Source organism: Streptosporangium sp. G11 (assembly GCF_051192615.1).
In the GTDB taxonomy this organism is placed as follows: domain Bacteria; phylum Actinomycetota; class Actinomycetes; order Streptosporangiales; family Streptosporangiaceae; genus Streptosporangium.
The window spans coordinates 56,670-114,340 of the sequence record NZ_JBPJUQ010000022.1 but is presented as its reverse complement, the minus strand read 5'-3'; the positions used below and the strand labels follow the sequence as shown (position 1 = coordinate 114,340).

44 protein-coding genes (2 of these 44 cut by a window edge) are annotated in these 57,671 nt (G+C 71.8%); 16 read left to right on the top strand and 28 right to left on the bottom strand.

All coding sequences use genetic code 11. From position 1 onward, the window contains the following. Positions 1-747, bottom strand: the 5' portion of a protein-coding gene (locus ACSDR0_RS21830; protein ID WP_435290708.1) for a biotin--[acetyl-CoA-carboxylase] ligase. Its footprint begins 78 nt before the window's first position; the window shows 747 of its 825 coding nt (coding positions 1-747); it begins with the start codon at positions 745-747; the stop codon falls past the left edge of the window. A gap of 153 nt (positions 748-900) precedes the next feature. On the opposite strand from ACSDR0_RS21830, the gene fdhD reads away from it, so the two are divergent. Then, positions 901-2,058, top strand: a complete 1,158-nt coding sequence (fdhD, locus tag ACSDR0_RS21825) for a formate dehydrogenase accessory sulfurtransferase FdhD (protein WP_435290707.1) — start codon at positions 901-903, stop codon at positions 2,056-2,058. A 258-nt stretch (positions 2,059-2,316) separates the two neighbouring features. Here the strand turns inward: fdhD and ACSDR0_RS21820 are convergent, their stop codons facing one another. The 3 genes from ACSDR0_RS21820 to ACSDR0_RS21810 all read right to left on the bottom strand — a co-directional run bounded on the left by ACSDR0_RS21820 (position 2,317) and on the right by ACSDR0_RS21810 (position 7,777). Next, positions 2,317-4,953: a phosphoenolpyruvate carboxylase gene (locus tag ACSDR0_RS21820; RefSeq protein WP_435290706.1), complete on the bottom strand. Its 2,637-nt coding sequence runs from the start codon at positions 4,951-4,953 to the stop codon at positions 2,317-2,319. A 143-nt stretch (positions 4,954-5,096) separates the two neighbouring features. Next, on the bottom strand, positions 5,097-6,965 hold the full coding sequence (locus tag ACSDR0_RS21815; RefSeq protein WP_435290705.1) for a hypothetical protein: 1,869 nt from the start codon (positions 6,963-6,965) through the stop codon (positions 5,097-5,099). Between the two features lie 29 nt (positions 6,966-6,994). Beyond that, the gene (locus tag ACSDR0_RS21810) at positions 6,995-7,777 is read right to left on the bottom strand and encodes an ABC transporter ATP-binding protein (protein WP_435290704.1); all 783 of its coding nucleotides are present in this window, start codon (positions 7,775-7,777) and stop codon (positions 6,995-6,997) included. A gap of 102 nt (positions 7,778-7,879) precedes the next feature. On the opposite strand from ACSDR0_RS21810, the gene ACSDR0_RS21805 reads away from it, so the two are divergent. The 5 genes from ACSDR0_RS21805 to ACSDR0_RS21785 all read left to right on the top strand — a co-directional run bounded on the left by ACSDR0_RS21805 (position 7,880) and on the right by ACSDR0_RS21785 (position 12,765). Beyond that, entirely contained in the window at positions 7,880-9,484 is a 1,605-nt protein-coding gene (locus ACSDR0_RS21805; protein ID WP_435290703.1) for an acyl-CoA carboxylase subunit beta, read from the top strand. Beyond that, entirely contained in the window at positions 9,481-9,687 is a 207-nt protein-coding gene (locus ACSDR0_RS21800; RefSeq protein ID WP_435290702.1) for an acyl-CoA carboxylase subunit epsilon, read from the top strand. The genes ACSDR0_RS21805 and ACSDR0_RS21800 overlap by 4 nt, the downstream gene beginning before the upstream one ends. A gap of 101 nt (positions 9,688-9,788) precedes the next feature. Then, positions 9,789-10,730 carry an NYN domain-containing protein gene (locus tag ACSDR0_RS21795; RefSeq protein ID WP_435290701.1) on the top strand — a complete coding sequence of 314 codons (942 nt, stop codon included), beginning with the start codon at positions 9,789-9,791 and terminating at the stop codon, positions 10,728-10,730. A gap of 95 nt (positions 10,731-10,825) precedes the next feature. Next, positions 10,826-12,235, top strand: coding sequence for an AlkA N-terminal domain-containing protein (locus ACSDR0_RS21790; RefSeq protein WP_435290700.1), 1,410 nt, complete (start codon positions 10,826-10,828; stop codon positions 12,233-12,235). After that, positions 12,232-12,765, top strand: coding sequence for a methylated-DNA--[protein]-cysteine S-methyltransferase (locus ACSDR0_RS21785; RefSeq protein ID WP_435290699.1), 534 nt, complete (start codon positions 12,232-12,234; stop codon positions 12,763-12,765). Before ACSDR0_RS21790 ends, ACSDR0_RS21785 begins: the two co-directional genes overlap by 4 nt. A 78-nt stretch (positions 12,766-12,843) precedes the next feature. Here the strand turns inward: ACSDR0_RS21785 and ACSDR0_RS21780 are convergent, their stop codons facing one another. From ACSDR0_RS21780 to ACSDR0_RS21725, 12 genes are all read right to left on the bottom strand, one after another. After that, on the bottom strand, positions 12,844-13,761 hold the full coding sequence (locus ACSDR0_RS21780) for a hypothetical protein (protein WP_435290698.1): 918 nt from the start codon (positions 13,759-13,761) through the stop codon (positions 12,844-12,846). A 44-nt stretch (positions 13,762-13,805) separates the two neighbouring features. Further along, the gene (locus ACSDR0_RS21775) at positions 13,806-14,456 is read right to left on the bottom strand and encodes a hypothetical protein (RefSeq protein WP_435290697.1); all 651 of its coding nucleotides are present in this window, start codon (positions 14,454-14,456) and stop codon (positions 13,806-13,808) included. A 173-nt stretch (positions 14,457-14,629) separates the two neighbouring features. After that, positions 14,630-17,617 (bottom strand): hypothetical protein, encoded by a 2,988-nt coding sequence (locus tag ACSDR0_RS21770; protein WP_435290696.1) that lies wholly within the window; start codon positions 17,615-17,617, stop codon positions 14,630-14,632. Positions 17,618-17,669: 52 nt separating this feature from the next. Continuing rightward, entirely contained in the window at positions 17,670-18,077 is a 408-nt protein-coding gene (locus ACSDR0_RS21765) for a pilus assembly protein TadG-related protein (RefSeq protein ID WP_435290695.1), read from the bottom strand. 236 nt (positions 18,078-18,313) lie between these two features. After that, complete coding sequence (locus ACSDR0_RS21760; RefSeq protein WP_435290694.1) at positions 18,314-18,742, bottom strand: TadE/TadG family type IV pilus assembly protein; 429 nt, start codon at positions 18,740-18,742, stop codon at positions 18,314-18,316. Continuing rightward, the gene (locus tag ACSDR0_RS21755; RefSeq protein ID WP_435290693.1) at positions 18,733-19,248 is read right to left on the bottom strand and encodes a TadE/TadG family type IV pilus assembly protein; all 516 of its coding nucleotides are present in this window, start codon (positions 19,246-19,248) and stop codon (positions 18,733-18,735) included. Before ACSDR0_RS21755 ends, ACSDR0_RS21760 begins: the two co-directional genes overlap by 10 nt. Then, on the bottom strand, positions 19,235-19,486 hold the full coding sequence (locus ACSDR0_RS21750; RefSeq protein ID WP_344750273.1) for a hypothetical protein: 252 nt from the start codon (positions 19,484-19,486) through the stop codon (positions 19,235-19,237). Before ACSDR0_RS21750 ends, ACSDR0_RS21755 begins: the two co-directional genes overlap by 14 nt. 2 nt (positions 19,487-19,488) lie before the next feature. Further along, positions 19,489-20,424, bottom strand: a complete 936-nt coding sequence (locus tag ACSDR0_RS21745; RefSeq protein ID WP_435290692.1) for a type II secretion system F family protein — start codon at positions 20,422-20,424, stop codon at positions 19,489-19,491. Beyond that, positions 20,417-21,304 (bottom strand): type II secretion system F family protein, encoded by an 888-nt coding sequence (locus ACSDR0_RS21740; protein WP_435290691.1) that lies wholly within the window; start codon positions 21,302-21,304, stop codon positions 20,417-20,419. The genes ACSDR0_RS21745 and ACSDR0_RS21740 overlap by 8 nt, the downstream gene beginning before the upstream one ends. Continuing rightward, positions 21,301-22,602, bottom strand: coding sequence for a CpaF family protein (locus ACSDR0_RS21735; protein WP_435290690.1), 1,302 nt, complete (start codon positions 22,600-22,602; stop codon positions 21,301-21,303). Before ACSDR0_RS21735 ends, ACSDR0_RS21740 begins: the two co-directional genes overlap by 4 nt. After that, positions 22,599-23,420, bottom strand: a complete 822-nt coding sequence (locus ACSDR0_RS21730) for a hypothetical protein (RefSeq protein ID WP_435290689.1) — start codon at positions 23,418-23,420, stop codon at positions 22,599-22,601. Before ACSDR0_RS21730 ends, ACSDR0_RS21735 begins: the two co-directional genes overlap by 4 nt. A gap of 1 nt (position 23,421) precedes the next feature. Continuing rightward, positions 23,422-24,123: a hypothetical protein gene (locus ACSDR0_RS21725; RefSeq protein WP_435290688.1), complete on the bottom strand. Its 702-nt coding sequence runs from the start codon at positions 24,121-24,123 to the stop codon at positions 23,422-23,424. A gap of 562 nt (positions 24,124-24,685) precedes the next feature. On the opposite strand from ACSDR0_RS21725, the gene ACSDR0_RS21720 reads away from it, so the two are divergent. Beyond that, positions 24,686-29,290, top strand: a complete 4,605-nt coding sequence (locus ACSDR0_RS21720) for an FtsK/SpoIIIE domain-containing protein (RefSeq protein WP_435290687.1) — start codon at positions 24,686-24,688, stop codon at positions 29,288-29,290. A gap of 104 nt (positions 29,291-29,394) precedes the next feature. Here the strand turns inward: ACSDR0_RS21720 and ACSDR0_RS21715 are convergent, their stop codons facing one another. Beyond that, complete coding sequence (locus ACSDR0_RS21715; protein WP_329090315.1) at positions 29,395-29,667, bottom strand: WXG100 family type VII secretion target; 273 nt, start codon at positions 29,665-29,667, stop codon at positions 29,395-29,397. Positions 29,668-30,015: 348 nt separating this feature from the next. On the opposite strand from ACSDR0_RS21715, the gene ACSDR0_RS21710 reads away from it, so the two are divergent. Beyond that, on the top strand, positions 30,016-31,773 hold the full coding sequence (locus ACSDR0_RS21710) for an acetyl/propionyl/methylcrotonyl-CoA carboxylase subunit alpha (RefSeq protein WP_435290686.1): 1,758 nt from the start codon (positions 30,016-30,018) through the stop codon (positions 31,771-31,773). 144 nt (positions 31,774-31,917) lie between these two features. After that, entirely contained in the window at positions 31,918-33,255 is a 1,338-nt protein-coding gene (locus ACSDR0_RS21705) for a hypothetical protein (RefSeq protein WP_435290685.1), read from the top strand. A gap of 186 nt (positions 33,256-33,441) precedes the next feature. Here the strand turns inward: ACSDR0_RS21705 and ACSDR0_RS21700 are convergent, their stop codons facing one another. From ACSDR0_RS21700 to ACSDR0_RS21690, 3 genes are all read right to left on the bottom strand, one after another. Beyond that, positions 33,442-34,446: a LacI family DNA-binding transcriptional regulator gene (locus tag ACSDR0_RS21700; protein WP_435290684.1), complete on the bottom strand. Its 1,005-nt coding sequence runs from the start codon at positions 34,444-34,446 to the stop codon at positions 33,442-33,444. Then, positions 34,443-37,241 carry a glycoside hydrolase family 3 C-terminal domain-containing protein gene (locus ACSDR0_RS21695; protein ID WP_435290683.1) on the bottom strand — a complete coding sequence of 933 codons (2,799 nt, stop codon included), beginning with the start codon at positions 37,239-37,241 and terminating at the stop codon, positions 34,443-34,445. Before ACSDR0_RS21695 ends, ACSDR0_RS21700 begins: the two co-directional genes overlap by 4 nt. Before the next feature lie 320 nt (positions 37,242-37,561). Further along, positions 37,562-38,767, bottom strand: a complete 1,206-nt coding sequence (locus tag ACSDR0_RS21690) for an ROK family protein (RefSeq protein WP_435290682.1) — start codon at positions 38,765-38,767, stop codon at positions 37,562-37,564. Positions 38,768-38,980: 213 nt separating this feature from the next. Between ACSDR0_RS21690 and ACSDR0_RS21685 the strand changes: the two genes are divergently transcribed. The 3 genes from ACSDR0_RS21685 to ACSDR0_RS21675 all read left to right on the top strand — a co-directional run bounded on the left by ACSDR0_RS21685 (position 38,981) and on the right by ACSDR0_RS21675 (position 42,730). Then, positions 38,981-40,675, top strand: a complete 1,695-nt coding sequence (locus ACSDR0_RS21685) for an extracellular solute-binding protein (RefSeq protein ID WP_435290681.1) — start codon at positions 38,981-38,983, stop codon at positions 40,673-40,675. A gap of 175 nt (positions 40,676-40,850) precedes the next feature. After that, entirely contained in the window at positions 40,851-41,834 is a 984-nt protein-coding gene (locus ACSDR0_RS21680) for an ABC transporter permease (RefSeq protein ID WP_435290726.1), read from the top strand. Beyond that, on the top strand, positions 41,831-42,730 hold the full coding sequence (locus tag ACSDR0_RS21675; RefSeq protein WP_435290680.1) for a carbohydrate ABC transporter permease: 900 nt from the start codon (positions 41,831-41,833) through the stop codon (positions 42,728-42,730). The genes ACSDR0_RS21680 and ACSDR0_RS21675 overlap by 4 nt, the downstream gene beginning before the upstream one ends. Here the strand turns inward: ACSDR0_RS21675 and ACSDR0_RS21670 are convergent. The 3 genes from ACSDR0_RS21670 to ACSDR0_RS21660 form a co-directional block, all read right to left on the bottom strand. After that, complete coding sequence (locus ACSDR0_RS21670; RefSeq protein WP_435290679.1) at positions 42,720-43,061, bottom strand: helix-turn-helix domain-containing protein; 342 nt, start codon at positions 43,059-43,061, stop codon at positions 42,720-42,722. The two genes, ACSDR0_RS21675 and ACSDR0_RS21670, sit on opposite strands and share 11 nt — an antisense overlap. 163 nt (positions 43,062-43,224) lie before the next feature. Beyond that, a complete protein-coding gene (locus ACSDR0_RS21665; protein WP_435290678.1) occupies positions 43,225-43,680 on the bottom strand; it encodes an Hsp20/alpha crystallin family protein in 456 nt (151 codons plus the stop codon). Between the two features lie 125 nt (positions 43,681-43,805). After that, positions 43,806-44,672 carry an aldo/keto reductase gene (locus ACSDR0_RS21660; protein ID WP_435290677.1) on the bottom strand — a complete coding sequence of 289 codons (867 nt, stop codon included), beginning with the start codon at positions 44,670-44,672 and terminating at the stop codon, positions 43,806-43,808. A 413-nt stretch (positions 44,673-45,085) separates the two neighbouring features. Here ACSDR0_RS21660 and ACSDR0_RS21655 point away from each other — a divergent pair, with 413 nt between their 5' ends. Continuing rightward, complete coding sequence (locus tag ACSDR0_RS21655) at positions 45,086-46,201, top strand: WD40/YVTN/BNR-like repeat-containing protein (protein WP_435290676.1); 1,116 nt, start codon at positions 45,086-45,088, stop codon at positions 46,199-46,201. Between the two features lie 53 nt (positions 46,202-46,254). Then, on the top strand, positions 46,255-46,494 hold the full coding sequence (locus tag ACSDR0_RS21650) for a MoaD/ThiS family protein (RefSeq protein WP_435290675.1): 240 nt from the start codon (positions 46,255-46,257) through the stop codon (positions 46,492-46,494). Positions 46,495-46,579: 85 nt separating this feature from the next. On the opposite strand, the gene ACSDR0_RS21645 is transcribed toward ACSDR0_RS21650, so the two are convergent. From ACSDR0_RS21645 to ACSDR0_RS21625, 5 genes are all read right to left on the bottom strand, one after another. After that, entirely contained in the window at positions 46,580-49,567 is a 2,988-nt protein-coding gene (locus tag ACSDR0_RS21645; protein ID WP_435290674.1) for a glycoside hydrolase family 3 C-terminal domain-containing protein, read from the bottom strand. 84 nt (positions 49,568-49,651) lie between these two features. Continuing rightward, complete coding sequence (locus ACSDR0_RS21640) at positions 49,652-50,467, bottom strand: carbohydrate ABC transporter permease (protein ID WP_435290673.1); 816 nt, start codon at positions 50,465-50,467, stop codon at positions 49,652-49,654. Further along, complete coding sequence (locus tag ACSDR0_RS21635) at positions 50,464-51,342, bottom strand: carbohydrate ABC transporter permease (RefSeq protein WP_435290672.1); 879 nt, start codon at positions 51,340-51,342, stop codon at positions 50,464-50,466. Before ACSDR0_RS21635 ends, ACSDR0_RS21640 begins: the two co-directional genes overlap by 4 nt. A gap of 102 nt (positions 51,343-51,444) precedes the next feature. Then, positions 51,445-52,749, bottom strand: coding sequence for an ABC transporter substrate-binding protein (locus ACSDR0_RS21630; RefSeq protein ID WP_435290671.1), 1,305 nt, complete (start codon positions 52,747-52,749; stop codon positions 51,445-51,447). A 10-nt stretch (positions 52,750-52,759) separates the two neighbouring features. Next, a complete protein-coding gene (locus ACSDR0_RS21625) occupies positions 52,760-55,123 on the bottom strand; it encodes a TIM-barrel domain-containing protein (RefSeq protein WP_435290670.1) in 2,364 nt (787 codons plus the stop codon). A 198-nt stretch (positions 55,124-55,321) separates the two neighbouring features. Between ACSDR0_RS21625 and ACSDR0_RS21620 the strand changes: the two genes are divergently transcribed. Together ACSDR0_RS21620 and ACSDR0_RS21615 are read left to right on the top strand one after the other, a co-directional pair. After that, entirely contained in the window at positions 55,322-57,355 is a 2,034-nt protein-coding gene (locus tag ACSDR0_RS21620; protein ID WP_435290669.1) for a beta-galactosidase, read from the top strand. 214 nt (positions 57,356-57,569) lie between these two features. Next, positions 57,570-57,671, top strand: the start of a protein-coding gene (locus ACSDR0_RS21615; protein WP_435290668.1) for a VOC family protein. The gene runs 291 nt beyond the window's last position; only the first 102 of its 393 coding nucleotides appear in the window; it begins with the start codon at positions 57,570-57,572; its stop codon lies off the right edge, out of view.

Here is a 57,671-nt window from a genome sequence, read left to right as displayed (position 1 = left end):
GTGACCGGCGCGGTCGACACCGGTGGCGGTGCCGGTGAGCACCCGCTCACCCGGCAGCTCCACCCTGACCTCCCGGCCGGCCGTGGCGCTGATCGCGAGATAGGCGGCCCGCAGGCCGCACGCCTCGGCGTCGCCGTCCGCCTCCGACCACTCGCGGTAGTGGGTCTCGATCTCCCGCAGCATCGCGCGCAGGATCGGATCGCGGTCGACGCAGGTGGCCTTCTCGATGGCCAGGGAGGTGGCGGTCTCCACCGGCAGCTCCTCGGGGCGCACGCTCACGTTGAGGCCGACCCCCACGATCACCGCGCTGTCGATCCGCTCGGCGAGCACCCCGGCGAGCTTGCGCTCGCCGATCAGCAGGTCGTTCGGCCACTTGAGACGTACGTCGACCTCGGCGACCTTCCGCACGGCCGACGCGACCGCCAGGCCGACGAGCAGGGGCAGCCACCCCTGTCTGGCCAGGGGCGGGTCGGGACGCAGGAGCACCGAGAACGTCAGGCCGGAACGCGGCGGAGCGCTCCAGACACGGCCGAGCCTGCCGCGCCCGGCGAACTGGGACTCGGCGACGACGACGGCTCCCTGCCGCGCGCCGTCGCGAATGGCCTGCGCGAGATCGGCGTTGGTCGATCCGGTCCTTTCGACCACGGAAATGCCGGACCAGAGGCCGCCGGGGCGGACCAGCGCGCGAGTGAGCGCCGCCTGGGAAAGCGGCGGGCGGTCGAGATCAGTGAAGGGCGAGTCGAGCACTTAGCCATCTTGCCTCCCCTAACGACCCCCTGTTACCGAATTAATCCAATGACCAGGGAATACTGTTACCGAAGTCTGGGTCCGCGGGCAAGGTCCGGCTTTCGGGCGGGGCGGGAAATCGTTCAGACGGTGGTGAAAAGAGATGATGAACGCATGAGCAGACATCTCAACGCACGGAACGGCACCGACGTGAAGGACGATCCGGGCTTCGAGATGGGTACGGGCTCGGGAGTTCCGGGTTCGGAACCGAACACGGGCTCCGAGGGTGGCGCGGGCTCGGAGGCGAGCCCGGCCCCTGGGACGAATTCAGCCTCCGAGATCGTCCAAGGCCCCGAAGCGGACTCCGGCTTCGAGGCGGGCCCCGGCTCCGAAACGGACTCCAGCCCCGAGACGGACCTCGGCTCCGAGACGGACCTCGGCTCCGAGACGGACCTCGGCTCCGAAGCGGACCTCGGCTTCGAGGTGGTGGAGGTCGTGCGGCGGCCGGGGCCCACCACCCGGGCGCGGGTCGGGCAGATGCGGGCGGGCACGATCCACGAGCGCCGGGACGACCTGGCCACCGAGGAGCCGCTGGAGATCCGCGTCCAGGCGGGCGAGGAGCGCCGCACTGTCGCGATCACCATGCGCACCCCCGGGCACGACTTCGAGCTGGCCGCGGGGTTCCTGTACGGCGAGGGCGTCGCGGCACCGGCGGACGTCGCGTCCATCGCCTACTGCACCGACGAGGACGTGCCGCCGGAGGCGCGCTACAACACGGTGACCGTGCGGCTGCGCGGCGAGCTGCCCGACCTGCCCTCGCTCGACCGGCACTTCATGACGTCGAGCGCGTGCGGCGTCTGCGGTACCGCCAGCCTCGACGCGCTGCGCGGACGCTGCTCGCCGCTGCCCGACCAGGAGGACACGCTGGTCTCCCCCGAGGTCCTGTACGGCCTTCCCGGCAGGCTGAGAAGCGCCCAGGGGGTCTTCGGCAAGACCGGGGGGCTGCACGCGGCCGGCCTGTTCACCGCCGAGGGTGAGCCGCTCGCGGTCCGCGAGGACGTGGGGCGGCACAACGCGCTGGACAAGCTGGTCGGCTGGGCCATGATGACCGGGCGGCTGCCGCTGGGCGGGCACGTGCTCATGGTCAGCGGGCGGACCAGTTACGAGATCATGCAGAAGGCCCTGACGGCGGGCCTGCCGGTCGTCTGCGCGGTCTCCGCGCCGTCCTCCCTGGCCGTCGACCTGGCCAGGGAGTTCGGGATGACACTGGTCGGCTTCCTGCGCGAGGAGCGCTTCAACCTCTACGCGGGGGCACACCGCGTCGGCCCCTGAGCCTCCGCGGCCTCTTCCGGTCCCGGGCCTCCGCTCCCCGAACGCCCGCTCAGGTCCCCGGACACCTCTGCCGGTCCGCGAGCATCCGCACCGGCCCCCGAAGCCCCGTACCGGCCCCTGAGCCGCCCGCTCCGGCCCTGAAACGTCCACCCCGGTCCCCGAAGTCCACTCCCGTCCCGAATCGCCGGTATCGGCTTCTGAGCCGCCCGGCGGGACTCTCCGCGGCCGAAGGGTCCCGGCCGCGGAGAGCCTCGCGGATCATCCGGTGTTCTGCAGGCCCGCCGCGACGCCGTTGACCGACAGGAGCAGCAGCGTGGACAGGCGCTCGCGCTCGTCCTCCGACAGTCCCTCGTCCGCGCGGAGCGTGGACAGGGCGCGCAACTGCAGGTGGGAGAGCGCGTCCACGTACGGGTCGCGGAGCTGCACCGCGCGGGAGAGGACCTTGCGGTCCTCCAGCAGGCGGGTGTGGCCGGTGATCTCCAGGACCAGGCGGCGCGTCAGGTCGTACTCGGACAGGACCTGCTCGACGAAGTCGTCCCTGGCGCCGAGCGCGAGGTAGCGGGCGGCGATGTCGCGGTCGGTCTTGGCCAGTGACATCTCCACGTTGTCCAGCAGCGAGGCGAACAACGGCCACTCGCGGTAGGCGGCGCGCAGCTCGTCGAGGCCCGCCTCGGAGATCACCGCCTCCAGGCCGCTGCCCAGGCCGTACCAGCCCGGCAGGTTGACCCGGGTCTGGGCCCAGGCGAACACCCACGGGATGGCCCGCAGGTCGTCCAGGGAGCGGGGCGCGCCGAGGCCGCGCCGGGCGGGGCGGGAGCCGAGGCGCAGCGAGCCGATCTCCTCCAGCGGGCTGACCAGGGAGAACCACTCGGGGAAGCCGGGCGCCTCGGTCAGCAGGCGGTAGGCCTTCTCCGAGGCGGAGGCGACCCGCCCGGCCACGCCGCGGAAGCGCCCCGCCGCGTCGGCCGTACGGGCCTCGATGGAGGGGGTGGAGGCGAGCAGCACCGCCGAGGTGACCTGCTCCATGTGGCGGCGGGCGATGGCGTCGTGACCGTAGCGGGCGAAGATGACCTCGCCCTGCTCGGTGACCTTGAACCTGCCGCCGACCGAGCCGGGTGCCTGCGCGAGCACGGCCCGGTTGGCCGGGCCGCCGCCCCGGCCCAGGGCGCCGCCCCGGCCGTGGAACAGCGTCAGCGGCACGTCGTGCTCGGCCGACCAGGCGGCCAGCGCCTCCTGGGCCTCGTAGAGCTTCAGCGTCGCGGCGGCCGGGCCGAGTTCCTTGGCGGAGTCGGAGTAGCCGAGCATGACCTCCAGGCGCCGCTCGTCGGCCAGCCTCGCCTGTACGGCCGGGATCTCCAGCATCCCCGACAGGACGGCGGGGGCGGCGGCCAGGTCGGCGCCCGACTCGAACAGCGGGACCACGTCGAGCCGGGGCGCCCGATCGCCCAGCGCGTGCGTGGCCAGCGCGTGGACCGCGGCGATGTCGTCGGCGGAGCGGGTGAAGGAGACGACGTAGCGGGAGCAGGCGGTCACCCCGAACCGCTCCTGGATCCAGGCGATCGTGCGGATCGTGGCCAGGACCTCCTCGGTCCGCTCGGAGGTGCGCCCGGCGGCGATCTCCTCCAGCGCGGTGGCGTGGACCTGCGAGTGCTGGCGGACCTCCAGCTCCGCCAGGTGGAAGCCGAACGTCTCCACCTGCCAGATGAGGTGCTGCAGCTCCCCGTACGCCTGCCGGTTCGCCCCGGCCTCGACCAGCGAGTCCTGGGCCGTCCGCAGGTCGGTCAGGAGCTGCTCGGGCGAGCGGTAGGCCAGGTCGAGGCCGCGCTGGCGGGTGGCCGCGATGCGGGCGGCGACGAACATCAGCCACTGCCGGTGCGGCTCCCTCGGGGAGCGGGTGGCCATCTCCGAGACCACGTCGGGGTGGTCGTTCACGGCGCTCGACAGCGCGGCCCTCAGCCCGGCCGAGGCCGGGGTGTAGTCGGCGGTGAGGGTCAGGGAGCGGCCGATCCTGAGCGTGGCGTTCTCCAGGGCGATCAGCACGTGCTCGGCCTGGATGAGCACGGCGTCCCTGGTCACCTTGGAGGTGACGTTCGGGTTGCCGTCGCGGTCGCCGCCGATCCAGCTGCCGTACCTGATGAAGGCGCGGGCCCGCGGCTTGCCGGTGCCGCCCCCACCGCCGAGGGCGGCGTCCAGGGCGCGGTAGACCTGCGGGACCACCCGGAAGAGGGTCTCGTCGAAGGCCGCCATGGCGGTGCGCACCTCGTCCAGCGGGTCGAGCTTGGTGGACCGCAGCTGGGCGGTCCGCCACAGCAGGTCGATCTCCTCCAGCAGCCGCCGCCGGGTCTCCGCCCGCTCGGCCGCGCCCCTGTCGGAGCTGTTGTACGCGGCGAGCTGGCCGCTGATGCGCTGGATCGCGGTGACCACGGCGCGCCTGCGGGCCTCGGTGGGGTGCGCGGTCAGCACCGGGTGCAGGCGCAACCCCTCGACCAGGTCGGCGACCTTCCCGTCACCGAGTTCCTGGACGGCCTGCGCCAGCGACTCGGGCAGCGGCTCCTCGCCGGTGTCGCGGACCCTGAGCGTGCGGATCCTGAAGTGCTCCTCGGCCAGGTTCGCCAGGTGGAAGTAGCACGTGAAGGCGCGGGCGATCTGCACCGCGCGGTCGATCGGCCACTCGGCCACCATCGCGGTGATCTCGTCGACCGACACCTGCTTTCTGCGGGCCCCGATGACGGCCTTGCGCAGCCGTTCGACATCGGCGAGCAGGTCATCGCCGCCATGCTCGGCGAGGACCTGCCCCAGGAGCTCACCGAGCAGTCGCACGTCCGCGCGCAGCTCGTCGGGCATCTCGGTGACAGCGGAGGAACGCTCTGCCTGATGGGACACGGTGGCGGGCATGCCCGCCAGCGTACCTAGTCCGTTTTCCCGAGCGGAGACCGGTCTCACCCATTGGACTAGACCATTCGGGAGGCCGGTCGAGGGCCGCTCACCTGGCCACCCGATGGTCGCCGGACGGCCGCCGACCAGCCACGGGACGGCCATCAGCCGGCCACGGAGCTCGCCTCCAGAAGCGCCGGATACCTGGCGAAGGCGATCTTTCCCGCGACCCTCCGGCCGCCCCAGGAGAGCAGCAGCCCGTACGGCACCGCCAGCACGCTGACCCACGTGAGCCCCAGCAGGACCGGCAGGGCGATCGGCAGCGCGAGCAGGCCGGTGCCGATCAGCGCGCCGAACGACGCCGCGAAGGCGACACCGCCCTGCCCGGGGGCCGCGCCGGTGAAGGCGTTCAGGCGATCGGGCACGGTGTACGGCATCAGCACACTGGTCAGCGCGCCCACGCCGAGTCCCGCCCCGAGGACGCCCCAGGCGGTGAGAGCGGCCGGGACCGCCCACAGGACGTCCCCGGCCAGCAGTGCCGCGACCACGGCCAGCACGAGCAGCAGCGGGACCGCGATCGTCGCCACGACCAGGTGCCGCCCGGCGATGTCGGTGCGCCAGTCGCGGTCACTGCCGTAGGCGACGGCGTTCATCCACAGGGAGCGGCCGTCGATGCCGAAGGCGTTGCACCACTGGATGCTGATCATCACCGCGCCGATGCAGGCGGGCGTGACCGCCAGGACGCTTCCGGCCGCGCCGTCGCCGTCCCCGTCCCCGTACAGCGAGAAGGCCATGATGCCGGTGACCGCGATGGCGGCGAACCAGCCGACCCTGCCCCGCGGGTCGCGCCGGGCGTACTTGAGCTCCTTGCTCGCGACCGCGGCGAGCGGGCCGTCGGGCAGGATCCTGGCGAGCAGGCCCCGGGAGTTGCGCACCGACGCGCCCTGGGTGGAGGCGTCGGGAGAGACCAGGGCGCGTCGCAGCGCCGTGATCCACAGCCACCCGGTCCCGGCGAGCAGGACGGCGAGCAGGACCGTCCCCGCGGCCGCCATGAGGCCGCCGTCGGCGATGGCCCCGGCCGCGATGCCCGAGGGGGTCCAGCGCAGCACCGAGGCGAGACCGTGCAGCACGGCCCCGGGGTCGGCCGACAGGCCGCCGTTGAGCAGCAGGTTGGGCAGCTGGGCCACCAGGATGACGAAGACCACCGAGACGGCCAGCACGTCACGGCCCCTGCGGGTGCGCAGTATCCCCGACAGGGACGTGGTGACCAGCCGGGAGATCATGACGCAGAGCGCGAAGTGGAGCAGCACCGCGACCGTGCCCAGGATCACCCCGCCGACCCCGGTGGCCAGGCCGGCCACGGCTCCGGCCATGACGGTCAGCGAGGCGAGCGGCCACACGCCGGTGACCGAGGCGGCGAACATGCCGGTGACGAGCTGGCCGGTCCGCAGCGGGAACAGGGCCAGCCGCGACGGGTCGAGCGTGTCGTCCAGCCCGAACGCCAGCAGTGGCACGACCGCCCAGCCCACCAGGAAGACGGCGAACAGCACGGTCACCACCTCCAGGGCGGTGTCGGCGGGCGCGAGGCGCAGCACGGCCGTCGACAGGAAACCGAGGGCGCCGAAGAGGAACGCGGCGATCGCCGTGAAGACGAACCCCAGCAGGCGCTGGGTGCTGCCGCTCAGGTTTCCCGCGACGAGCCGCAGCTTGAGCCGCACGAACACCATGGGCCCCACCCGCACGGCCCCCGCGCCTCCCCCCGCTCCCCCGGCCCCCGCCGCCTCCCCCACTCCCATCGCCGCGTCCGCTCCCGCCGCTTCCCCCGCTCCCATCGCCGCGTCCGCGCCTCCTCCCGCGCCGACGTCCCCCGGCGCGCCCGCGCGCATCCCGTCATCGGCGCGCACCCCGTCACTCGCGCTCACCCCGTCACCGGCGCGCACCCCGTCACCGTCACTCGCGATTCCCTCGTCGCCGTCACTCGCGATCACCCCGTCGCCCGCGCGCACCCCGTCACCGTCGTCGCCCGTGCTCATCCCGTCACCTCTCCGGTCGTCCGGCGCGCTCACGCCGGGGTCGCGCCCAGCCACGACAGGCCCTCCTGCCCGCTCGCGCCGTCGCCCCGGGCGCCGACCAGGCCGAGGAAGGCCTCGTTGAGGCTGCGGCCCGCCCTGACCTCGTCCAGTGGCCCCTGGGCGACGATCCGCCCGCGGTCCATCACCGAGACCCAGTCGCACAGGCGCTCGACGAGCTCCATGACGTGGCTGGAGAAGATCACTGTCGAGCCGGAGGCGGTGTAGCGCCTGAGCACCTCGACGAGCGTGTTGGCGCTGACCGGGTCGACGCCCTCGAACGGCTCGTCGAGGAAGAGCACGCCGGGGTTGTGCAGCAGCGCGGCGGCCAAGCCGATCTTCTTGCGCATGCCGGTGGAGTAGTCGACGACGAGCTTGTCGGCCGCCCCGGTCAGGTCCATGACCTTCAGCAGGCCCTCGGCCCGCCGCTCCACCTCGGCCCTGGGGATGCCGCGGAGCTGGCCGTTGTAGGAGAGCAGCTCCCTGCCCGACAGCCGCTCGAACAGGCGCAGCCCCTCGGGGAGCACGCCGATGCGGCTCTTGACCGCGATCTGGTCGTGCCAGGCGTCGAGGCCGCCGATGTGGACCGAGCCGCCGTCGGGGCGGAGGAGACCCGTGACCATGCTGAGCGTGGTGGTCTTCCCCGCGCCGTTGGGGCCGACCAGCCCGGCGAAGCCGCCCTGCGGCACCACCAGGTCGACACCCCCCACGGCCACCTGCTGCCCGAACCTCTTGAACAGCCCCCGCGTCCTTACCGCCTCCGTGACGTCCGGCATGGCGCCTCCCCTTCCGGGGCCCGCCGATCGGCCGGCCCGCACGGGAAAACGAACGATCGCCCCCGATAGTTCGCGACGCAAGGGGACGGTTACCCTGCTGGGATGAGCGAGTCCCTGAGCGCCGAACCATTGGATTCCGGACCCGACATCCACACCACGGCCGGGAAGCTGGCCGACCTGGAGCGCCGCCTGGGCGAGGCGGTCCACGCGGGTTCGGCCCGCGCCATCGAGAAGCAGCACGCCGCCGGGAAGATGACCGCCAGGGAGCGGGTGCTCGCCCTCCTCGACGAGGGCAGCTTCGTGGAGTTCGACGGCCTCGCCAGGCACCGGTCCACGAGCTTCGGCCTGGAGCGCCAGCGGCCGTACGGCGACGGGGTCGTGACCGGGTACGGCACGGTGGACGACCGCCCGGTGGCGGTGTTCGCCCAGGACTTCACGGTCTTCGGCGGGTCCCTGGGCGAGGTCTTCGGAGAGAAGATCGTCAAGGTCATGGACCACGCGCTGAAGACCGGCTGCCCGGTGATCGGCATCAACGACTCCGGAGGGGCGCGCATCCAGGAGGGCGTCGTCTCGCTGGGCCTGTACGCCGAGATCTTCAAGCGGAACGTCCACGCCTCCGGGGTGATCCCGCAGATCTCACTGATCATGGGCCCCTGCGCGGGCGGCGCCGTCTACTCGCCCGCGCTCACCGACTTCGTGCTGATGGTGTCGGAGAAGTCGCACATGTTCATCACCGGCCCCGACGTGATCAGGACGGTCACCGGCGAGGAGGTGACGTTCGAGGAGCTCGGCGGGGCGCACACGCACAACTCCCGCTCGGGTGTGGCCCACTACGAGGCGTCCGACGAGGCCGACTGCCTGGAGTTCGCCAGGGCGCTGCTGTCCTATCTGCCGTCCAACAACATGGACGAGGCCCCGGCGTTCGACGCCGATCCGCCGCTGGAGACCACCGACGAGGATCGCGAGCTCGACACGCTGATTCCCGACTCGGCGAACCAGCCCTACGACATGCACACGGTCCTCGAACACGTCCTGGACGACGGCGAATTCCTGGAGGTGCACGCGCAATTCGCGCCCAACATCCTCGTGGGTTTCGGCCGGGTCGAGGGGCGCTCCGTGGGGATCGTCGCCAACCAGCCGATGAGTTTCGCCGGCACGCTGGACATCTCGGCCTCCGAGAAAGCCGCGAGATTCGTCCGTACATGCGATGCCTTTAACATTCCGGTCCTGACATTCGTCGACGTCCCGGGATTCCTGCCGGGCACCGACCAGGAATGGAACGGGATCATCCGGCGCGGCGCCAAGCTTCTCTACGCCTACGCCGAGGCGACCGTGCCCCTCGTCACGGTCATCACCCGCAAGGCATACGGTGGGGCGTACGACGTCATGGGGTCCAAGCACCTGGGCGCCGACATCAACCTGGCCTGGCCGACCGCGCAGATCGCGGTGATGGGCGCGCAGGGCGCGGTCAACATCCTCTACCGGCGCGAGCTCGCCGCGTCCGAGGATCCGGACGCCCAGCGGGCCAGGTTCGTCACCGAATACGAGGACACGCTCGCCAACCCGTATCTCGCGGCCGAACGTGGGTATGTGGACGCGGTGATCCGCCCTTCCGAAACCCGGGTCCAGATCGTCAAGGCGCTGCGGACCCTGCGCAACAAGCGCGCGACCCTGCCCCCGAAGAAGCACGGGAACATTCCGCTATGAGACATCTGAAGATCATTAAAGGAGACGCGACACCCGAGGAGATCGCCGCGGTGGTGATCGCCCTCTCGACGCGTGCCGCACCGGCGAGTTCGGCGTCGAAAGCCTCGCAGACGTCGAAATCCTGGAGCAATCACTCACATCGCATGCGAAAAGCACTTCCTACCGGACAAGGCGCGTGGCGATCCAGCGCGCTGCCGAGATAGATCCCGGGAACGGGGTGTCAACTTGCGCAAGAGTTGGGACCATCTAAGAAATGGGCGCATATAGTCAGCCGATCAGCTAGTTCCGAGGCCTGGAGGACGACATGACCATCCTGGACCTCACGTCACATCCCATCGCCGCGAAGTACGCCGTCCTGGTAGACGTCGGCTATCTGTACGCGGCAGCCGGGGAAGTGCTTCTGAGCGCCAAGGAGCGCAAGGAGTACCGGGTGGCGGCGGACGAGCTGATCCAGGCGTTGCAGAAGCACGCGGAGCAGCGCATCCACGGCGAGCTGCTCCGGATCTACTGGTACGACGCCGCCCGCGACCGGGTGCCGACCGTCGACCAGCGGGTCATCGCCCAGTTGCCCTGGGTCAAGGTGCGCCTGGGCAACCTGAACGCGCGGGGCCAGCAGAAGGGCGTGGACGCGCAGATCAGGAGCGACCTGGAGGCGCTGGCCAGGCACCACGCGGTGAGCGACACGATATTGCTGGCCGGGGACGAGGACATGGTCCCCGCCGTCGAGGCCGCCCAGGCCTACGGGGTGCGGATCCACCTGTGGGGCGTGGAGCCCCCCTACGGCACCAACCAGGCCGAGCGCCTGGTCTGGGAGTCCGACACCGTCGAGATCATCAGCGCCGACTTCCTGCGGTCCTTCTTCAGCCGCGCCCCCGCTCCGGTGCCGGTGCCGGTGCCACCGATCGCGCCCTCCCCCGCCCAGGTCTTCGCCGGGCGCACGGCCGCCAAGCCCAAGGTCCCCGCGGGCCAGGTCACCAAGCTGGGCCCGAGTCGTCCGCGCGTCGAGGAGGTCGGCGAGCACGTGGCCCAGAAGTGGATCCTCACCCGCGGCCGCGACAACATCCGCGACCTGCTGCCCGGCCCGATCCTTCCCACCGTGATCGACACCGAGCTGCTCATCGAGGCGGAGAAGGAGCTGGGCCACTCCCTGCGCCCGTACCCCGAGGCGCGCGTCTGGCTCCGCGACGGGTTCTGGGCCCGCGTCTACCGGGAGTTCGAGATCGGGGTCGGCGTCTCCTCCAAGTGAGCGAGTGAGGCCCGCGGCGAGCTCGCGCACGGCCGCCACGACCATGTCCGATTCCCGCCAGCCGCACCCCGTGCGCCGCGGGTAACGTCGTCAGCGTGTCCGTGAGAGAGCTCGACTTCGACTCCTGTTATCGCGCGGTGGCCGCGAGGGACGCCCGGTTCGACGGGCGGTTCTACACGGCGGTCACCTCCACCAACATCTACTGCCGGCCGATCTGCCCGGCACGCACCCCGTCCACCCGCAACGTGCGGTTCTACCGCCACGCGGCCTCCGCCGAGGCGGCCGGGTTCCGGCCGTGCAAGCGCTGCCGTCCCGAGCTGAGCCCCGGCGATCCCGGCTGGGACCACCGGGGCGACCTGATCGGCCGGGCTCTCCGGCTGATCGACGAGGGCGTGGCGGACGACGGCGGGATGACCCGGCTGGCCGGGCGGCTGCACATCACCGGGCGGCACCTGCACCGGCTGTTCGCCGCGGAGATCGGCGTGGGGCCGCTGGCCGTGGCCAGGACCAAGCGCCTGCTGCTGGCCAAGCAGCTGCTCACCGAGACCGGGCTGCCGATCGTGGACGTGGCGTTCGCGTCGGGCTTCGGCAGCGTCCGGCAGTTCAACGCGACCATGAAGGACACTTACGGCTTCACCCCCGGCGAGCTGCGGGCGACCACGGGGAGCAAACCGGGCGTGTGCGGCGACGCCCTCACCCTGCGGCTGCACCGCAGGGAGCCGTACGACGCCGCGACGCTGATGCGGTTCCTGGGCGCGAGGGCGATCCCCGGGCTGGAGCACGCGGACGGCACGTCCTACAGCCGCGCCGTCCCCGGCGGCACGATCACCCTCACCCCCGGGCCCGGCCACGTACGGCTGGACGTGAGCGTCGACGACACCCGCCACCTGGCCAGGATCGTCGCCCGCTGCCGCCGTCTCCTCGACCTCGACGCGGACCCCGAGGCCATCTCCTCGGCCCTCGGCGAGACCTCGCTGGGGCCGCTCGTCTCCGCCCGGCCGGGGCTGCGCGTGCCCGGCGCCTGGGACGGTTTCGAGGTGGCCGTCCGCGCCGTGATCGGCCAGCAGATCTCCGTGGCGGGCGCCCGCACCATTCTCGGCCGCGTCACGGCCCGTGCCGGGCGTCCCACCGGCGGAGAGGGGCTGACGCACCTGTTCCCGACCGCGGAGGAGCTCGCCGAGGCCGACCTGGACGGGCTGGGCCTGACCGGGCGGCGGGTGGCGACGCTGAGGGCACTCGCCACGAGGGTGGCGGGCGGCGAGATCGACCTGGACGGCGCGCAGGATCCCGCGCAGGCGGTGGCCGGGCTGCTGGAGGTTCCCGGGATCGGGCCGTGGACCTCCGGCTACATCGCGCTGCGGGCACTGCGCGACCCGGACGCCTGGCCGGGAGGAGACCTCGGCCTGCGGCGGGCCATGGCCTGCCTGGGCATCCCTGAAGATCACATCGAGCGGTGGCGCCCCTGGCGGGCGTACGCCGCGCTGCACCTTTGGAGCTCGGAATGATAGAGGCACAGGTCATCACCACCCCGATCGGCCCGCTGGCCCTGCTCGCCCGCGAGGGCGTGCTGCTGGCCGCGGGCTTCACCACCGGCCCGGACGAGATGTTCGCGCGGCTCTCGCCGGAGCTGCGCGCCGAGGGGCTGACCCTCACCGACGACCTGGGCCGTCCGGCGCGGGCGGTGCGCGACTATCTGAACGGCGACCTGACCGCCCTCGACGCGGTGCCGGTGGAACAGCCGGGCACACCCACCCGGCAGCGGTTGCTCACCGCCCTGCGCCAGGTGCCCGCGGGCGTCACGATCAGCTACGCCGAGCTCGCCGAGCGGGCGGGGCTGCCCAGGACCGCGGCCAGGGCGGCCGGTTCCGCGTGCGCGCAGAACCTGATCGCCCCCTTCGTCCCCTGCCACCGCATCCTGCCGTCCACCGGCGGGTTCGGCGGCTACTACTACGGCACCCCGGTCAAGCAGTGGCTGCTCACCCACGAGGGGGCACCGGCCATCGAGCGGCTGCGGGTCCGGGAGGAGAGCCGCTGACCGGTCCTCCTCTCCGGGAGGCCGCCCGGTCGCGGGTGCGGACCGGGCGGATCCGGAGATCCGGAAGGAGGGCCGCCGCTAACCGGCCTTCCTGACCGTGCTCTGCACCTCGCCCACGGGGACGTCGCGGGTGACCCCCACCTCGACCGGGTCGTAGGCGAAGGGCACCACGTCGTCCTCGACCTCGATGGGCCAGACCGAGGTGACCTCCAGCTCGTAGACATCACGCGGCTGGTCGACCGAGGACCTCAGATAGCGCACGCCGCAGGTGAACTCGGCACCCTCCTGGTACGGCTTGCCGCCGGGGCCGCACTCCTCCCTGACCTCCGCCCGGTCCTCGGTGGTGCCCGCGTCGATCTGGATGTCCTCCAGGGTGGCGGTCACGGTGGCGCTCATGACCCCGGGCAGCGTCGCGGTGACGGACCTGGTGGTCTCGCCGATGCCGCTCAGCCAGACCCAGGTGGGCAGGTTGACGTAGCTCTTGGCGTCCGGGTTGAGCTCGATCTTCGGCTCGGGCACGGTCAGCGCGGCCCGGGCGATCTCGACGAGCTCGGCGATGGTGATCCCGTTGGGCGGGGTGGTGTTCGGGGGCGCGAACACGTACGGCTCGCCCAGCGCGGCCACGCACGCCAGCGCGGCCGGGTCGGACTCGTCGTAGGCGCGCTGCCACCAGGTGCCCTCCTGGCCGATCCGCGCCTCGAACGGCTCCAGAGCCTCCTTCCGCCTCTGCCACTCCTGCTCGGGAAGGGCGTCGGGCAGCGCGTCCCTCTGCTGGTCCAGCGTGTCGGCGGCGTTGCCCCGGGGCTCGTACCAGCAGGGACGCTTGATCCGGTAGCCGTCGCTCCGGCCGCTGAGGCCGGTCCCGGTGACGACGATCTGGGAGTCCTTCAGCGTGACCCCGGCCCTGCGGCCGTCCTGGAAGCCCTCACCGGTCGTGCCTCCGGTGTCAGGGGGGGCGAACATCAGCAACCCCGCGACGATCACCTTTCCGATCATCAAACACCTCCGGTGTGGGAGCCGGGCCTCGGCCGCGGGGAGAGTCATCTGAGACAGCCCTTCGCTCGCTCGTCGGGGAGCTTCGCGTGGCGAAAAAGCCTGATGCGCCAGCTCCCGTCGGCGGCCCGCCCCATGGCCGCGGCCTGGAGGAAGGGCTTCCTGGTCCAGTCGGGCTGCCTGGCGACCGGCTTGCCGGTGGAGGAGTCGAGGAGACGCATCTTCGACTCGTCGACGCATACGTCCAGCTGCGCCCCCCGGTCGTCGCCCGAGCCGCTGACCGAGCTGACGTTCAGCGCGTACAGCCGGGCGGTCCCCCGCACCGACCTGCGCCGGTCGAGGAACCCCCGCACCCAGGCGGACGCGTCGTCGACCGCGTCGTGCTCGACCACGTCGAGGTAGCCGGTGTCACGGCCCTCGCTGGTGACCGCCCTGAAGGCTCCGGCGAAGTAGTCGCGAAGAACCTCGATCATCGCGGTCGTGTCCGCGTCGGGAGCGGCGGGCCACTCGACCACCACCCGCACCCCCGGCGCGACCCTGACCGTCTCCACCCCGGGTGTCGCCGCCCGCGCGGAGGTGCCGGGGTCCTGCGGGGAGGTGTCCGCGGGCAGGTCCGCGGGAGTGAACGGCTGCGCCTCCGACGGGGCACAGCCCGCCGACGCGACGAGGGCCAGGACCAGCGCGATCACAACACGCACACCGATCACGCTAGGAGCGCCCACCCGCCGCGACCACCGATATGCACGATTCGGCATGGCTCGCCCCTCGCCCCCCTTCCCCCTCTCCTCCTGCTCGATCTCGTCGTCCCACGACGTCACGCGGCTCCTCCCACCCCGGCCCTCCGGCGTACGGCGCGGGCCCACCCGGCCCGTCATGCCGTCGGGGCCGAGCGCATCCGCCACGAGGGCAGCAGCTCGTCGATGAGGGCCTCGGTCTCGGGTGCCATCCCGCCGCCGTAGGGGTGGGAGGCGGCCCGCCGGTGCAGCGCGTCGACCACGGCGCGCAGGCGGACGGGGTCGGCGGTGAGGTGCGTGGCCCGGAGCAGGTCGCGCCAGAGGCCCTCGTCGTCCGCGGCCAGCAGCAGCCCGGCGCGCACCGCCGCCACGGCCTGGTCGGTCTCGCCGCGGGCCAGCCGCACCTCGCAGAGCCGGTGCGCGGCGTCCGCGACGCCCGCGGTCACGTTGTACTCCAGGTCGTCGGCGGCCAGCCAGGCGTAGCGGCCACGCGGGCGGCCGTTCAGCAGCGGGCCCCGTACCAGGCCCAGTGCCCGCTCGAGGAGCGCGGGACGTCCGGCGGGGTTGGCATGCGACTGGCGGACGAGGTCGCGGAAGAGCATCCAGTCGGTGCGTACCTCCGGGCCGAGCCGGAGCCGCCCGGACTCGTCGGCGTAGAGGTTGGGCCGCCCCTGGCTGTCGGTGCCCAGCCAGGCGACGACCCTGGCGATCGTGGCGTCCCTGACCACCGACTGCACGCCCCTCGGCCAGAGGATGCCGCCGAGCACCACGGGGTGGACGCCGCCGGGGTGCGTCGCCAGGTAGACGGCCATCTCGACGGCGATCACGGCCCGTCCCTCCTCCATGGGCGGGGGGCCGACGACCTCGGCGGGGCCGAGGACGCGTACCTCGACCGAGGGCGTGTGCGTGACGGGCTCCGGCTCGTCGGGAAGCGGCTCGCCCTCCAACCGCTCGGTCGCCAGGAACAGGTCGATCAGCGCCCTGTACTGGCGGCGGGGCAACAGCTGCGCGGCCACGTCGAAGCCGAGCGCGTCCACCTCGGCACGGCCCTCCTCGGTGATCGTCCAGTTCCAGGTGGCGTGCGGCACCTCGCCCGCGATGACGTACCCGGCGGCCGTCCTGACGCCCTTCCTGGCGAGCAGCGCCAGGCGGCGGCCCTCCTCGGGGGTGGGGGCGATCGCCGACAGCAGGTAGTGCGGGGTGCAGACCGGGTCGGCGGCGCGCCCGTGGATCCGGCCGGTGAGCACCTCACCACCGTGATCGCGCCCTCCGGCCCCGGCCTCCAGCTCGGGCAGGACCTCCGCCAGGCTGCCCACGTACCTGATCCGATCGGAGGCGATCACGGTCAGCTCCTCGCCGAAGCCGACCAGCGTGACGCGCATCCGGTCCGACCAGCGGTTGGTGGCCAGCTCCACGGCGAGCGCGGCCAGCGCCGCGGTGGTCTGCGGGCCGCTGATGCTGATCGGCCCGTGAGCGGCCTCCAGGTCGACGAGCACCCGGCCCTCGCCGTTGGAACCGAGCGAGACCAGTCCCGGGTACGGGGCGGGCGCGTCGGCGAGTGCCCGCTCGTCGAGCATCCGGCCCTCGTGCGCGGGAAGCCGCCAGACCTGACCGCCGTCGTGGGCGGTCCAGGGCGCGGGCGCCTCGGGGTCGGGCGGGTGGATCCACAGGTCGAGGGTCTGCGGCGACAGGTGAGCGGCGTAGATCGTGGGCGGGACGCGGTCCTGGGCGGCCAGGGATTTGCCGAGGAGCCGGAGGCCGACGTCGAGCATCCGGCTGCCGGGGGCGTCGGCGCCGAGCCTGAGCGCGAGCTCGGCCTGGGCGGCGTCGTCCCTGGGCCGGGTGATCCGGTACCCGAACGCCCGGTGCCAGAGCTGCTGCCTGCGCCTGCGCCCGAGCGCCGCCAGCAGTCCCGCCGCCGCCAGCGAGCCCCCCGCCAGGTAGTCGAGCAGCCCCAGCCCGGTGTCCTGCCCCGCGCTCCGCCCGCTGTCGGGGGGTTCCGCCACCGCCGCGGGGTCTCGCCGCTCCGCCTGCCCGGGGTCCTGCCGCCCGCTGTCGGGCACGGTGTCGGGCGCCTTTTCCGGCACGGTGTCGAGCACGGTGTCGGGCATGCTGTCGGGCGCGGTGTGCGGGGCGCGCTCAGCGGGCGCCGGGTCGCGGGAGGTGTCCCTGCGCTCCTGTGCCGGGCCGGTCTCCCGCGTCCCGTCGGCGCCGGCCCTGTCACCGGATCTGTCACCGGCCCTTTCGTCGGACCTGCCTCGGGGGTCGGAGACCTCGGGCGCGGGCTCCGCCGGAAGGTCCGCGCGGCCGGGGGTGAGGTTCTGGGTACGGCCGTCCAGCTCGACGGGCTTGTCCCGGTGGTCCTTGAGGGTGTCGTCGCGCGGCTGGGAGGCCGGGACGATGTGGATGTTGCGCGCGTCGTCCGGCATGTCCAGGACCCAGCCGGGCCTGATCAGGTCGGCCATGTGGAGGCGGCTGCCGTCGGGCTGCTCCTTGTGCTGGTTGAGCCGGTAGATCTCCGGATACCTGCGCCCGTCGCCGAGGCACTTCTCCGCGATCTCCCACAGGCTCTCGTGGTGGCGCCCGTGCGGCGGTTGCACCACGTAGACCTTCTTGGCCTTCTGCACCGGCTCCAGCTCGGCCCGCTCGTCGACGGCCGGGCCGGACGTCGACGACAGCCCGGTGAAGACGACGCTGGGACCGGCGGGCGGCAGGCTGGTCAGCTTCGCGATCGGCAGGGCCACCGCCGAGACGGTGAACAGCAACATGGCCGCCGAGACCAGCCGGTTGGCGAACATCTGCGTGCCGCCGGAGAGCGGCACCCGGGCCGGCATGCCCACCCGGCGCAGTCCGGCGTAGATCTCGACCAGCACGCAGACCACCAGCTGCAGCCACGCGAGCCAGACCAGCAGCACGAGGATCGCGATGATCGTGCTCGTACCCACCTGGCTGGTCAGCAGGTCGAGGTTGAGCAGCTCGGGCGGGAGCGGCGGCCCGGCCAGCCGGAACAGGGCGTAGGGGACTCCCGCGATGAGCGCGACCAGGACGACCAGCGCACCGAGGCCCGCCAGCAGGTCTCCCGGTGTGCGCCTGGCCTTGATGCGCGCGGGCTGTCGCGTGGGCATTCGTCTCCCTCCCCGTCCAGATTCGTCGTCGGTCAACCGGTGGGCCAGCGGTTCACGGCAATTGGTCTTCCCCGATGTCCGGCCCGGCCGTGGCCTCGGCCTCCATGTCCGATCCCGGGAAGCCGAAGGCGGCCAGGAAGAACGCCTTCCAGGTGACGGAGACGTTCACGGTGACCTCGGCCTGGGCGCCGCCGACCGCACACGCCGCGAGCTGTACGTCGCCGCCGCCGTGGGCGGAGACGATCTCCTCGGCCTTCGCGCACGTCTCCCCCTCCCCCAGCAGCCGGGCCTGGCCGGTGGCACGCAGGTGCTCGACGTCGATCTGGTCGGCGGCGGCCCTGGCCGCCTGCTCGGCGACGTCGGCCGCGCGCAGCCGGGCGTTGATGGCGGCCCCGCCGTCGACGAGCAGCCCGGCCAGCAGGAACACCACCACCGAGAAAATCACCGTGAAGATCGACATCGACCCCCGCTCGCCGAGCCCGCCCGGCTCCCCGCGAGATCTTCTCCCCGCGGCCGGGCGCACCGGACGCCCGGACACCCGCCACGCCGCGGGCGGCCGCAGGGACCTTCGCCACGCCGTTCGCGAGCGCGCGGATCTCCCGCCCGCCGGGGAGCGCACGGGTCCTCTCCGCGCCACGGGCGGGCGCGCGAGGCTCCGGTGCGCACGGGGGGCGGGCGGGGACGGATCCACGGGGTTCACTCCTCGACCCTCCGGAACTGCTCCAGCGGGACCACCGAGTCGCCCTTCATGTCCTTGGCCGCGCCGAAGCCCAGGAACTCCAGGTCCAGGGAGCAGGTCACCTCGGCGTGCACCTGGCCGCCCTCCTTCCAGGTCGTACCGGACAGGCTGACCTCCGGCTCGCACTCGCCCGACAGGGCTCCGCGGGCAGCCTCGTCCGCGGCGGCCTCGGCGTCGGCCAGGGTGCGCTCGACGGAGGCGGCCCTGGCGGCGTCCCTGGCGGCGCCGTTGACCTCGCCCTGGGCCTCCACCACCCTTCCCGCCCCCACCAGGAACAGCAGGAAGAGCAGGAAGACCGGGGCCAGCAGCACCGTCTCGGCGCTGAGCGACCCGCGGTCGTCCCGGGCCCCGCGCGCCGACCTGGACGTCAAGGAGATCACTCGCACCCTTCGCTCCCGTCGTCGGGACGGAAGCACTCGATGGGACCGCCGAAGCGCGCGGTGACGGTGAACGTGGTGGACGGCAGCAGCGGGACGACCTGGACCGCCGAGGCGGTCACCTCGACACCCCGCTGGTCGCCCTCCTCCCAGGCCGTGACCGTGGCGCCTTCGAGGAGTTTCGGCCCGACGGTCCGGATCAGCTCCTGGGCGCGGGTCTCCGCGTCCTGCTGCCAGGACTCGGTGTCGACCCGGGCGAGCCGCGCCCCCTCCCTGGCCGCGGCGTCGGCGATCTGGCGTCCGTGGAACCAGAGGGCGGACTGCACGATGAGCAGGATGACGACCAGCACCACCGGCATGATGATCGCCAGCTCGACGACCGTGGCTCCGCGCTCGCCACCGTGCTCACCGCCGCGTGAACCGCCTCGGTCTCCGTCGCCGGAGCGCCCGCCGCGCCGCGGTCCGCCCTCCCGGTTCCTCCGGTCGCGGTGTCGCGCACGGTCACGGGTCTCCAAGTTCGCCGCCCCCGCCCCCGCCGCCCCCGCCTCCGCCGAACTGGTTGGAGATCTCGGCCTGCTTCCCCTCGACGAGGGTCTTGATGAGGGTGGCGAGTCCGAGCGCCACCCCGGCGATGATGGCCGTGATGATGACCCATTCGACGGCGGAGGCGCCCCGGGTGGGGGCACTGCGCGCCTTCTCGATCCGGACGCTCAGAACGGCGGCCGCGTAGACGATCCACGGATGGCTCAGCATGGTCAGGACCCCAACATCTTCATAGCGGCCGGGAAACTCAGAAAGATCACAAAGCCCGCGCAGAGCAGGAGCTGGGCGACGAGCATCGACTGGGAGCGCTCGCCGGCCTGCCCCTCGACCTCGGCGAGCTCGCGACGCCGCATGGTCGCGGCGCGGGCGGTGAGGGAGGAGCGGACCTTGGCGCCGTCGTCGGCGACCAGGCCGAGCGCGGCGGACAGGTCGCGCAGCTCGTCGACGTTGATCTCGTCACCGAGCTGGCCGAGGGCCTGCCAGGGGGTGATGCCGACGATCCTGGCGTTGCCGAGCGCCTCGCGGATGCGGGACATCGCCCAGTTGGCCCCCTCCTCGTCGGGGCCGGGGCTTCCCACGGAGACCGCCATCATCAACGCCTCCGGCACCCCTCGCCCGCCCGCGAGGTTCATCGCGACGAGGTCGAGGAAGGAGCCGACGACGTGCCGGAAGTCGCGGCGCATCCGCGAGGCGTCCCGCTTGACCTGCAGGTCGGGCAGGACGAAGAAGACCCCGGCGACCGCGAGCGCCGCCCACAGCGGGACGGTCAGGGAGATGCCCCACTCCATCAGCACCAGCCAGCCGACCAGCAGCGGGAACGCCAGCAGCCCGGAGACCGCCAGCAGCACCTTGGTGGCCAGGAAACCCTCGAACGACCTGCCGAGCAGCGCGAGGTCGGCCCTGGCCGAGCGGGCCTCCCAGCCCCTGGCGGCGTAGAAGCGGGCCATCCGCTCGCCCAGGCCGCGCCGGAACGCGCTGACCTCCTCGTCGGGCAGGATGAGCCGCGCCCGGGGCGCGTCGGTACCCTCCCTGGCGGCGTCGAGTGCCAGCAGGCGCGTCACCAGGCCGGGGCGGGCCGGGAACAGGGCTCTGAAGAGCAGGAACAGGCCTATCCCGAGCACCGAGCCCGCGAGCAGCGCCTCAGTCATCGCGTACCTCACCTCCGGAGGGCAGGCCGAGCAGGCGGGCGGGCTTGTCGAAGCGGGCCAGGCGGCGCATCCAGGCGAACCCGGCGCCGAAGAGCCCGGCGACCACCACGAGCACGGCCTGGCCGAGCGTGTTGTCGTACTCCTCGACGTAGGAGGGGTTGAACACGACGAGCATGACGGCGAAGGCGACGGCCGTACCGACCACGATCTGCACGCTGCGGCGGGTGGAGCGGCGCTCGGCCTCGACCCGGCGGCGCATGTCGAGCTCCTCGCGGGCCGACACCGCCAGCGCGCCGAGGACGTCGCGCAGGCCGGGGCCGCGCAGCTTGGAGTTGAGGATGAGGGCGGCCACCACCAGATCGGCGGAGGGGTCGTCGAGCTCGTCGGCGAAGAGCCTGAGCGCGTCGGGCAGCGCCATCCTGGTGTGCAGGCGGTCGACCATGGACCGCAGGTGCGGGCGGAGCGTGGGGGCGGCCGCCCGGATCGAGGACGGGATCGCCTGTTCGAGGCCGGCCGCCCCGGCGATGGTGTCGCGGAGCGACTCGGTCCAGGCGGCCAGAGCCTCCAGCCGCCGCATCGCGGTCCGCTCCTCCGCGGCGCCACCCGACAGGCCCCGCCAGGCCACGGCGAGGAGTACGGCTCCCACCGCCATGACCGGCCAGCCGGTCACCACGAGCACGACCACCCCGGCGACGACCCCCACCGCAGACCGGGTGGACAGGGCGCGCAGGAACGCGCGCCTGCCCGCCGTCCTGCCGGGGGTGGAGGGCCTGGGACTCACCCCGTACAGGGAGAGGAAGAGCAGGAACAGCCCGGCGCCGAACGCGAGGCCGGAGAGCAGCACCAGCGGATCGAACAGACCCGGCGGGAGGGAGGTCATGCCCAGCCCCCCGGGTCGTAGCCGAAGTGGGCCAGCTCCTCCAGGCACGACAGCGGCGCGTGCGGCATCACCCGGCCGTCGGGCGCCATGGCGAACACCTCGGAGGAGAGCACCCGCCCGTCCACCCCGGCCACCTCGCGCACGCTCGACACGAAGCGGCGCAGCCTGCCGCCCACCGCGTAGTCGTTGCGTTTCTCGATGAACACCACGAAGTCGATCGCGCCCGCGATGAGCATGTGGGTGGCCTCGATCGGCAGGCGCTCCGAGGCCTGGAGCGCGTAGGTGGCGATGCGGTTGAAGACCTCCATCGAGGAGTTGGCGTGGATGGTCGACAGCGAGCCGTCGTTGCCCTGGGTCATCGCGTTGAGCATGGTGACGATCTCGTCGCCGAGGACCTCTCCGACGATCACCCGGGACGGGTTCATGCGCAGGGAGCGGCGGACCAGCTCCGCCATGGTGATCTCGCCCTGGCCCTCGGAGTTGGGGAGCCGCTGCTCGAAGGCGACCACGTTGGGATGGAGCTCGGGAAATTGGTCGAGGCCGAGTTCGAGGGCGCGTTCGACGGTGATGAGCCGCTCGGACGGCGGAATCTCATTGGCGAGGGCGCGCAACAAGGTCGTTTTCCCGGCGTTGGTCGAACCGGAAATCATGATGTTCTTCCTGGCCGCCACCGCGGCCGAGAGAAAACGCCCCAATTCCGGGGTCAGGCTGCCGTTTCCCACGAGATCGCTGAGAAAAACCTTGCCCAGCCGGGAACGGCGGATGGAGATGGACGGGCGCACCGTCACGTCCATCACGGCCGACAGGCGGGAGCCGTCGGGAAGGCGCAGATCGAGCTGGGGGTTGGCGGTGTCGAACGGCCTGCTGGACAGGCCGCTGTAGGCGGCGAGGATCTGGATCAGCTCGACCAGCTCCTCGTCGGACTCGGCCACCGGTTCGCGCATGAGCTCCTGGCCGTCGGCGTAGCCGACGAACACCCGGTCGCAGCCGTTGATGTCGATGTTCTCGACCTCGGGGTCGTCGAGCAGCGGCTGGAGGCGGCCGACGCCGAACAGGGCCGCGTGGATCCCCGCGGCCAGCGCCTCCTCCTCCTCGGCGGTGGGCGGTGTCCTGCCGACGCCGATCTCGCCGCGGGCGAACTCCTCCAGGATCTGGGCGATCAGGGCGCGGGCGAACTGCCGCTCGTCCTCGCCGGTCATCGGCAGCAGGCCGCTGGCCTGGTCGAGGCGGCGCTGGTGGGCCAGCCTGTCACCGACGTCCTGCCGGAAGCGCTTCACCAGCGTGTGGTCGATGGTCACGGCTTCGCTCCGCTCGACGGCTCGACGGGCGAGCGGGCGGCCTGCTCCCGGGCGCGGTAGGCCGACTCCGCGGACTCCTGGGCGCGGAGCTGGGCGTCGAGGCGGCCGCCCAGCTCCCTGGCGGTGCGGATCAGCAGGGAGCGGTCCAGGCGCCCGCCCCACTGGCCGCGCAGCAGCTCCGCGCCCTTGGGGTCGTGCGCGAGCCCGCTCACGAACGCGACGTGCCTGCCGGTGCCCATGACGATCCGGCGCACCTCTTCGATGGTCGTGCGGTACTGGCGGGGGTCGGCGATCACGACCACGCCCACCTGGGGCTCGCGCGGCATGATCTGCAGGCGTTCGCGCAGGTGGGCGACGTGGTCGAGGCTGGCCCTGGTGAACAGCACCACCAGCGAGGCCTCGGCGGTCAGCTCGGCGAGCTGCGGGTGCCCGCCGAGGCGCCCGCAGTCGGCCAGCACGTCGGCGTCGGGCAGCGTGGCCAGCGCCCGGCCGAGCGGGCCCCAGAGCCAGGTCAGCCCGGACGCCTGCTCTCCGTGGGTCAGCCCGGCCAGCACGTCCAGGCCGCCGATGATCTTCTGGGTGTGCTCGTGGATCTGGTCGGGGTGCAGGCCCCTGCGGGCCGTGGCCCCCAGGGTGAGCAGGCCCCTGGCGGGGTTGAGCACGCCGCCGTCGGCGGCGGGCAGGCGGTAGGCGATGTCGCCGCCCGCCGGGTCGCACTCGGCGAGCAGCACCGGGCGCGGCCAGATCGCGCCGAGCGCGGTGGCCGCCGTGGTCACGCCGGGCGCGCCCTTGTCGGCGGCCAGCACGATGAGCGCCACGTCAGCGCGCTCCCGGCAGCTCGGCGAGGGCGATCTCGCCGGTGGAGGCGTACGCGACGATCTCCGGTGAGATGGAACTGTCCACGATGATGGTGACCAGGCCGTTCGCCCCGGTCCTGCCCGGCGTGCCGATCTGGTGGACAAGGGCGCTCTGCGCCAGCACCCGGCTCTCCCGGTCGGTGCCCGCGCCTCTGGCCGGCACGTGGACGACCTGGACCCGGTCTCCGCGCTCCAGGGTGCCCGGCGTCTGGCCGGGTTTGAGTGAGAGGCCGACCTGCGCCTTGCCGGGGCCGAGCTCCCTGCTGGCGGAGACCACCATGTCGCGGGTCAGGAGCGTGCCGGGGATGAGGGTGACGCGGGCGAAGTTCTCCGTGACGCGGGCGCGCTGGGACCAGGCGACGTAGCCGATGCCGGTGTCGGCGATCTGGACCTCCCGCAGCATCGCCTCGGTGAAGGGCTGTCCGGCGCCGACCTGCTGGGAGATGGCGATCGCCGAGACGCGGTCGCCGCTGCGCAGGACGAGCAGCGTGGTGGCCAGGGCGCCGCCCAGGATGAGGAGGACGGCGAGGGCGGCGAGGGCGGGTTTGCGCTCGCGTGGGGGCACGGGGAGCTTGCGCGACGCCGGGCCTGACAGGGTGCCCGCCGAGGTCTGACGCTCGGCGTTCACCGGGACGCGGCCCGTTGGCTTCTCACTGGTCCTCATGGGTAGGGGGACTCCCAGAGTGATCATAAATATGGGGAACTACTGGTCGAATTTACGCCATTATGCGCACCATGCCGACGGGCTGTCGGACAAAAGCCAGGACCCATGCTCGTTTGATAGGAACACGTCTGTCAACGCCACTTCAGAAGAAAATGGCCGTTTGGCTAGATGACAGGAGACTTATCCGGGTGATAAGGACGGTAATTAACTCTCGTACCAATCACCCCAGCTTTTTCACCCCTCATTCCCGTGTCCGGCGTCCCCCAGTCCGGAGCGGAAGGCGGGCGGGATCCGGCCCCGGACCGCGCCCCCCGGCTCCCCTCGGTTCTCCGAACAGGTTTTCCACAGCCTCACCTCACGGGCAGGTCACCCCCCCGAAGCCCTCTCGTCACCAAATCCCCACCTGGGGCGGCATAACCGGTCAACACCCCCGGACAGTTATCCACAGGTTTTGCCGTTTTCCACATACCGGTCGCGAGCCACGACATTGCCGCGAACACTCCCTCCGGGACGGTTTTCACTCTGTACGGTGGATCAGGGGCCTGACCCGAGGAGAGCGGCGATGCGGATCATGCTCACCGTGCTCAGCGAGCACGCCGACCGCGATGTCGTGGTCGAGGGCGACGAAACGACCACGGTGGCACGGCTCGCGGAGTCCCTGGCGGGCCAGGGAGGTGAGCGGCCGAGCAACGTGGTGCGGCTGACGCGCAGCAAGGCCCCGTACGGGCTGGACCGCGACTCCGCCGGGGCCGAGCCCCCGACGCTGTGGATGGACGGCCGCCCCCTCGACCCCGCCGCCCCCGTGCTCGGCCTGCTCCGCGACGGCGACCTCGTCACCCTCGACCGCTCCCTCGCGGTGGCCACGCTCGCCGAGGAGCCCGGCGGGATCGTGGAGATCCGGGTGATCGGCGGGCCCGCCGCCGGGTCGGTGCACCGTCTCAGCCTGGGCGTGCACACCATCGGCTCCGACCCCGCCTGCTCGGTGGCCGTGACCGACCCCCGGCTGCCCGCGCGGGCCGCGGTGGTGCGGCTCACCCCTGACGCCATCACCGTGGAACCCGGAGACGGCACGGCCCCCCTGCTGGACCGCGACCCCCTGGAGGGGCCGCTGCCCTGGCCCGAGCACGCCCTGCTGAGCTGCGGCGGCACCGTGCTGACCCTCAAGGCGGTGGAGCCGCCCGACGCCCACCTGGACGCGCAGCCCGACGGCGGGCTGGCCTACAACCGGCCGCCCAGGTTCCGGCCGCCGGGCGGCGCGCGGCGCTTCGAGGTGCCGGCCGAGCCCAAGCGGGCCGAGACCATGCGGCTGCAGCTGCTCACCGCGTTCCTGCCCGCCGCGCTGGGCGTGGTCATGTGCCTCGCCCTCGGTTCGTGGTACTTCCTGCTGTTCGCGTTCATGACACCACTGATCATGATCGGCCAGTGGTGGAGCGACAGGCGGCACGGCCGCAAGCAGCACCGCCAGCGGGTCAAGGAGTACAAGCAGCGCCTGAAGGTCTTCGAGGCGGCCGTGGAGTGCGCCCGCGCCGACGACGAGACCGCCCGCCGCGCCGCCGCGCCCGACCCCGCCGAGGTGCTGCTCACCGTGACCGGCCCCCGGCGTCGGCTCTGGGAGCGGCGCGACCACGACCCCGACGCGCTACGGCTGCGGGTCGGCCTCGCCGACCTCCCCGCCGACCTGGAGTTCGCCACCGAGCGCTCCGCGCCGATCGACGCCCGGCTGCCCGTACCGCCCACCTGCCAGGCGGTGCCGGTGGCGCTGGCCATGCGCCGCCTGGGCGTCGCCGGCCTGACCGGGCCCAGGCAGACGGCGGCCGGGGTGGCGCGCTGGCTGGTCGGCCAGGCCGCCGCCCTGCACAGCCCGCGCGACCTGGCGATCGTGGTCCTGTCCGCGCACGGCGACGGCGAGGAGCGCTGGAACTGGGTCCGCTGGCTGCCGCACTGCGCCCCGCGCGGCGGCGAGGACTGCGTGGCCCTGGTCGGCGCCGACCCCGAGGCCGCCGCCCGCCGGGTGAGCGAGCTGGCCGCGCTGATCGACGAGCGCCTCGGCGACGACGCCGCCGCGGGCCCCGCGGCCAAGCTGGGCCGCGTCCCGGCCGGCTGGGGCGACCTGGGCGGAGCCGCCGGTACGGGTGCCGAGCAGCCGTACGCCGCCCCCGTCTACGACGAGCGCCCCTATGACGTGCTGGTCGTGCTCGACGGCGCGCAGGTGCTGCGCGCCCTGCCGGGCATGCCCCAGGTGCTGCGCCAGGGCCCCAGGGCGGGCGTCTACACCCTGGCGATCGACGGCGACCAGCGGCTGCTGCCCGAGGAGTGCGCCACCGTCGCCGCCGTGGAGGCCGACGGCACGGTGCGGCTGCGCGGCGGCGGCTTGGACGACCTCGGGGAGATCCTGGCCGACCAGGTGACGTCCGCCTGGTGCGACAGGCTGGCCCGCTCGCTGGCGCCGATCCGCGACGTCAGCCGCGACGACGCCGGGCTCGCCCTGCCGGAGTCCGCGCGGCTGCTGGACCTGCTGGAGCTGCCCTCGGTCTCCGGCGCGGCCCTGACCGAGCGCTGGGGCCGGGCCACCGAGGCCGTGGTGGGAGCGGGCCCCGAGGGGCCGTTCTCCGTCGACCTGCGCAGGGACGGGCCGCACGCGCTCATCGCGGGCACCACCGGCGCGGGCAAGTCCGAGCTGCTGCAGACCCTGATCTCCTCGCTGGCGGTGGCCAACAGGCCGGACGAGATGACGTTCGTGCTCATCGACTACAAGGGCGGCGCCGCGTTCAAGGAGTGCGTGCGGCTGCCGCACACGGTGGGCATGGTCAGCGACCTCGACGGCCACCTGACCCAGCGGGCCCTGGCCTCGCTGGCCGCGGAGATCCGCCGCCGCGAGCGCCTGCTGCTGGCCGTGGGGGCCAAGGACATCGAGGACTACCACGAGCTGCGCGACGCCCGCACGGCCCGAGCCTCCCGCGACCTGCTCGTCGCCGGGGGAGGCACGCAGCTCAGGCCGCCACGCGGGCGCGCGGCGGCCTCGGCGACCTCCGCGTCCCTGGAGCCCCCGGCCCCGCTGCCCCGGCTGGTGCTGGTCATCGACGAGTTCGCGGCCATGGTCAGCGAGCTGCCCGACTTCATGACCGGGCTGGTCGACATCGCCAGGCGGGGACGCTCGCTCGGCATCCACCTCATCCTCGCCACCCAGCGGCCCGGCGGCGTGGTGACCGCCGACATCCAGGCCAACACCTCCCTGCGGATCGCCCTGCGGGTCACCGAGGCGTCGGAGTCGGCGGACGTCATCGGCCGCCCCGACGCCTCGTACATCCCCAAGTCCGCCCCCGGCCGGTGCTACGTGAAGTCGGGCGCGGGGGCGGCGACGGCCGTGCAGACCGCGCGGATCGGCGGCCGGAGCCCCGGCGCCTCGGGCGGCGAGGTCAGGGTACGGGTGACGGAGGTCGGGTGGCAGGCCCTGGGACACCCCAGGGCGGTCCACGCCGGGGCCGAGAGCGGCCACGTCACCGACCTGTCCCTGCTCGTCGACGCCCTGGTCGAGGCGGCCCGCCTCGCCGGGGTCGCCGAGCAGCCGAGTCCCTGGCTCGAACCGCTTCCCGACCTCGTGACCCTCCCCGTCCTCCCGGCGACGCCCGTGCTGCCCGGTGACGCGCCCGGCGGGCTGCCGTACCGGGCGGGGGCGGAGGAGGTGCCGCCGCTGGCCTTCGGGATCACCGACCTGCCCTGGGCGCAGGACCGGCGGGCGCTGGCGCTCGACCTCGCCCACGGGGGGCACCTGCTCGTCGCGGGCGCCTCGCGCAGCGGGCGGTCCACCGCGCTGCGCACGCTGGCGGGGGCGATCGCCGCCGGGGCCTCCCCCGACGACGTCCACCTGCACGCGATCGACTGCGGCTCGGGGTCGCTGCTGCCCCTGATGGCCATGCCGCACTGCGGGGCGGTGGTGACCCGCGACCAGCTCGACCGGGTGGAGCGGCTGCTGACCCGGCTCCGCGCCGAGGTGGGACGGCGCCAGCAGCTCCTCGCCGAGGCCGGGTACGCCTCGCTGGCCGAGCTGCGCGCCGCCGCGGACGGGCCGCGGCTGCCGTGGCTGGTCCTGATGCTCGACCGGTGGGAGGGGTTCGTCGCCGCGTTCGAGGCGTACGACTACGGGCGGCTGATCGAGTCGCTGATGCAGCTGCTGCGCGAGGGCCCGGCGGTGGGGCTGCGGGCCGTGGTGACCGGCGACAGGTCCGCGCTGATCGGGCAGATCTCCACGGTCTTCGACGACCGGCTGATCCTGCGGCTGGCCGACCCCTCCGACTATGGCCTGGCCGGGCTGCCCGTCAAGGACCTGCCCGCGACCCTCGCGCCGGGCCGCGCGCTGTCGACCGGCGAGCACGGCACGACCGAGAGCCAGGTCGCGTTGCTCTGCGACGACCCCTCGGGACCGGCGCAGGTCGCCGCGCTCCAGGCACTGGCCCGCTCGGCGCCGGAGATCACCGCCGACCCGCCGATGCGGGTGGACGCGCTGCCGATGCGCGTCACCGCGGCGCAGGTCCTGGATCTGGCGCCCTCCTTCCGGCCCCCGTCCCCGCTGTGGGCGCTGCTCGGCGCCGGAGGCGACTCGCTGGCACCGCTCGGCGTCGACCTGCTCGCCCACGGCCCCGCGGCGGTCGTCGCGGGACCGCCCAGGTCGGGCAGGTCCACGGCGCTGCTTACCGCCACCCACTCGCTGCTCTCCCAGGGCACCCCCACGGTCCTCGTGACGCCCCGGCGCAGCCCGCTGTGCACGCTGGTGGACACGCCGGGCGTGCTGGCCGTACTGGACGCGGGCGGCGACCTGCACGAGGCCGTCGCGGGACAGGACCGCTACGTCGTGATCGTCGACGACGCCGAGCTGATCTCCCCCGACTCCCCCCTGGGCACCGCGCTGGAGCAGGTGCTGCGGAGCGGCAGGGACGGCGAGCACGGCATGATCATCGGCGGCACCACCGGCGACCTGACCACCGCCTACCGAGGTTTCGCGGCCGAGGCCCGCAAGGGCCGCACGGGCCTGCTGCTGTCGGTCCAGAGTCCGGCCGACGGCGACCTGTTCACCGTCCGCCTGCCGCGCGGCGCGGTCGGCGGGCCCCCCGGCCGCGGCCTGCTGGTGACCCTGGGCTCGGTGACCCCCGTCCAGGCCGCCGTCGCGTGAGAGGCGGCCACATGCCGCCTCCTCCGTTTTCCCGCGCCGTCCCGGGTGGCCGATGAGAAAATGCCCCGGCCCTCAGGGACCGGGGCATTTCGGCGGACCGTTTCCTATCGCGTGGCGGACTCGATATTGCCGCGGTAGGTGTTGATGACCCGGGAAGCCTCGGCGAGCTCCTCGGACATGCGCTGGAAAGCGGCGCGGTAGTTCTGCCAGGCCTCGCTGAAACGCTGGGCACCGGGCCCCGTCCAGGCGGTGCCGACCTTCGCGGCCTCCCGGTCGAGGGCGGCCACGGTGGCCCTGACCTGGTCGGCCTGCTGGGTGAACTGGGTGGCCATCTGCTGCATTTCCGCGGGATTGCCGCCGAGCAAGTTCTGGCTCATGCCAGTCTCCTTCGGATCGGTGTCGGGGGGAGTCGCCAAACGAAATCACGATAGGCGTAAGGATCACAGGGGTATCCGGGTTATGCCGAGCGGCTATGGACGTTCCCTCGGCCGCCGAGAGGCTAAACGTTCTCCATTGTCTTGATTTTTCGTAATTCAGGAAGTTGTAGGCGACACGTGAGAGGGCGGCGAAGGACAGGACCGCAGAAAGCGGCCGGGGGCTTTCCCCCGACGTCGCCGGGACCGGGACCCACCCCTTCTTCGCGATCAGGAGACGCTTACACTCCGTTGGAGGCCCTGCCAGTCCTCGTCCGCGCGTGCTGGCACGTACTGAAGGGAACGACGTCGGTGCACAAGGTCCTGATCGCCAACCGTGGTGAGATCGCGGTGCGGATCGCCCGTGCCTGCAAGGACGCCGGGCTGGCCAGCGTCGCCGTCTACGCCGACCAGGACCTGGACGCGCTCCACGTCCGGGTGGCGGACGAGGCCCGCGCGCTCGGCGGCCGGACTCCCGCGGAGACCTACCTCGACGTCGACAAGCTGCTGGGCGTCGCCGCCGAGGCCGGAGCCGACGCGGTGCACCCCGGCTACGGCTTCCTGGCCGAGAACGCCGGCTTCGCCCAGGCCGTGATCGACGCGGGACTGACCTGGATCGGCCCGCCGCCGGCCGCGATCATCGCGCTCGGCGACAAGGTGCAGGCCCGCCACATCGCCCAGAAGGTCGGCGCGCCGCTCGTGGCCGGCACCAAGGACCCGGTCTCGGGGAGCGAGGAGGTCGTCGCCTTCGCCGCCGAGCACGGCCTGCCGATCGCGATCAAGGCCGCGTACGGCGGCGGCGGGCGCGGGCTGAAGGTAGCGCGCACCCTGGAGGAGATCCCCGAACTGTACGACAGCGCGGTCCGCGAGGCCGTCACCGCGTTCGGCAGGGGCGAGTGCTTCGTCGAGCGCTACCTGGACCGGCCCCGGCACGTGGAGACCCAGTGCCTGGCCGACGCCCACGGCACCGTGGTCGTGGTGTCCACCCGCGACTGCTCGCTGCAGCGCCGCCACCAGAAGCTGGTCGAGGAGGCCCCGGCCCCGTTCCTGTCGCCCGAGCAGCTCGACCTGCTCTACACCAGCTCCAAGGCGATCCTGCGCGAGGCGGGCTATGTCGGCGCCGGCACGTGCGAGTTCCTGGTGGGCCAGGACGGCACGATCTCCTTCCTGGAGGTCAACACCCGCCTGCAGGTCGAGCACCCGGTGACCGAGGAGGTCGCGGGCGTCGATCTCGTACGGGAGATGTTCCGCGTCGCCGACGGCGAGAAGCTCGGCTACGGCGATCCCGTGCTGCGCGGCCACTCGATCGAGTTCCGGATCAACGCCGAGGACGCCGGGCGCGGCTTCCTGCCCGCCCCCGGCACGATCACGCGCATGAGCGCCCCCTCGGGGCCGGGGGTGCGCCTGGACGCCGGTTACGAGGCGGGCATGACCGTCCCGCAGTCCTTCGACTCGCTGATCGCCAAGCTGGTCGTGACCGGTGCCACCCGGACCCAGGCCCTGGAGCGCTCACGCAGGGCCCTGGCCGAGTTCGAGATCGGCGGCATGCCGACCGTGCTGCCCTTCCACCGGGCCGTGGTGGCCGACCCCGCGTTCACCGGCGAGCCGTTCTCGGTGCACACCCGGTGGATCGAGACCGAGTTCGACAACACCATCCCGCCGTACGAGGGAGAGCTGGGCACGGCCGAAGAGCCCGGCGAGCGGGAGCGGATCACCGTCGAGGTGGGCGGCAAGCGGCTGGAGGTGGTGCTCCCCTCGGGACTGGCCGCCGGCAACGCCGGAAGCGCGGCCCGCTCGGCCTCGAAGGCTCCGCGCCGGGGCGGCGGCCGGGTGGCCAAGAAGGCCGTGGACGGCGACTCGCTGGTCAGCCCGATGCAGGGCACGATCGTCAAGATCGTCGCCGCCGACGGCGACACCGTCGCGGCCGGTGACACGATCGTCGTGCTGGAGGCGATGAAGATGGAGCAGCCACTCGCCGCCCACAAGGCGGGCACCGTCACGGGGCTGGCGGCGTCGGTCGGCCAGACCATCACCTCGGGCGCCACGATCTGCGAGATCAAGGACACCTGAGCGCGCCCCCCGGGTGTGCGGGGACGACGATCACACACCGGGTGCCCGAGAGGTGCCTGACGCGGGCCGCGAAGGGTTACGGTCGAGGGGTAGGGAACTCTGCCGTCCACTCATTCGTCTTCAGGACGAAGGAGGCTTTCTGCCGTGACCACCACAAAAGCCGCGCCAGGTCGTATCGGTGCCACGATCATGGCACTGTTCGCCGGGCTACTGGCCATGTTCATGATCGCCCCGGCGGCCAACGCCGCGGCGCCAGACCCCAGTGCGATCGTCTCGGAGCTGAAGGACGGGGACCACTTCTACGCCGATCCCGCGGCGGGCCTGCCCGCCGACGCCGTCGACGCCATGCGCGGCGCGGCCGACCAGACCTCCTCCGTCTACGTGGCCCTGCTGCCCAATGGGGCGATCAGCAGCCAGTCCCAGGCGAGGACCCTGCTGAGCTCGATCCTCAAGAGCGTCGGCTCCAAGTCCACCGTCCTGGTGATGAGCGGCACCACGCCGTTCGGCGTCACCAACATCAAGGGCGTCGACGTCGACGAGCTGCTCGGGCGTGCCAAGACCGCCACCAGCCCGACCGACAACGTGATCAACTTCGTCAAGCTGGCCGACGACGCGGCCACCGGCGCCGGTGTCTCCTCCGGCTCCTCAAGTTCCTCCAGCGGCTCCAGCGGGGGCGTGCTGGTCGGCATCCTGGTGCTGGCCCTGGCCGGCGGCGCGGGCATCTTCCTCTACTCGCGCAACAAGAAGAAGCAGCGCCTGGAGCGCGAGGCCGCCGAGCTGGCCGCGGTCAAGCAGACCGTCGACGAGGACGTCACCAAGTTCGGCGAGGAGATCACCGACCTCGACACCGACGTCAAGCTGCTCAACGACGGCGCCGACCACCAGCAGGACTGGCAGCGCGCCCTCGACTCCTACGAGCGGGCCAAGGTGGAACTCGCGGCGGTCAAGCGCCCCGACGAGTTCCGCGGCGTGACCACCGCGCTGGAGGAGGGCCGCTACGCCCTCGCCTGCGTGAAGGCGCGCGTCAACCACCAGCCGCTGCCCGAGCGGCGCTCCCCGTGCTTCTTCAACCCGCAGCACGGCCCCTCCGCCCGCGACGTGCGCTGGGCCCCGCCCGGTGGCGCGCTGCGCGACGTGCCCGCCTGCGCGGCCGACGCCGACGCCGTCGAGCGCGGCTTCGAGCCGCAGACGCGCGAGGTCATGGTCAACGGCCAGCGCCGCCCGTACTACGACGCGGGACCGGCCTACCAGCCCTACGCCTACGGCTACTACGGCGGCTTCGGCGACGTCATGACCGGCATGCTGGTCGGCACGATGATGGGCAGCATGATGAGCGGCGGCTTCGGATACGGCGGCTACGGCGGCGGCGCGGAGAGCGGCACCGACTTCGGCGGCGGAGGCGACTTCGGCGGCGGAGGCTGGGGTGACTTCGGTGGCGGAGGCGACTTCGGCGGCGGTGACTTCGGTGGCGGCGACTGGTAGTCGTCCACGACGAGACGACCGGCTGGGCGGCTGACGGCTGGAACGAGCAGAACGGCGACGGGCGCGTCCCCCCTCCGGGGGGCGCGCCCGTCGCCGTCGCGGAAGCCGGGCGGGGAAACCCCCGGAGTCGCGGAGGCCCGCCGCGGAGGCCCGCGGGAGTTCGCCCGGTCAGGCGCTCCAGGTGCCTCAGGTGCTGTCGCGGACGGTGAGCCTCGGCTGGAGCAGGGTGCTGTCGGGGACGGCGCGGCCTTCGAGTTTCTCCATGAGCAGCCGGACCGCCTGGCGGCCCACCTCCTCGGCCGGGATCAGCACCGAGGTGAGCGGCGGGCTGGAGCGTTCCGCGATGTCATCGGGGCAGATCGCCACCACGGCGACGTCCCCGGGCACCCGCCTGCCGTACTGGCGCAGCGCCCCCAGCACGTGGCCGACCGCGGCCTCGTTGTGCACGACCAGCCCGGACAGGCCCGGCCTGGCGTCGAGGAGCCCGGCGATCGCGCTGGACACCTGGTCGAAGTTCTCCTCGCACGGCAGGGCGACCCCGGTCAGGCCGGTCTCGACCACGGCCTCGGCGAAGCCCTCCCGGGTGCGGCGGGCGAAGCCGGTGCCCCGGTCGTAGACGACCGAGGGGGCGCCGAGCAGGGCGACCTCCCGGTGGCCTCGCTCGGCCAGGTGCTCCACGCAGAGCGCGCCCGCCCGCGCGAAGTCGAGGTCGACGCAGGTCAGCCCGGCCGAGTCGGCGGGAAAGCCGATCAGCACGCTGGGCTCGGCGAGATCCCTGAGCAGCGGCACCCGGCTGTCGTGAAGCTCCACGTCCATCACGACCAGCCCGTCGACCAGCGCGCTCGCCGCCGCCCTGCGGAGCCCGTCGGAGCCCTCGTCGGCGGTCAGCAGCAGCACGTCGTGGTCGTACCGCCGCGCGGCGGTGACCACCGAGGTGGCGAACTGCATGAGCACCGGGACGTGCATCCCCGCCCGCAGGGGCAGCACCAGCGCGATGACGTTGGCGCGCTTGCTGGCCAGGGCCCTGGCCCCGGCGTTGGGGTGGTATCCCAGGACCCGCACGCTGTCGAGCACCCGGCGCCGGGTGTCGGCCGAGATCGCGCGCTTCCCGCTGAGCACGTACGACACCGTGCTCACGGCCACCCCGGCGTGCCTGGCGACCTCGCTGATGGTCACCGCCCGCCCGCTCACGCGGTCTCGCCGAAGTTCAGGGAGGCCACGGTGATACCCGCATTCTCGAACACCACATAAAGATCGTGGACTCCCCTCGTCTCCGCAAGCCCGGTGCGCACCTCGGTGAGGTCGTGGCGGCCCGCCCGGGGGACGGGGAGGTCGCCGACGACGGGCCCGTAGAGGGGGTCGTCCAGGCGCAGGGTGATCGCGCCGCCCTCGGTGCTGGTGACGACGGCGGCGCAGGAGGCGACCCCGTCCCCCAGGTCGACCGAGCGGAACACGATCCACGCCCCCTCCGCGGTGGACCGCACGGCGTCGCCCGAGACCCTGTCGGCGTCCACGAACGCCACCGAGTCGTACTCGTCGTGGTCCACGGCGGCGACCGTGCCCGCGAGGACGTCGCGCGGCGGGATCCGCTCGCCGCCGGCGTGGAAGGGGGCGCACAGCCGGATGTCCCGCGAGGAGCCGCCGATCATGATCTTGTGGGGGGCGTCCTCGACGACGAACCGGCTCCTGGTGACGTCCCAGAAGGCCAGTTCCGCGATGTCGAGGCTCCAGTCGACCCGGGTGCTCTCACCGGGGGCGAGGCGCACCTTGACGAAGCCGCGCAGGCGGCGCAGCGCCTGCTTGACCCGGGAGCGCCGCTGGCGGGTGTAGATCTGGACGACCTCCACCCCCTCGCGGGAACCGGTGTTGGTGACGGTGGCCGAGGCGCTGACCCTGCCGCCCTCGACCGAGACGACCAGGTCGGTGTAGTCGAAGGTGGTGTAGCCGAGGCCGTGGCCGAAGGGGTAGAGCGGGGTTCCCCTGAAGTACTGGTAGGTCGCGTCCGTGGCGATGATGTCGTAGTCGAACAGGTCGGGCAGCTCGCACGCCGAGCGGTACCAGGTCTGGGTGAGCCGCCCCTCGGGGTCGGCGTCGCCGAACAGCACCTCGGCCAGCGCGTGGCCGTACTCCTGGCCCCCGTGCGAGGACCACAGCACCGCGGGCGGGTCGTCGCCCTCCCAGGTCACCGGGTAGCCGCTGCTGATCACCATGACGGTTCTCGGGTTGGCCTCGCGCACCGCCCTGACCACGGCCTGCTGCGCGGCGGGCAGCGCGAGGTCGAGGCGGTCCTCGGTCTCCCTGCCGTTGACCAGCGGGTGGTCGCCGACGACCACCACGGCCACGTCCGCGGTCGCGGCGAGCGCGGCGGCGGCCTCGGCACCGCTCACGACCCGCTCCACGGTGAGCCAGGCGGCGGCGTCGGCGTCGTCGGCCAGGCGGAAGACCTCGCCGTCCAGGGCGAGGTAGCGGCCGGTGGAGATGTGCCGGAGCGCGAGCGTGCCGCGGGGGCGGTCCTCGGTACGGAAGGTCTGGCGCACCTCCCAGCCGTTGGGACCCGGCTGGTCGTTGACCAGCACCCCCTCGTCGTCGACGGACAGGTGACGCCCGGTCGCCACGGCCCGCAGGGCGTAGCAGCCGCCGCCCCAGTCGAACAGGTCGAACAGGCCGGGCTCGCCGCCGATCCCGAGCGGACCGCCGTCGGGGTCGGCGACGACGTGGCGGCCGTTCGCGCCTTCCGCGCCGCCGCCGTCCACCGACAGGGTGATCCGGTCCACGGCCTCGCAGAAGACGGTCTCGCACCGCTCGGCGAGCCCGGCGCGGGCGGTGACGGCGTACGGGAGGGTCCCGGAGTACCAGTCCTCCATGAGCGTGTCGCCGAGCTGGCCGATGACCGCGATCCTGCGCACCGAGGCGTCCAGCGGCAGGACGCCGTCGTTGCGCAGCAGCACGATCGAGCGCCGGGCGGCCTCGCGGGCCAGGCTCTGGTGCTCCGGGCAGTTGACGACCGCCTCGGTGATGTCGTCGTACGGGGTGGAGGGGTCGAACTCGCCCAGCCGGAAGCGGACGGACAGCGTGTGCCGTACGGCGGTGTCGACGTCCGCCTCGGTGAGCAGGCCGCGCTCCAGCGCGGCGCGGATGTGGCCGAGGGTGGCCTCGGGACGGTCGTCGTCCTGGGTGAAGCTGTCGAGTCCCGCCCTGATCGCGTGGGCGTACGCCTCGGGGAGGTCGTCGTGGTAGCCCTGCAGGCCGGTGAGGTTGGCGGGCGCGTACGCGTCGCTGACCACGAGGAGGTCGTCGGGCGCCCAGGCCCGCAGCACCTCGCCGATCAGCGGGCTGAGGTGGGCCGGGCGGCCGTTGACCAGGTTGTAGGAGGGCATCACGGCGACCGCGGCGCCGCTCTCCAGGGCGGGCCTGTAGGCCGGGAGCTCGTACTCGCGCAACACCCGGGGCGGCAGGTCGCTGGAGGTGACGCAGCGGTTGGTCTCGTTGTTGTAGCCGAGGAAGTGCTTGAGGGTGGGCGCGGTCTTCAGCACCGTGGGATCGCTCCCACGAAGGCCGGAGGCGTACGCCGTCGCCATGACACCGGTCAGCCACGGGTCCTCGGAGTAGCCCTCCTCGTTGCGGCCCCAGCGGGGGTCGCGCAGGGGGTTGACCACCGGTGCCCAGACGTTGAGCCCCGCCCCCGCGGGGTCCTTGTGGTGGAAGGCCAGGACCTCGTCGCTCGTGGCCTCGCCGACCCGCCGGACAAGGTCGGGATCCCAGGTGCTGGCCAGCCCGATCGCCTGCGGGAACACCGTCGCCGGACCGAGCCAGGCGAGGCCGTGCAGCGCCTCGGTGCCGGTGCGGAACGGGCTGAGCCCGAGGCGCTCCACCGGCGGCTGGTACTGGTGCAACAGCCCGATCTTCTCCTCCAGGGTCAGCCTGCCCCGCAGGTCCGCGATCCGCTGCGCCAGGGGGAGTTCCGGGTCACGGAACGGTTCGTTCATCGGGGACCATCCCTTTGAGAGCGTCGAAGCGCTTCGATTCTCCGACGTGGAAAGGCGCCTCAATCGAAGCGCTTCGATAATCGGTCCGGGAAAACTCCGGTCGCCACCCGCGCGCCCCGTCGTTCGTTACGCGCGTGTTTCGAGCGGAGCTTCCCTGAAGGGTGCACTCCTGTGCGGCCAAGGTCAAGAGGTGCGCGGCAAACGACCCGAATCCACCCGGGGCCCGGATCGGAAGACCGCCTGCGAGCGACCGGAGTCCTTCGGGATCCGGGTCGGGAGATTCGCTGAAACCAGCGTGAATCCAACGAGGCGGGCGCGCGTCACGAGACCTTCGGCAGGCGGCCGGAGTCCACGGAGTCGAGCACCCGGGCGGCGCCCCCCAGCGCGGCCGCCCCGTACCCGAGCGTGGAGGCCACGACCCGGCAGCCCCCGGCGTCCGGCGCGATCGTGCGCCCCCGGGTCTCGGCCTCCACCGAGGGCAGCAGCCACGGCGCGAGGGGCACGTAGTAACCGCCCAGGACGACCACCTCGGGGTTGAGCAGGTTGGTCATCAGGGCCACCCCCTTGCCGAGGTTGTGGCCCACCGCGCTCAGGACGGCGAGCGTGCGCGCGTCGCCCGCGCGGGCCAGCCGCACCACCTCGTCGAGTTCCACCTCGACCTCGGCGGGCGAGATCGCGGCGTGTTCCAGCACGGCGCCGATCCCGGCGACGGCCTCCAGGCAGCCCAGGCGCCCGCAGCGGCACTCGGCGCCGAAGGGGTCGAGCTGGATGTGGCCGATCTCGCCGCCGTACCCCTGGCTCCCCCGGCGCAGCCGCCCGTCGAGGATGACCCCGGCCCCGACGCCGATCTCGCCGGTGAGGTAGACCAGGTTGGCCGTCCCGGCGTGCGGGCCGAAGCGGTGCTCGGCCAGGGCCGCCAGGTTGGCGTCGTTGTCGACCTGCACGGGGAAGCCCGGGTCGCGCAGGGCCTTGGTGAGGTCGCCGCAGAGGTCGGCGTCGCGCCAGCCGAGGTTGGGCGCGATGCGCACGGTGCCGTCGGTGCCGATCAGTCCGGGCACGCCCACGGTCAACCCCAGGACCTGGCGCTCCTCCTTTGCCATCCGGGTCACGACGCGGCGGACGATCCCGGCGACGGTGGCCATGGCCTGGCCCGCCGTTCCAGCCGCGCCGGGAAAGGACCTGCGCCAGGACAGCAGCCTCTCCCCCGACAGGTCCACCGCGACCGCGGTGACGTAGTCGACGTTGACCTCGATGCCGATCGCCGCGTACGGCGAGCCGTCGAGCACGAGCATCGTGGCGGGGCGGCCGACGCGGTTCTCCGTCAGGCCGGTCTCCCTGACCAGGCGACGGTCGATCAGATCGGCGACCAGGCTCGACACGGTCGCCTTGTTGAGACCGGTGGACGCCGCGATGTCGGCCCGCGAGCACGGCGCGTGCTCGCGTACGAACCTCAGCACGACGGCGAGGTTGGTGGCCCGCACGTCGGCGAAGTCGGCCGGCCGCGGGTCAGTCGTAGATGTGATCAAGGTGAGTCCCGCTCCCGCTCGGCCAGGCTGGCCCCATCATGCCCCATCGTTCACCAATCCGTGACCGCTCCCCGGCGCCCCGCGATCGGCGGTCCCTTGTGGCGGCGGCCACCCTCGACTAATTTGTTTGGTCGGAAGACGAACTAATTCTACCCCGGAGCCATCCTCCACGACACCCCCCGATCCGTCACGAACCAACGAAGGGAGCGCCCCGTGAACGATCTCCCCCAGGGCGCGATGACCAGCCGCCGCGGATTCCTCGGGCTGGTGGGACTCACCGCCGCGATGACCGCGGGCGGCGGCCTGCTGAGCGCGTGCTCCGCGCCGAGCGGCCCCCGGCCCGGCAGCGGAGGGGCCACGGCCGCCGCGGCGGACAAGCTGACGTCCCTCACCCCCACCTACACCGCCTTCCCCGGCATCAAGCCTGACATCCCCGGCACGACCTCCACTCTCCCGGGGGTCCCCGACGTCAGCGGCGGCTTCACCTCCTACCCGGCCTCCCCCGCCGCCGCGCTCTCCCAGAAGGCGGGCAGGGGCGGCACCTACAAGGCCATGACCCCGCTGTGGGGCCCGCCGCCCCCCGGCCTGGCGAGCAACTCCTACTTCCAGGCCGTCAACGCCGACATCGGCGCCACCGTGGAGTTCCAGATCACCGACGGCAACGTCTACGGCGACAAGGCCATCGCCAGGCTCGCCGCCGGGGACATCCCGGAGATCATGGTCATCCCCAGCTGGGAGATCGACAAGATGGCGGACTTCAACACCGCCGTCGACAAGGCCTTCGAGGACCTCACCCCGTACCTGCAGGGCGACAAGGTCAAGCCCTACCCGCTGCTGGCCGGCCTGCCGACCGCCGCGTGGCAGTGGTCGGTCTGGAACGACAAGCTCATGGCGGTGCCGTTCCCGACCGAGCCGTACCCCTTCGCGCTGCTGTACCGCAAGGACCTGTTCGAGAAGAACGGCTGGAACGCCAACCCCAAGTCCGCCGACGAGCTGTTCGAGCTCGGCAAGGAGATCACCGACGCCAAGGCCAAGCGCTGGGCGTTCGGCAGCATCCACGAGATGATGTGGCCGACCTTCCGCATCCCGCAGGACTGGCGGTACGAGGGCGGCAAGCTCGTCCACAAGTACGAGACCCCCGAGTTCGAGCTGATGCTGGAGTTCATGCAGAAGGTCTTCAAGGAGGGGCTGGTCCACCCGAACGTCGCCGGCAGCAAGGGCGCCAACGAGAAGGAGCTGATCGGGGCCGGGCAGATCCTGGTCTACCGCGACGGGCTCGGCGGCTGGAAGGAGCTCCTGCAGCAGCACCGCGGCAAGAACCCCGACTTCAGCCTGGGCGCCTTCCCGATCTTCGCCCACGACGGCGGCACGCCGCTGATGTACCACGGCACCGCGGCGGGCATCTTCACCTTCGTCAAGAAGGGCCTGCCGAAGGAGAAGGTGGAGGAGATCCTCTCCATCCTCAACTGGTGCGCGGCGCCGTACGGGACCAAGGAGTACGAACTCTCCAACTTCGGCGTGGAGGGCAAGCACTTCACCCGGGACGAGAAGAACGTCCCGCAGGCGAACGACCTCGGCCGCAAGGAGGTCGCCTACACCTACGGCTTCCTGGGCGGGCGCCCACTGTACGTGGACTGGATCTGGTCCGACGCGGTCAAGGCCAACGTCGAGTGGCAGAACGCGAGCTTCCCGTACCTGGAGAAGGGCCCGTTCGACGGGATCAGGATCCAGCGGCCGTCGAAGTACTCCGGGCTGCAGGTCCCCACCGAGGACAAGTTCACCGACATCATGCGCGGCCGGCGGCCGGTGAGCGACGCCAAGCAGATCGCCACGGAGTGGCGGCGGGACGGCGGGGACGAGGCCCGCGACTTCTACATGAAGGTCCTGCGGGACAACGGCCGTGCTTAGGAATCCCGCCGGAACCGAACCCGACGGCGACCCGGCCTCGCCCGGGGACCGTGCGGGGAGCGACCCCGCCTCGCCCGGGGACCGTACGGGAGGCGACCCCGCCTCGCCCGGAACGGGTGCGAGGAGCGGCCGGGTCTCGCCCGGGGAGCATGGAAGGACCGGGCCGGCGGGTGACCTGACCTCACCCGCCGGCGCCGGCACCTCCAAGGATGTCCGTAAAAGGGGTCCGAGGACAAGACGGGCGCGCCCGCAACCCTTCGGCGCGCGTCTGAAACGTGACTGGCAGCTGCTGCTCATGGCCCTTCCCGCGATCGGGCTGCTGGTCCTGTTCCACTACGTCCCGCTGCTCGGCAACGTGATCGCGTTCCAGGACTACTCGCCGTACGTGGGCATCGGGGACAGCCCGTGGGTGGGACTCGCCAACTTCCACTGGCTGATGTTCGACGCGAGCTTCTGGGACGCGACGCTCAACACCCTGACGATCACCACGTTCCAGCTGGTCTTCTACTTCCCCATACCGATCATGCTGGCCGTGCTCCTGGACAGCGTGGTGCGGCCCCGGCTGCGCCTGTTCATCCAGGGCATCGTCTACATGCCGCACTTCTTCTCGTGGGTGCTGGTGGTCACGCTGTTCCAGCAGATGTTCGGGGGCGCGGGCCTGCTCTCGCAGACGCTGCGGGACCACGGGTACGACGGCATCGACATCATGACAAATCCGGATACGTTCATCGCGCTCGTCACGGCGGAGACGGTCTGGAAGGACGCCGGCTGGGGAACGATCATCTTCCTGGCCGCGCTGGCGGCCATCAACCAGAACCTCTACGAGGCCGCCGCCGTCGACGGCGCGAGCCGCTGGCGGCGGCTGTGGCACATCACCCTGCCCGGCCTGCGCCCGGTCATCGTGCTGCTGCTGATCCTGCGCCTCGGCGAGGCGCTGAACGTCGGCTTCGAGCAGTTCTTCCTGCAGCGCGACGCGGTCGGCAGGGACGCCGCCGAGGTGCTGGACACGTTCGTGTACTGGCGCACGCTGCTGACCGGCGAGTGGAGCTACGGCGCGGCGGCCGGCCTGGTGAAGGGCCTGGTGGGGCTGGTGCTGATCCTGGTGGCCAACAAGGTCGCCCACCGATTCGGCGAGCAGGGGATCTACAAACGATCATGACGACTCTTCCCCCCTGGGCCGAGCGGCCCAGCCGCGCCGGCGGGCTCCTCAAGGGGCTCGTCCTGACGCTCATCGTCGCGGGCGTGCTCTTCCCCATCTACATGGTCGTGCTGACCAGCCTGTCCACGCAGGAGGCGGTGACGGAGGCCGGCGGCCTGGTCACCGTACCGGGCGGGCTGTCCTTCGCCGCGTACGAGGAGCTGTTCTCCGGCGGCGTGGTGACCCGGTCGGTCGTGGTCAGCCTCGGCGTGACCCTCGTCGGCACGGCGATCAGCCTGACCGTCACCGTGCTGGCCGCCTACGGCCTGTCGCGGCCCGGCTCGCTGCTGCACCGGCCGATGCTGTTCCTGATCCTGCTGACCTTCCTGTTCGGCCCCGGGCTGATTCCCAACTATCTGCTGGTCAGCTCGCTGGGGCTGATCGACACGTACTGGTCGCTGATCCTGCCCGGGGCGGTCACCGCGTTCAACCTGGTGGTGATGCGGGCGTTCTTCATGAACATCCCCGAGGAGGTGACCGACAGCGCCCGCATCGACGGCGCGAGCGAGTTCCGTATCCTGCGCACCATCGTGCTGCCCATGTCGAAGGGCGTCACGGCCGTCATCGGCATGTTCTACGCGGTCGGCTACTGGAACTCGTTCTTCAACGCCGTCCTCTATCTGAACGACAACGCCAAGTGGCCGCTGCAGGTGGTGCTGCGGCAGTACGTGCTCCAGGGCCAGTCGCTGATCGCCGGCCAGACCGGCGTCAACACCATCGCCGGGCAGTCCCCGCCGCCGAGCCTGGCCATCCAGATGGCCATCGTCGTCATCGCGCTGCTGCCGGTGCTGTTCGTCTATCCGTTCGTCCAGCGGCACTTCACCAAGGGGGTCATCATCGGCGCCATCAAGGGCTGAGCGGATCCGGCCGCCCGGAGGACCGGTCCTCCCGCCGGGCGGCGCGCTCCCTGGCGAGTTCCTCCTGCAGGTCGCGGACCTGCTGCTGCAGAGTGAAGATCCGGCGTACGGCGGCGAGGGTCATGCCCTCGCCCACGAGCCGGATGGCGTCCTGGAGGTCGCCGATCTCGCTGCGGGTGTAGCGCCGCTGGCCGCCGGTGGAGCGGGCCGGGCTGACCACGTCGTGCTCGTCGAGGCGGCGCAGGAACGCCTGCTCGACGTCGAGCATGTCGGCGACCTGGCCGACGGAGTACAGCGGGGCGTGCTCGTCGTCGAAGGGCAACCGGGCCATCACCGCTCCTTTCCCATGGGGGGCCTTGGGGACCTTGGGGATTCGTGGGGCTCGTTGGGGTTCGCGGGGGTCCGTGACGGTGACGGGGCGGGAAAACGGCGCGGGGGTGGGCGCCGGAACCCGGCACCCACCCCGAGAAGGTTCTGTGGTCAGACCCTGGACCTCACGCCTTGATGGACCTTCGGTCGGACGTGCTCTCGGACTTCTGGATCTCGACCTTGCGGGGCTTGGCCCGCTCGATGACCGGGATGCGCACCGCCAGGACGCCGTTGGAGTAAGCGGCGTCGATCTTGTCGCTGTCGAGGTGCTCGGACAGGTAGACGCGGCGGGTGAAGGTGCCCATCGGGCGCTCGCGGACGAACAGCCGGTCCTCCTCCCCGTACTCCTCCTCGCGGCCGGCGCTCACCGAGAGCACCCCTCGGTCGACGGTCACCTCGATGGTGTCGGGGTCGATGCCGGGAAGGTCGAACTTCAGGAGGACGTCGTCCTTGCGCCGGACACCGTCCAGCGGCATGGCCCCGCGCGAGGCGCTCTCACCCGATCCCAGAGCCTGACGCGCGAACCGGTCGAACTGGCGGTCGAACTCCTGGATGAACGGGTCGATCGACGTCAGCAGCATCGGTAACCACCTCCGTGTGAACTGGCAGGTATCCTCAAGCCTGCCCTCTCGAAAAGCTCTTAGTTCAGTTATAGGTTAGCGGCACAGCAGGTTGCAAGTACCCTCGCGAAAATTCTTGGATCTCCTCAGACTCCCCTGGTCAGGGCGTTGAACTCGTCGTCGCTCAGCCGGACGGCCGCGGCGGAGACGTTGTCCTCCAGGTGGGCGACCGTCGAGGTGCCGGGGATGGGCAGCATCACCGGGGAGCGCCGCAGCAGCCATGCCAGGGCGAGCTGCGACGGGGTGGCTCCGTGCTCCCTGGCCGCCGCGGCGAGCGGGCCGCCCTCGGCCGCCAGCTTGCCGGTCGCGAGCGGGAACCAGGGGATGAACGCGATGCCGTTGGCCTCGGAGTACTCCAGCAGGGGCTCGGCGTCGCGGTGCGCGAGGTTGTAGAGGTTCTGCACCGAGACGATCGTCGCGGACTTCCCCGCCTCCACGACGTCCTCGACGCTGACCTCGCTGAGGCCGATGTGCCGGATCTTGCCCTCCCGCTGCATCAGCGCGAGCTCCCCGACCTGGTCGGCGACCGGGACGGCGGGGTCGATGCGGTGCAGCTGCAGCAGGTCGATCCGCTCGACGCCGAGATGGCGCAGGCTCAGCTCGACCTGCTGGCGCAGGTACTCGGGGCGGCCGACCGGCGTCCAGATCCCGGGCCCCTGCCGGGTGAACCCCACCTTGGTCGCGATGACCAGATCGTCGGCGTAGGGGCGCAGCGCCTTCTTGATGAGCAACTCGGCGACGAACGGGCCGTAGGAGTCGGCGGTGTCGATGAGGTTCACACCGAGTTCGACGGCCCTGCGCAGGACGCGCACGGCCTCCTCGGGGTCGCGCGGATCGCCCCACACGCCCTCGCCGGTGAGCTGCATCGACCCGTAGCCCAGGCGGTTGACGGAGAGGTCTCCCCCGATGGCGAATCGGCCCGACGCTTCGGCGGGACGAGTCGTGGTCGTCATGATGGCGTCCTCCTGGGACTAGGCCTGATGTTCATGATTCGAAACAGCACGGCGATGGGGCCGATTCCCCCTCCGACCCCCGCACTCGTAAATCTTGCGGCAGGTACCGGCAAAGCGCCGCGGAGGGTCTCATGTTCGCCATGTCGGCAATAGGCCCTCGTCGGCGCGGGGGAAGGCCCGCGCGTCGAACGAGCCGGGAACACGTCCGGCCGGTGAACGCGCGGCCCCTCGCCGTCGTGACGCCGGCCCGCCGCCGTGGCGTGCGGCGATTTTGTCGGGGGGCTGTCGTAGCGTCGTTGGCCACGGCCGTGGCGGACGTGTCGTGGACGGAGTCGGCTCCGAGCCCGGTCGGACGATCAGGAGCGTGGCCGCAGTGTCGACCCGGATCGACACCGGGTCGGAAAGGAACGCCGATGAGTGGTGTACGAGTGCTGGTTGGCACGCGCAAGGGCGCGTTCATCCTGACGTCGGACGGCAGGCGCGAGCGGTGGGACGTCAGCGGTCCCCACTTCGGGGGCTGGGAGATCTACCACATCGCCGGATCTCCCGCCGACCCGTCCCGGCTGTACATGTCGCAGTCCGGCGGCTGGTTCGGGCAGGTGATCCAGCGGTCCGACGACGGCGGCGCGACGTGGAACGCGGTCGGTAACCAGTTCCAGTACGAGGGCGTCCCCGGCACCCACCAGTGGTACGACGGCACGCCGCACCCGTGGGAGTTCGCCCGGGTCTGGCATCTGGAGCCGTCGCCGACCGATCCTGACGCGGTGTACGCCGGGGTCGAGGACGCCGCCCTGTTCCACTCGGCGGACGGCGGGCAGAGCTGGCAGGAGTTGCCCGGGCTGCGCGAGCATCGCTCCGGGCCCTCCTGGCAGCCGGGCGCCGGCGGGATGTGCCTGCACACGATCGTTCCGGACCCGCGCGATCCCGGCCGTATCACCGTGGCGATCTCGGCGGCGGGTGTGTTCAGGACCGACGACACCGGCAAGAGCTGGCGGCCGATGAATCGCGGTCTGCGGTCCGAGGGCATCCCCGACCAGGATGCCGAGGTCGGCCACTGCGTTCACCACATCACGATGCACCCGTCGCGCCCAGAGGTGCTCTTCATGCAGAAACACTGGGACGTCATGCGCAGTGACGACGCCGGCGAGTCGTGGTACGAGATCAGCGGTGACCTGCCCAGCGACTTCGGATTCCCGATCGCCGTGCACGCGCATGAGCCGGACACCGTCTATGTCGTGCCGATCAAGAGCGACTCGGAGCACTACCCGCCCGAGGGAAAGCTGCGGGTGTATCGCAGCCGGACGGGCGGGAACGAGTGGGAGCCGCTCACCAGGGGGTTGCCGCAGAGCCACTGCTACGTCAACGTGCTGCGGGACGCCATGGCCGTCGACACGCTGGATCCGTGCGGCGTGTACTTCGGCACCACCGGCGGGCAGGTGTACGCGTCGGCCGACGCCGGTGACAGCTGGGCGCCCATCGTCCGGGATCTTCCGGCCGTGCTGTCCGTCGAAGTCCAGACGCTGCCGTGATCCGCGTGGTGCTTCCGGCACATCTACGCAACCTCGCGAGTATCGGAGGCGAGGTGGAGCTCGACGTTCAGGGGCAGGCCACGCAGCGCTCGGTCCTCGACGCGCTCGAGGCCCGCTACCCGATGTTGCGCGGGACGATCCGCGATCACGTCACGCAGCGGCGCCGCCCGTTCGTGCGGTTCTTCGCCTGCGAGCGGGATCTGTCCCACGAGCCGCCGGACACCCCGCTGCCCGAGCCGGTCGCGACGGGGGCCGAGCCGTTCATGGTCGTGGGGGCCATGGCGGGCGGGTAGCCCCGGGGACGAGCGCCCGCGTGTCACCACGCACGCCGCACGGCCCGCCCCCGGCGAGAGGGGGCGGGCCGCGCGAGATGGGCGGTCAGCGGGTGAAGGTCACGTCCTTGACCCGCAGGGCGCCCCTGAAGACCAGGTAGACGTCCTGCCTGCCGCGTACGCCCGAGACGGGGGCGGTGGCCGTGGCCCACGAGTAGGTCCCGCCGGTGGCGGTCACCGGCACGGTCCCGGCGAGCCTGCCGGTCGGGGAGCCGAGGCGGACCTCGACGGAGGCGGCGGCGGTGGCCGCCACCCCGAGCCGCACGCCGGTGACCCCGGCGCGGAAGTCGGCGTCCTCGAAGGAGATCCACTCGCCCGCCGAGGCCCCGACCGCGTCGCCGCGGGCCTTGGTCTCGTCGACCAGCTCGACACCCGCGTAGTCGTCGAAGTCCGAGGCGCGCGTGACACGGGCGAGGTCGCGGGCGGGGATGTGCTCGCCGTCGGCCCGTACGGTCACGCGCTGCCGGATCCGGTCGGACGACGGGCCGACCATGACGTCGTGGGTGGACGGCTCCACCGCGAAGCGGCCCCTGGTCACGTCCCACAGGGCCAGGTCCGCGGTCCTGAGCGCGAACCTCACGACCTTCGACTCCCCGGGGGCCAGACGCACCCGCTGGAAGCCGCGCAGCTGCCTGACCGGCTGCTCCACCCGGGACTCGTGCTGGTGGGTGTAGAGCTGGACGACCTCGTCGCCCGCCCGGGAGCCGGTGTTGGTGACGCGGACGCTCACCTCGTGCCCGTCCCCGCTCGCCACGGCCTTGAGGCCCTGGTAGCCGAAGGTGGTGTAGCTCAGCCCGTGGCCGAAGGCATAGAGCGGGCTGTGCTTCGAGTACAGGTAGGTCGAGCCGGTCTTGACGATGTCGTAGTCGAGGATGTCCGGCAGAGGTGTGCCGGCCCGGGGCCAGGTCTGGGTGAGGCGTCCGGCCGGGTTGACGTCGCCGTACAGGAGGTCGGCCAGGGCGTGGCCGGTCTCGGCTCCGGCGTGGGTGGTCCACAGGATCGCCGGGACCGTGTCCTGGAGGCGGTCGATCGTGGTCGGGTAGCTGTTCTCCAGGATCACGACCGTGTTCGGGTTGGCCGCGTGGACCGCCTCCACGAGCGCCCGCTGTCCCTCGGCGAGGCCCAGGTCCGTCCGGTCGTGGTCCTCGCGGCCGTTGATGAACGGCATGCTGCCGACCACGACCACCGCCACGTCGGCGCTCCTGGCCGCCGCGACGGCCTCGGCGACGCCGCTGCGCACGACCTCCCTCTCGAAGCGGGTGGCGTTCTCGGCGACGGTGAGGCCGAGCGTGCCGTCGGGCGCGGCCCTGACGTACTTGTCCGGGCCGAACCAGTCGTAGGCGGTCTCATAGCCCGCGTAACGCAGCAGCGTCGTGCCGTCGGCCTGCGCCTCCAGCTTGAACTGCTCCTGCACGAACCAGCCGGTGGGCTGCTCCTGGTTGTTGACCAGGGTGGACCAGTTGGCGCGGCTGACGTACCTGCCGTTGGCGACGCTGCGCAGGGTGACGATCCCCTGGCCCCAGTCGAAGACGTCGAACTGCTCGGTCGCGCCCGCCGAGGTCCCCGAGAGCCTCAGGTCCGCGCCCGCCCCGGTGCCCGCGGTGAGGTATCTGCCGCCGGACTTGAGCGCGATCCTGTCGACGCCCTCGGAGGTGACCGTGGCGGCCCGCTCCCCGATCCCGTCGAGCGGGGTGACCCGGTACGGGAGCCTGCCCGAGTACCAGTCGGTGTAGAGGGTGTCGGCCAGCGGGCCGACCACCGCGACCTTCTGCGAGGGGCTGAGCGGCAGGGTCTTCCCCGAGTTCTTCAGCAGCACCCCCGCCCCGGCCGCGACCTGCCGGGCCAGCCTCCGGTGCGCCGGGCTGTCGACCACGTCCTTGGTGATCTTCCCGTACGGGCCTCCGTCCGGGTCGAACTCGCCGAGCCGGAACCGGACGCCGAGGATGTTGCGGACGGCGGTGTCGATGTCGGCTTCGGTGAGCAGCCCCTTCGACAGCGCCTCGTTCACCGCGGCCACCGTGGGGGCGCCGTTGGTGTCGTTCACGGTGAAGCTCTCGACACCCGCCTTGAGCATGGCGGCGGCGGCCTCGGCCTGGGTGGCGAAGTAGGCCTGGGAGCCGGTGAGGTTGTTGGGCCCCCCGGCGTCGGAGACGTTGAACACCGGCCGGTCCGTCCAGGTCCTGACCGTCGAGTTGAGGTCGGTGACCGTGGCGGGCCGCCCGTTGACCAGGTTGTACGCCGTCATGACGCCGGTGGCCGCGCCCGCCTTGAGCGCGGTCCTGTACGCCGGGACCTCGTACTCGTGCAGGACGCGCGGTCGCAGGCTGGAGGAGGTCGTGTCGCGGCGGACCTCGTTGTTGTTGCCCAGGAAGTGCTTGAGCACCGGGGCCGCCCGCAGGTGGTCGGGGTCGTCGCCCTGGATGCCCGAGCCGTACGCGGTGGAGATCGCGCCGGTGAGCAGCGGGTCCTCGGAGTAGCCCTCCTCGTTGCGGCCCCAGCGGGGGTCGCGGAGCGGGTTGACCACCGGCGCCCACAGCTGCAGGCCCCACAGGCGGGGGTTCTCCGCGTGGTAGCCCCTGGCCTCGTCGCCGACGACCGCGCCGACCTTCTTGACCAGCGCGGGGTCCCAGGTGCTGGCCAGGCCGACGGCCTGCGGGAAGACGGTCCCCTCCGCGGCCACGACCTTGCCGCCGTCGTCGACGTCGGTGGACCAGGCGACGCCGTGCAGCGCCTCGGTGCCGGTCTTGAACAGCCCGATGCCGAGCCGTTCCACCGCGGGCTGGTACTGGTGGAGCCAGGAGACCTTCTCCGCCGTGGTGAGGCGGCCGAGAAGGTCGTCGACGCGCCGGTTCAGCGGGAGTGAGGGATCACGGAAGGGATACTCGTGGACCGTCCGCGCGGAGCTTTGGAACGGATGCTCGCGGGCCGGGCTTTGGAACGGATGCTCGTGGGCCGCGCGGGCGGGGGCCGCGCACAACCCCAGGGTCAGGGCCGTCGCGGCCACCGCCGCGACGGACTTCACGGATAACGACATCTCGCCTCCAGGTCAGGGGGAGTCGAAGAAACGCTGCTCTCGGGACGACGTCCGCCCCCGAGCGGCGTACGGCGTCGAAGGGGGTCATTTGATGGCGCCCACGGTCACGCCGCGGGTCAGCGTGCGCTGGAAGATGAGGAAGAAGGCGACGGCCGGAAGGATGCCGAGCAGCGCCGAGGCGCTGGACATCGTCGCGTCCATCATCTTGTCCCCCTGCAGGACCCCCAGCGCGACCGGGACGGTCTGGTTCTCGTTGGAGATGAGGAAGACCAGCGGCAGGAAGAACTCGTTCCAGGTCCAGATGAAGAAGAAGACGAGCAGCACGCTCAGCGTCGGCCTGCTGATCGGCACGACGACCTGCCACAGGGCCCGCCACTTTCCCGCCCCGTCGAGGGCCGCGGCCTCCAGGATCTCGCGCGGGAAGCGGCCGAGCACCGAGGCGAGCAGGTACGTTCCGAAGGCGCTCTGGATCACCGTGAAGATGATGATCACCCCGAGCCGGGTGTCGTAGAGGCCGACCTGCTTGGCCAGGTAGTACAGGGGATAGACCAGGGCCTCCTGCGGCAGCGTGTTGGCCACGAGGAAGAGGACCAGGATCCACATCCGGCCGCGCACCCTGCCGATGCCGAGCGCGTAGGCGTTGAGCACCGACAGCACCGTGGCGAGCACCGCGACCGAGCCGCTGATCAGCAGGCTGTTCCAGAGCTTGCCGCCGAAGTCCACCCGGTTCCAGAAGTCGACGATCCCGTCGAGATAGAGCTCCGAGGGCAGGCCGAGGGGGCCGCCCGAGGAGTAGTCGGCCGGGGACTTCACCGCGTTGAGCGTGACGATGGCGAACGGCACCAGCATCGCGACGGCCAGCACGACCAGCGAGACCAGGACCGAGTATTTCCGGATCATGCTTCCCTGTCCTGAATCCGCAGGAAGAACACCGTCACCATGATGATCACAAGGGTGAGCACGGTGGCGATCGCCGAGCCGTACCCGACGTTGGCCTTCTCGAAGAAGTTCTGGTAGCTGAAGTAGGACGGTACGAGCGTGGCGCCGCCGGGGCCGCCCCTGGTCAGCACGAAGATCGGCCCGAAGACCTTGAGCGCGGCGATCGTGCAGGTCAGCAGGACCACGTAGATCTCCGGCCGGATCTGCGGGATCGTGATGTGCCAGAACCTGCGCCACCACGACGCGCCGTCCATCTCGGCGGCCTCGTACAGGGCGGGGTCGGCCCGCTGCAGCCCGGCCATGAAGATGACGACCGGATAGCCGATCTGGAACCACACCATGATCGCCATCACGCTCGGCAGCGCCCAGGCCGGGTCGCCGAGCCAGTTCCTCGGCTCCATCCCCAGCGCCCCGAGCAGCTCGTTGAGCGCCCCGAAGCGCGGGTGCATGATCCAGCCCCAGACGATCCCGGCCACCGCGACCGGCAGCACCTGCGGCAGGTAGTACGCGGCCCGCAGCGCCCCGGCGGTCCGGGGGCCGAACTTCCTGCTCACGTGGTCGAACAGGGTCGCAGCGAGGATCAGGCCGACGATCGTCGGGACGACCGCCATCGCGACGATCAGCGCGACGTTGTTGCGGAAGGAGGTCCAGAACCGCGCGTCGGCCAGGAGCCTCGCGTAGTTGTCCAGCCCGATCCACCGCGGGTCGCCGATCCCCTGCCACCGGGTGAACCCGATCCCGACGTTCATCAGGAACGGCACCGCGATGACCGCGGTGAACAGCACGGCGCTCGGCAGCAGGAACACCCAGTACCCGCGGCCACGAGACCTCGGCATCGGAGGTCTCCTCTCTGTTTTTCCGTACGCACGACCCGTGCCGTGGCGGTTTCAGCGGTTCACAGCGTTACGGCACGGGTCGCGAAAGGGGAGAAAAGGGGGTCAGTTGCCGATGTCGGCGAGGTTCTCCTCGTACGGCGCGGCGATCTCGTCCAGGACCTGGTCGGAGGTCTTGGTGCCGTTGATGATGTTCTGCACGCCCGACACGAGCACGTCGTAGTAGCCGGGCGCCGGCCAGTCGGGGTAGAAGGCCAGCCCGTCGGAGGTCGAGAGCGCGTTGAAGTTCTCGATCAGCTCCTTGCTCTTCTGATCGGTGATCGCGGCCGTGTCCGCGGCCACCGGGACACCGCCGGAGTTACCGAGCAGGTTCTGGATGTCCTTCTTCATCGTGATGTCGATGAAGTCGTAGGCGAGGTCCTTGTTCTTGGCGCTCTCGGGGACGACCCAGATGTTGCCGCTGGACCCGGCGCTCATCGTGTTGCCCGGCCACAGGAACGAGCCCCATTCGAAGTCCTTGACGTCGCTGGCGAAGCGGCCGTACCACCAGCTGCCCGACACGAGGATCGGATACTTGCCGCCGATGAAGGACACGCCCATGTCCTCGGCCTTGATCCCGGCGGAGTCCTTGGCGATGTAGCCCTTCTTCACCCAGTCGGCGAGGGTGTCGGCCGCGTACTTGAACTCCGGACCCTTGAAGTCGACCTTGCCCTTGTAGAGCTGGAAGGCATCCACCCACGGCCGCTGCGCCTTGCTCAGCGCGAGCTGGTAGAAGATCTGCTGCGCGGGATACTCGGCGCCGCCGACGGCCAGGGGGGTGGTCCCGGCCTTGGCGAACGTGTCGAGCGCGGCGGTGAACTCCTCGAAGGTCGTGGGCACCTTCACGCCCGCCTTCTCGAACGCGTCCTTGTTGTAGTAGACCATCACGTACTCGGCGTAGTTGGGGACGCCGTACCACTTGCCCGCGCCCATGACACCGCGCTCGTCGTACCTCGCGGTCGTCTGGATCGAGGGGCTGAGCAGCTTGTCCCAGCCCCGCTTGGTCACCTCCGGGGTGAGGTCGGTGAGCAGGCCCTGCTTCGACAGCAGACCGGCCGTGGCGTTGCCCTTGTTGTACTCCATCACGTCGGGGGCCTCGTCCGAGTTGAGGATCATCCCCGCCGACTGGCGGATCTGCTCGAACGCCTTCTCCTCGAACTTGACCGTCACGCCGGGGTGCGTGGCCTGGAACTGCTTGACGGCCTCGGCCCAGGCCTTGCCCATCGCGCTGTCGGCGCCCTCGTAGTGCCAGAGCTTCAGGACGCGGGGACCGGCCGCGGCGGGCGTGTCCGCGGCCTTCTCGGTGCCGCCGCAGGCGACGAGCGCGGCGAGCGCGGCCACCAGGGCGACACCCGCTTTGAGGTTGACCATGGTTCTTCTCCTAGATGGTGGTGATGACGATCGGGACGCCGGACCCCACCAGCTCGACGCCCGCGATCCGCGCGCTCCCCGAGACGGTCACCCGCAGGCCCTCCCCGTCGGGGACCGCGGTGATCGTGGTGTCCCCGTCGAGGTCGGAGACGGTGGTACGGATCTCGCCGCTTTCCCCGGAGCCGGCATCGGAGCCGGAACCGGAGCCGGAGCGGAAGCCGGTATACGGGCCGGAGTCACCGCCGACGCCGTACGCGACCAGGATGATCTCGCCGAACGGCCCGTCCCCGACGGTTCCGTCCGGCTCGGCGAGGACGGGAACGATCGCGCCGCGCCGGGCGAAGAGCGGGACGCGGTCCAGCGGCGTGGCGACCGTGACGTACCGGCCGCCGGGCAGGATCTCGCCCGTCCAGTGGTCCACCCACTCCCCTTCGGGCAGGTAGACCTTCCTGACCTGCTCCGGTGAGGTCATCGGCGCCACCAGCAGGTCGCGGCCGAGGAGATACTGCAGGTCCGCCTGCCAGGCCACCGGGTCGTCCGGGTAGTCCACGCACAGCGCCCGCATCATCGGGGCCCCGGTCCTGGCGGCCTCGACGGCCGCCGTGTAGATGTACGGCATGAGCCGGTAGCGCAGCCTCAGCGCCTCGACCGCCTCCGCCTCGACCTCGGGGAACTCCCACGGCTCCCGGCTGGTGGTGCCGTGCAGGCGCAGCAGCGGGGAGAGCGCGCCGAACTGGGTCCACCTGACGTACAGGTCGTCGGTGGGGCGGCCGGTGAACCCGCCCGCGTCGTGGCTCCAGAACGGGACGCCGGACAGCCCGTGCGCCAGCCCGCCGCGCAGCGTGCTGCCCATCGCGGCGTAGCTGGTGTAGGTGTCGCCGCTCCACTGCGCCGAGTGCCGCTGCCCGCCGAGGAACGACGAGCGCGCCCACACCATGCCGTGCCCGGCGACCTCCCGGGTCACCTCGGAGACGGCGTCGTTGAACAGCAGCGTGTAGACGTTGTGCAGATCGGTGCCCGACATGCCGTTGGCCGCGACCGCGTCGTGCGGCACGCCCTCGGCGAAGTCGGTCTTGAAGACCTGGACGCCCTGTTCGAGCAGCGGGCGGAGCAGTCCCTTGAACCACTCCACGGCGGCGGGGTTGGTGAAGTCGACGATGCCGCAGGCCGGGTAGGAGCCGTGCCAGCAGTCGGCCACGTAGACCTCGCCATCAGGCTTTTTAAGGAAATATCCGCTTTCGGCGGCGTGCGGGAAGGCCGGGCTGAGATGGGAGATGTACGGGTTCATCCACAGGCAGACCTTGAAGCCCATCGTGTCCAGCTCGGCCAGCATGCCCGCCGGGTCGGGAAAGCCCTCCGCGTCCCAGCGCAGGTCGGACCAGTGCCCGTCCGTCTGCCAGTACGTGTCGAGGTGCAGCACGTCGCACGGGATCCCCCGCTCGCGGATCCGCCGCGCCCTGGCCATCACCCGCTCCTGGGTGTCGACGAAGAACCCCGAGGAGATCCAGGTGCCGAACGCCCACTTCGGCGGGAGCAGCGGGCGGCAGGTCAGCAGGTCGTACCGGTCGAGCACGTCGGAGGGGGTGGGCCCGGCGATCACGTAGTAGTCGATCAGGTCGTCGGGGACCACGATCTGCACGCAGCTGTGCGTGGACTGGCACACGTCGAACTCCACCGGCGTCCCGCTGTCCACCAGCACGCCGTAACCCCTGCTGGACAGGTAGAACGGGACGTTCTTGTACGCCCGCTGCGACTCCGCGCCGAACGCGTCGAAGTTCCACATCACCGGCCGCTGACCGCGCTTGTCGAGCCGGGTGAACGACTCGCCGAACCCGCCGAACGACTCGTCTGCGGGGGCCGCGAAGCTCTCGTGGTAGCCGACCACCGTGCCGCCCGAGCTGGAGCGGCCGAACGGCAGCGTGCGCAACCGGCCGCTGATGTCGGTGTGCCCCCGGTCCTGCTCCAGCAGCGGCGCCCCGCTCGCGTCGGTGAACCTCAGGTGCCAGGGGGCCAAGGTGATCTCCGCGCGGAGCGAGCCCGCGTCGAGCAGGATCGTCCCGTCGCGGCTCTCCACCCGCGCCCCGGCGAACTCGCCCGGCGTGACCATGGAGATCGCGGCGGCCGACCTGGTCCGCGCGTCCGCGTCCTGCCCGAGCCTGACCCGGATCACGCCCTCGCCCGCCACACCCACCTGGACCAGGAGCGTCTCCTCCGCCGAGGTCACGGCCTTCAAAATCACCCCGGCCTCGTCGGAGGCGACCGGCTCCGCCGAGATCAGCACCGACAGACCCCGCTCACCGTGCGAGCGGACAGGCAGCTCCGGCGGATCGGCGACGAAGTACTCGTGCGCGACCAAAGGAGGGCGGTAAGGCATGGGGACTCCAGCGCTCAGGCTTCCGTTTGCTGAATTAGTTTTACGTCCAAACCAACAAACGTCAATGGCCCGACCTGCCGCGGGCGAGGTGATCTGGAAGCCGGGAGCCCGCGAGTTGGAAGGCAGGAGTCCGCGCCCTTGAACGGGACCAGCGACCCGTGATAGTTAGTTTAGTTACCATCCAAACAAAGGAGAGCCGTGGACTGGCCTGGACGATCGGGCGGGCTGTGCTACGGCGGGGACTACAACCCCGAGCAGTGGCCCCGGGAGGTCTGGAAGGAGGACGTCGCGCTGATGCGGCGGGCCGGGGTCAACCTGGTCAGCGTCGGGGTGTTCTCCTGGGCCCGGCTGGAGCCGTCACCCGGCGTCCACGACTTCGGGTGGCTCGACCGCGTCCTCGACCTGCTGCACGACGGCGGCATCCGGGTCGACCTCGCCACCCCGACCGCGTCCCCGCCGCCCTGGTTCGGTCTGGCCCACCCCGACGCCCTCACCGTCACCGCCGACGGCAACCGGCTCACCCACGGCAGCCGCGACACCTACTGCGTGCACGCCCCCGCCTACCGCGCCGCCTCCGTCCGCATCGCCCGTGCCCTCGCCGAGCGCTACCGCGACCACCCCGCGCTCGCCATGTGGCACGTCCACAACGAGTACGGCACCACCTGCCACTGCGACCACGCCGCCTCGGCCTTCAGGACCTGGCTGCGCGCGCGGCACGGCACCCTGGACGCGCTGAACGACGCCTGGACCACCTCGTTCTGGAGCCAGCACTACTCGGCGTGGGAGCAGATCACCCCGCCCCGCGCCACCCAGTACCTGCCCAACCCCTCCCAGGTCCTCGACTTCCGCCGGTTCGTCTCCGACGCGATGCTCGGCCACTTCCGCGAGCAGAGGGCGGTGCTGCACGAGCTCACCCCCGGCGTCCCGGTCACCACGAACTTCGTCCTCGGCGACTGGGTGCCGGTGAACCACCGCCACTGGGCGGCCGAGGTCGACCTGGTGGCGATCGACCACTACCCGTCGGCCGACCCGCCCGCCGAGACCGCCTTCGCCGCCGACCTGGCCCGCGGCTGGGCCTCGGACCCGGCACGTGGTTCAACCGCCGACCCGGCACGCAGCCCGACCGCCGACCCGGCACACGTCCCGAGTCCGACCCCGGAGCGTACCCCTGGGCGCGGTGCGGCCCCCGGAAAACCCTGGCTGCTGATGGAGCAGGCGGTGGTCACCTACACCGGCCCCCGGATGCTCGCCAAGCGCCCCGGTGAGATCACCAGGCTGAGCCTGTCGCACATCGCGCGCGGCTCGCGGGGGGCCATGTTCTTCCAGTGGCGGGCCTCCCGGGGCGGCGCCGAACTCTGGTACGGCGGCATGGTCCCGCACGCCGGGCCCGACTCGCGGATCTTCCGCGAGATCTGCGACCTGGGCGCGCTCCTGCCGTCCCTGACGGACGCCTGCGCGGCCCCCGTCGAGGCCGGGGCCGCGATCCTCTGGGACGCCGAGGCGGGCTGGGCACTCCAGTCCCCCGGCCTGCCCTCCACCGAGCTGAACTACGCCGAGACCGTGCGCCAGGCACACCGGGTGCTCTACCGGCACGGCGTCACCGCCGACCTCGTCCACCCCTCGGCCGACCTGTCGGCGTACCCGCTCGTGCTCGTCCCCGCCCTGTATCTCATCTCGGACGCCGACGCCGCCAACCTGCGCCACTACGTCTCGGGCGGCGGCACCCTCGTGGTCTCCTACCTCAGCGGCGTCGCCGACGAACACGCCCGTATCCGTCTCGGCGGCTACCCCGGCGCCCTGCGCGACCTCCTCGGCATCCGCGTCGAGGAGGTCCACCCCCTCCCTCCCGGCGTCGCCCTCACCCTGTCCGTTCCAGATGCTCCCGACGACCGGCCGGAGACCGGAACGTTCTGGAGCGAGCACGTCCACCTGGAAGGCGCCGAGGCCCTGACCGTCTACACCGGCCCGCACGCTTCCGGCACCCCGCTCGCCGGACAACCGGCCATCACCCGCCACCCGTACGGCTCCGGCACCGCCCTCTACGTCTCCACCCGCCTGTCCGACGACGCCTACGCCCGCCTGCTGGGCCTGGAACCGGCCCCCGTGGAACTCGTCCGGCGCGGCGAGTGGCTCTTCGCCATCAACCACGACGACAAGGAACACGAGGTAGAGGGCCTGCGCCTGCCCCCGGGCGGTTTCTCCGTACGAGTACACGGCGACTCGGAGCCTTGATCGTTGCGATCCTCACCGACCCCGGAGAGACGATGCCGGGCCCGGGGGTCGCCCACGATCCGCCACGTCTACGTCGGCTCTTGGCACGGCGGCTCTGTCCTGGAAACCGGCAGCCGTGAGAGGACCTACCGACCGTCGTCGCCTGACCAGACGTGGCAAGGGTTCAAGAGGCACCCGCCCGTACGGATCATCGGTAAGACTTACGATCATGAAGATGCGGATAGATCTGGCGGCGATCGTCGTGGAGGACTACGACCCGGCCATCGAGTTCTTCACCGACGCCCTGGGCTTCGAGCTGGTCGAGGACTCGCCGTCG

Bases quoted from the DNA above. Each gene is read 5' to 3' on its own strand.
- ACSDR0_RS21635 (WP_435290672.1), bottom strand. From the start codon at position 51,342: ATGCCGAGGTCTCGTGGCCGCGGGTACTGGGTGTTCCTGCTGCCGAGC.
- ACSDR0_RS21795 (WP_435290701.1), top strand. From the start codon at position 9,789: ATGACCATCCTGGACCTCACGTCACATCCCATCGCCGCGAAGTACGCC.
- ACSDR0_RS21815 (WP_435290705.1), bottom strand. From the start codon at position 6,965: ATGAGCACGGGCGACGACGGTGACGGGGTGCGCGCGGGCGACGGGGTG.
- ACSDR0_RS21625 (WP_435290670.1), bottom strand. From the start codon at position 55,123: ATGCCTTACCGCCCTCCTTTGGTCGCGCACGAGTACTTCGTCGCCGAT.
- ACSDR0_RS21675 (WP_435290680.1), top strand. From the start codon at position 41,831: ATGACGACTCTTCCCCCCTGGGCCGAGCGGCCCAGCCGCGCCGGCGGG.
- ACSDR0_RS21655 (WP_435290676.1), top strand. From the start codon at position 45,086: ATGAGTGGTGTACGAGTGCTGGTTGGCACGCGCAAGGGCGCGTTCATC.
- fdhD (WP_435290707.1), top strand. From the start codon at position 901: ATGAGCAGACATCTCAACGCACGGAACGGCACCGACGTGAAGGACGAT.
- ACSDR0_RS21750 (WP_344750273.1), bottom strand. From the start codon at position 19,486: ATGCTGAGCCATCCGTGGATCGTCTACGCGGCCGCCGTTCTGAGCGTC.
- ACSDR0_RS21720 (WP_435290687.1), top strand. From the start codon at position 24,686: ATGCGGATCATGCTCACCGTGCTCAGCGAGCACGCCGACCGCGATGTC.
- ACSDR0_RS21645 (WP_435290674.1), bottom strand. From the start codon at position 49,567: ATGTCGTTATCCGTGAAGTCCGTCGCGGCGGTGGCCGCGACGGCCCTG.
- ACSDR0_RS21800 (WP_435290702.1), top strand. From the start codon at position 9,481: ATGAGACATCTGAAGATCATTAAAGGAGACGCGACACCCGAGGAGATC.
- ACSDR0_RS21640 (WP_435290673.1), bottom strand. From the start codon at position 50,467: ATGATCCGGAAATACTCGGTCCTGGTCTCGCTGGTCGTGCTGGCCGTC.
- ACSDR0_RS21745 (WP_435290692.1), bottom strand. From the start codon at position 20,424: ATGACTGAGGCGCTGCTCGCGGGCTCGGTGCTCGGGATAGGCCTGTTC.
- ACSDR0_RS21665 (WP_435290678.1), bottom strand. From the start codon at position 43,680: ATGCTGCTGACGTCGATCGACCCGTTCATCCAGGAGTTCGACCGCCAG.
- ACSDR0_RS21630 (WP_435290671.1), bottom strand. From the start codon at position 52,749: ATGGTCAACCTCAAAGCGGGTGTCGCCCTGGTGGCCGCGCTCGCCGCG.
- ACSDR0_RS21780 (WP_435290698.1), bottom strand. From the start codon at position 13,761: ATGATCGGAAAGGTGATCGTCGCGGGGTTGCTGATGTTCGCCCCCCCT.
- ACSDR0_RS21820 (WP_435290706.1), bottom strand. From the start codon at position 4,953: ATGCCCGCCACCGTGTCCCATCAGGCAGAGCGTTCCTCCGCTGTCACC.
- ACSDR0_RS21725 (WP_435290688.1), bottom strand. From the start codon at position 24,123: ATGAGGACCAGTGAGAAGCCAACGGGCCGCGTCCCGGTGAACGCCGAG.
- ACSDR0_RS21805 (WP_435290703.1), top strand. From the start codon at position 7,880: ATGAGCGAGTCCCTGAGCGCCGAACCATTGGATTCCGGACCCGACATC.
- ACSDR0_RS21740 (WP_435290691.1), bottom strand. From the start codon at position 21,304: ATGACCTCCCTCCCGCCGGGTCTGTTCGATCCGCTGGTGCTGCTCTCC.
- ACSDR0_RS21765 (WP_435290695.1), bottom strand. From the start codon at position 18,077: ATGTCGATCTTCACGGTGATTTTCTCGGTGGTGGTGTTCCTGCTGGCC.
- ACSDR0_RS21660 (WP_435290677.1), bottom strand. From the start codon at position 44,672: ATGACGACCACGACTCGTCCCGCCGAAGCGTCGGGCCGATTCGCCATC.
- ACSDR0_RS21810 (WP_435290704.1), bottom strand. From the start codon at position 7,777: ATGCCGGACGTCACGGAGGCGGTAAGGACGCGGGGGCTGTTCAAGAGG.
- ACSDR0_RS21715 (WP_329090315.1), bottom strand. From the start codon at position 29,667: ATGAGCCAGAACTTGCTCGGCGGCAATCCCGCGGAAATGCAGCAGATG.
- ACSDR0_RS21670 (WP_435290679.1), bottom strand. From the start codon at position 43,061: ATGGCCCGGTTGCCCTTCGACGACGAGCACGCCCCGCTGTACTCCGTC.
- ACSDR0_RS21770 (WP_435290696.1), bottom strand. From the start codon at position 17,617: ATGCCCACGCGACAGCCCGCGCGCATCAAGGCCAGGCGCACACCGGGA.
- ACSDR0_RS21695 (WP_435290683.1), bottom strand. From the start codon at position 37,241: ATGAACGAACCGTTCCGTGACCCGGAACTCCCCCTGGCGCAGCGGATC.
- ACSDR0_RS21785 (WP_435290699.1), top strand. From the start codon at position 12,232: ATGATAGAGGCACAGGTCATCACCACCCCGATCGGCCCGCTGGCCCTG.